At 75.1% G+C, this 52486-nt stretch carries 47 protein-coding genes and 1 riboswitch; of the genes, 30 read left to right on the top strand and 17 right to left on the bottom strand.

Going from position 1 to position 52486, the window contains the following annotated elements:
- From ABD353_RS18855 to ABD353_RS18840, 4 genes are all read left to right on the top strand, one after another.
- A partial coding sequence (locus ABD353_RS18855) for an MFS transporter (RefSeq protein ID WP_344624796.1) occupies nt 1-686 on the top strand: 686 nt, incomplete at its 5' end.
- Nucleotides 683-2053 (top strand): amino acid permease, encoded by a 1371-nt coding sequence (locus ABD353_RS18850; protein WP_344624795.1) that lies wholly within the window; start codon nt 683-685, stop codon nt 2051-2053. The genes ABD353_RS18855 and ABD353_RS18850, both read left to right, overlap by 4 nt.
- A 10-nt stretch (nt 2054-2063) precedes the next feature.
- A complete protein-coding gene (locus tag ABD353_RS18845) occupies nt 2064-3446 on the top strand; it encodes a hypothetical protein (protein WP_344624794.1) in 1383 nt (460 codons plus the stop codon).
- 78 nt (nt 3447-3524) lie between these two features.
- Nucleotides 3525-3992 (top strand): DUF3093 family protein, encoded by a 468-nt coding sequence (locus tag ABD353_RS18840; RefSeq protein WP_344624793.1) that lies wholly within the window; start codon nt 3525-3527, stop codon nt 3990-3992.
- Between the two features lie 27 nt (nt 3993-4019).
- Here the strand turns inward: ABD353_RS18840 and ABD353_RS18835 are convergent, their stop codons facing one another.
- From ABD353_RS18835 to ABD353_RS18815, 5 genes are all read right to left on the bottom strand, one after another.
- Complete coding sequence (locus ABD353_RS18835; protein ID WP_344624792.1) at nt 4020-4838, bottom strand: protein kinase family protein; 819 nt, start codon at nt 4836-4838, stop codon at nt 4020-4022.
- On the bottom strand, nt 4835-5617 hold the full coding sequence (locus ABD353_RS18830) for a hypothetical protein (RefSeq protein ID WP_344624791.1): 783 nt from the start codon (nt 5615-5617) through the stop codon (nt 4835-4837). The genes ABD353_RS18835 and ABD353_RS18830 overlap by 4 nt, the downstream gene beginning before the upstream one ends.
- Before the next feature lie 18 nt (nt 5618-5635).
- The gene (locus tag ABD353_RS18825) at nt 5636-5971 is read right to left on the bottom strand and encodes a YnfA family protein (RefSeq protein ID WP_344624790.1); all 336 of its coding nucleotides are present in this window, start codon (nt 5969-5971) and stop codon (nt 5636-5638) included.
- Between the two features lie 77 nt (nt 5972-6048).
- Nucleotides 6049-7389 carry an MFS transporter gene (locus tag ABD353_RS18820; protein ID WP_425555191.1) on the bottom strand — a complete coding sequence of 447 codons (1341 nt, stop codon included), beginning with the start codon at nt 7387-7389 and terminating at the stop codon, nt 6049-6051.
- A 151-nt stretch (nt 7390-7540) separates the two neighbouring features.
- Nucleotides 7541-8236 carry an SDR family NAD(P)-dependent oxidoreductase gene (locus tag ABD353_RS18815; protein WP_344624789.1) on the bottom strand — a complete coding sequence of 232 codons (696 nt, stop codon included), beginning with the start codon at nt 8234-8236 and terminating at the stop codon, nt 7541-7543.
- A 203-nt stretch (nt 8237-8439) separates the two neighbouring features.
- Here ABD353_RS18815 and ABD353_RS18810 point away from each other — a divergent pair, with 203 nt between their 5' ends.
- A complete protein-coding gene (locus tag ABD353_RS18810; RefSeq protein ID WP_344624788.1) occupies nt 8440-9285 on the top strand; it encodes a LysR family transcriptional regulator in 846 nt (281 codons plus the stop codon).
- A gap of 246 nt (nt 9286-9531) precedes the next feature.
- Here the strand turns inward: ABD353_RS18810 and ABD353_RS18805 are convergent, their stop codons facing one another.
- A complete protein-coding gene (locus ABD353_RS18805) occupies nt 9532-10392 on the bottom strand; it encodes a universal stress protein (protein ID WP_344624787.1) in 861 nt (286 codons plus the stop codon).
- 485 nt (nt 10393-10877) lie between these two features.
- On the opposite strand from ABD353_RS18805, the gene ABD353_RS18800 reads away from it, so the two are divergent.
- The 11 genes from ABD353_RS18800 (at nt 10878) to ABD353_RS18750 (ending at nt 24281) form a co-directional block, all read left to right on the top strand.
- Nucleotides 10878-11585 carry a helix-turn-helix domain-containing protein gene (locus tag ABD353_RS18800; protein WP_344624786.1) on the top strand — a complete coding sequence of 236 codons (708 nt, stop codon included), beginning with the start codon at nt 10878-10880 and terminating at the stop codon, nt 11583-11585.
- 187 nt (nt 11586-11772) lie between these two features.
- Complete coding sequence (locus ABD353_RS18795; RefSeq protein WP_344624785.1) at nt 11773-13110, top strand: cryptochrome/photolyase family protein; 1338 nt, start codon at nt 11773-11775, stop codon at nt 13108-13110.
- Nucleotides 13111-13167: 57 nt separating this feature from the next.
- A complete protein-coding gene (locus ABD353_RS18790) occupies nt 13168-14349 on the top strand; it encodes a permease (protein ID WP_344624784.1) in 1182 nt (393 codons plus the stop codon).
- A 73-nt stretch (nt 14350-14422) separates the two neighbouring features.
- Nucleotides 14423-15937, top strand: coding sequence for an MFS transporter (locus tag ABD353_RS18785; RefSeq protein WP_344624783.1), 1515 nt, complete (start codon nt 14423-14425; stop codon nt 15935-15937).
- A gap of 277 nt (nt 15938-16214) precedes the next feature.
- Nucleotides 16215-16688 (top strand): ATP-binding protein, encoded by a 474-nt coding sequence (locus ABD353_RS18780; protein WP_344624782.1) that lies wholly within the window; start codon nt 16215-16217, stop codon nt 16686-16688.
- Between the two features lie 81 nt (nt 16689-16769).
- Entirely contained in the window at nt 16770-17273 is a 504-nt protein-coding gene (locus ABD353_RS18775) for a hypothetical protein (protein ID WP_344624781.1), read from the top strand.
- 95 nt (nt 17274-17368) lie between these two features.
- Nucleotides 17369-18031: an HAD family hydrolase gene (locus tag ABD353_RS18770; protein ID WP_344624780.1), complete on the top strand. Its 663-nt coding sequence runs from the start codon at nt 17369-17371 to the stop codon at nt 18029-18031.
- A gap of 842 nt (nt 18032-18873) precedes the next feature.
- Complete coding sequence (locus ABD353_RS18765; protein ID WP_344624779.1) at nt 18874-19782, top strand: SigB/SigF/SigG family RNA polymerase sigma factor; 909 nt, start codon at nt 18874-18876, stop codon at nt 19780-19782.
- Nucleotides 19779-20426, top strand: a complete 648-nt coding sequence (locus tag ABD353_RS40460; protein ID WP_425555195.1) for an ANTAR domain-containing protein — start codon at nt 19779-19781, stop codon at nt 20424-20426. Before ABD353_RS18765 ends, ABD353_RS40460 begins: the two co-directional genes overlap by 4 nt.
- Before the next feature lie 1690 nt (nt 20427-22116).
- Nucleotides 22117-22208, top strand: a riboswitch (ZMP/ZTP riboswitch).
- A gap of 20 nt (nt 22209-22228) precedes the next feature.
- A complete protein-coding gene (locus tag ABD353_RS18755; RefSeq protein WP_344624777.1) occupies nt 22229-23701 on the top strand; it encodes a glycine hydroxymethyltransferase in 1473 nt (490 codons plus the stop codon).
- A gap of 310 nt (nt 23702-24011) precedes the next feature.
- The gene (locus ABD353_RS18750) at nt 24012-24281 is read left to right on the top strand and encodes a hypothetical protein (protein ID WP_344624776.1); all 270 of its coding nucleotides are present in this window, start codon (nt 24012-24014) and stop codon (nt 24279-24281) included.
- An 18-nt stretch (nt 24282-24299) separates the two neighbouring features.
- Here ABD353_RS18750 and ABD353_RS18745 read toward each other — a convergent pair whose 3' ends face one another.
- The 3 genes from ABD353_RS18745 to ABD353_RS18735 form a co-directional block, all read right to left on the bottom strand.
- Nucleotides 24300-24917: a hypothetical protein gene (locus ABD353_RS18745; protein WP_344624775.1), complete on the bottom strand. Its 618-nt coding sequence runs from the start codon at nt 24915-24917 to the stop codon at nt 24300-24302.
- A gap of 105 nt (nt 24918-25022) precedes the next feature.
- Nucleotides 25023-25844 carry a MerR family transcriptional regulator gene (locus tag ABD353_RS18740; RefSeq protein WP_344624774.1) on the bottom strand — a complete coding sequence of 274 codons (822 nt, stop codon included), beginning with the start codon at nt 25842-25844 and terminating at the stop codon, nt 25023-25025.
- A gap of 81 nt (nt 25845-25925) precedes the next feature.
- The gene (locus ABD353_RS18735) at nt 25926-26423 is read right to left on the bottom strand and encodes a hypothetical protein (protein WP_344624773.1); all 498 of its coding nucleotides are present in this window, start codon (nt 26421-26423) and stop codon (nt 25926-25928) included.
- Between the two features lie 7 nt (nt 26424-26430).
- On the opposite strand from ABD353_RS18735, the gene ABD353_RS18730 reads away from it, so the two are divergent.
- From ABD353_RS18730 to ABD353_RS18720, 3 genes are all read left to right on the top strand, one after another.
- Nucleotides 26431-27018, top strand: coding sequence for a hypothetical protein (locus ABD353_RS18730; protein ID WP_344624772.1), 588 nt, complete (start codon nt 26431-26433; stop codon nt 27016-27018).
- Nucleotides 27019-27266: 248 nt separating this feature from the next.
- A complete protein-coding gene (locus ABD353_RS18725; RefSeq protein ID WP_344624771.1) occupies nt 27267-27974 on the top strand; it encodes a DUF4232 domain-containing protein in 708 nt (235 codons plus the stop codon).
- Nucleotides 27975-28563: 589 nt separating this feature from the next.
- Nucleotides 28564-29820 (top strand): ABC transporter substrate-binding protein, encoded by a 1257-nt coding sequence (locus tag ABD353_RS18720; RefSeq protein ID WP_344624770.1) that lies wholly within the window; start codon nt 28564-28566, stop codon nt 29818-29820.
- A gap of 99 nt (nt 29821-29919) precedes the next feature.
- On the opposite strand, the gene ABD353_RS18715 is transcribed toward ABD353_RS18720, so the two are convergent.
- A complete protein-coding gene (locus ABD353_RS18715) occupies nt 29920-30342 on the bottom strand; it encodes a hypothetical protein (RefSeq protein ID WP_344624769.1) in 423 nt (140 codons plus the stop codon).
- 317 nt (nt 30343-30659) lie between these two features.
- Between ABD353_RS18715 and ABD353_RS18710 the strand changes: the two genes are divergently transcribed.
- Both ABD353_RS18710 and ABD353_RS18705 read left to right on the top strand, forming a co-directional pair.
- Entirely contained in the window at nt 30660-31916 is a 1257-nt protein-coding gene (locus ABD353_RS18710) for a sugar ABC transporter substrate-binding protein (RefSeq protein ID WP_344624768.1), read from the top strand.
- 153 nt (nt 31917-32069) lie between these two features.
- The gene (locus ABD353_RS18705; protein ID WP_344624767.1) at nt 32070-34433 is read left to right on the top strand and encodes an FUSC family protein; all 2364 of its coding nucleotides are present in this window, start codon (nt 32070-32072) and stop codon (nt 34431-34433) included.
- Here ABD353_RS18705 and ABD353_RS18700 read toward each other — a convergent pair.
- On the bottom strand, nt 34357-35961 hold the full coding sequence (locus ABD353_RS18700) for an MFS transporter (protein WP_344624766.1): 1605 nt from the start codon (nt 35959-35961) through the stop codon (nt 34357-34359). The genes ABD353_RS18705 and ABD353_RS18700 overlap by 77 nt on opposite strands.
- A gap of 128 nt (nt 35962-36089) precedes the next feature.
- Here ABD353_RS18700 and ABD353_RS18695 point away from each other — a divergent pair, with 128 nt between their 5' ends.
- Nucleotides 36090-36680, top strand: coding sequence for a GNAT family N-acetyltransferase (locus tag ABD353_RS18695; RefSeq protein WP_425555194.1), 591 nt, complete (start codon nt 36090-36092; stop codon nt 36678-36680).
- Nucleotides 36681-36701: 21 nt separating this feature from the next.
- Here the strand turns inward: ABD353_RS18695 and ABD353_RS18690 are convergent, their stop codons facing one another.
- Nucleotides 36702-37160, bottom strand: a complete 459-nt coding sequence (locus ABD353_RS18690; RefSeq protein ID WP_344624764.1) for a hypothetical protein — start codon at nt 37158-37160, stop codon at nt 36702-36704.
- Nucleotides 37161-37439: 279 nt separating this feature from the next.
- On the opposite strand from ABD353_RS18690, the gene ABD353_RS18685 reads away from it, so the two are divergent.
- Nucleotides 37440-37685: a chaplin gene (locus ABD353_RS18685; RefSeq protein WP_030275442.1), complete on the top strand. Its 246-nt coding sequence runs from the start codon at nt 37440-37442 to the stop codon at nt 37683-37685.
- Between the two features lie 593 nt (nt 37686-38278).
- Nucleotides 38279-38842 carry a GNAT family N-acetyltransferase gene (locus ABD353_RS18680; protein ID WP_344624763.1) on the top strand — a complete coding sequence of 188 codons (564 nt, stop codon included), beginning with the start codon at nt 38279-38281 and terminating at the stop codon, nt 38840-38842.
- Nucleotides 38843-38916: 74 nt separating this feature from the next.
- On the opposite strand, the gene ABD353_RS18675 is transcribed toward ABD353_RS18680, so the two are convergent.
- The gene (locus tag ABD353_RS18675; protein WP_344624762.1) at nt 38917-39693 is read right to left on the bottom strand and encodes a DUF2785 domain-containing protein; all 777 of its coding nucleotides are present in this window, start codon (nt 39691-39693) and stop codon (nt 38917-38919) included.
- Nucleotides 39694-39913: 220 nt separating this feature from the next.
- On the opposite strand from ABD353_RS18675, the gene ABD353_RS18670 reads away from it, so the two are divergent.
- The 5 genes from ABD353_RS18670 to ABD353_RS18650 all read left to right on the top strand — a co-directional run bounded on the left by ABD353_RS18670 (nt 39914) and on the right by ABD353_RS18650 (nt 44647).
- On the top strand, nt 39914-40999 hold the full coding sequence (locus ABD353_RS18670; RefSeq protein ID WP_344624761.1) for a PP2C family protein-serine/threonine phosphatase: 1086 nt from the start codon (nt 39914-39916) through the stop codon (nt 40997-40999).
- A gap of 61 nt (nt 41000-41060) precedes the next feature.
- On the top strand, nt 41061-41699 hold the full coding sequence (locus ABD353_RS18665; RefSeq protein WP_344624760.1) for a helix-turn-helix transcriptional regulator: 639 nt from the start codon (nt 41061-41063) through the stop codon (nt 41697-41699).
- A complete protein-coding gene (locus tag ABD353_RS18660) occupies nt 41696-42829 on the top strand; it encodes an aminotransferase class I/II-fold pyridoxal phosphate-dependent enzyme (RefSeq protein WP_344624759.1) in 1134 nt (377 codons plus the stop codon). Before ABD353_RS18665 ends, ABD353_RS18660 begins: the two co-directional genes overlap by 4 nt.
- The gene (locus ABD353_RS18655) at nt 42826-43299 is read left to right on the top strand and encodes a C40 family peptidase (protein ID WP_344624758.1); all 474 of its coding nucleotides are present in this window, start codon (nt 42826-42828) and stop codon (nt 43297-43299) included. Before ABD353_RS18660 ends, ABD353_RS18655 begins: the two co-directional genes overlap by 4 nt.
- 64 nt (nt 43300-43363) lie before the next feature.
- Nucleotides 43364-44647, top strand: a complete 1284-nt coding sequence (locus ABD353_RS18650) for an aspartate aminotransferase type Ic (RefSeq protein WP_344624757.1) — start codon at nt 43364-43366, stop codon at nt 44645-44647.
- Between the two features lie 185 nt (nt 44648-44832).
- On the opposite strand, the gene ABD353_RS18645 is transcribed toward ABD353_RS18650, so the two are convergent.
- Both ABD353_RS18645 and ABD353_RS18640 read right to left on the bottom strand, forming a co-directional pair.
- Nucleotides 44833-46179, bottom strand: coding sequence for a chloride channel protein (locus ABD353_RS18645; RefSeq protein ID WP_344624756.1), 1347 nt, complete (start codon nt 46177-46179; stop codon nt 44833-44835).
- 108 nt (nt 46180-46287) lie between these two features.
- Nucleotides 46288-47724: a DUF2252 domain-containing protein gene (locus ABD353_RS18640; RefSeq protein WP_344624755.1), complete on the bottom strand. Its 1437-nt coding sequence runs from the start codon at nt 47722-47724 to the stop codon at nt 46288-46290.
- Nucleotides 47725-47932: 208 nt separating this feature from the next.
- Here ABD353_RS18640 and ABD353_RS18635 point away from each other — a divergent pair, with 208 nt between their 5' ends.
- Nucleotides 47933-49405, top strand: coding sequence for a hypothetical protein (locus ABD353_RS18635; protein ID WP_344624754.1), 1473 nt, complete (start codon nt 47933-47935; stop codon nt 49403-49405).
- Nucleotides 49406-49453: 48 nt separating this feature from the next.
- Here ABD353_RS18635 and ABD353_RS18630 read toward each other — a convergent pair whose 3' ends face one another.
- Both ABD353_RS18630 and ABD353_RS18625 read right to left on the bottom strand, forming a co-directional pair.
- Nucleotides 49454-50407, bottom strand: a complete 954-nt coding sequence (locus ABD353_RS18630) for a DUF389 domain-containing protein (RefSeq protein ID WP_344624753.1) — start codon at nt 50405-50407, stop codon at nt 49454-49456.
- Between the two features lie 100 nt (nt 50408-50507).
- The gene (locus ABD353_RS18625; RefSeq protein ID WP_344624752.1) at nt 50508-52262 is read right to left on the bottom strand and encodes a cation:proton antiporter; all 1755 of its coding nucleotides are present in this window, start codon (nt 52260-52262) and stop codon (nt 50508-50510) included.
- Nucleotides 52263-52486 lie beyond the last annotated feature (224 nt).

Here is a 52486-nt window from a genome sequence, read left to right as displayed (position 1 = left end):
CCGATGATCGCGGCCGGTGGAGCGTGATCACCGGCGGCGCCGGCCTCGTCCGGGCCGACCGCCGGCTGCGCCTGCTGGTGGCGTTCGGCACCGTCTCCGGCTTCTACGCCTGCAAGGAGGGCCTGGCCACGCCGTACGCCCACGCCCTGGGACAGGGGCCGACCGGGGTGGGCCTGCTGCTCGCGGCCAGCCCGGCCGGCGCGGTCGTCGGCATGTTCGTGCTGACCCGCTGGGTGAGCCCGGATCGCGGCCTGCGGCTGCTCGGGCCGCTGTCCGTCGCCTCCTGCGCGGTGCTGACCTTCACCGTGCTCTCCTCGAACACCGCCGTGACCTGCGCGCTGTGGGCGGCTTCCGGAGTGTTCTCGGCGTTCCAGGTCCCGGCGAACGCCGAGTACAGCCGCTCCGTCCCCGACTCCGAGCGCGGCAAGGCGTTCGGACTGGCCTCGGCGGCCGTCCGGATGGCCCAGGGGGTCGGCATCTCCCTGGCTGGCCTCGCCGCAGACCACGCCCCGGCGTCCGTCGTCATCACCGTGTTCGGCGCCGTCGGGGCGGCGGTCTCCGCCGTCCTGGCGCTGCGGTGGTCCCGGATGCCGGGCCGCCCCACCGAAGCAGCGGTGGTCGAACCCGTCACGACCCCGATCCGCCCGTTCCCCCGTCCCCGTGCCTCGTCCAAGGACCTCGAATGACCCTCACCGCTCCACCCGCCACCGAGCCGCGACCGGGGGAGCACCTGCGCGGCACCCTGCGCCAGCGCCACCTGGGCATGCTCGCCATGGGAGGCGTGATCGGGTCCGGCCTGTTCGTCGGCTCCGGCGCGGGCATCGCCGCGGCCGGACCGGGGATCGTGCTGTCCTTCGCGGCGGCCGGCGTCCTCACCGTGCTGGTGATGCGGATGATGGCCGAGATGGCCGCCGCCCACCCGTCCAGCGGCTCGTTCTCCGAGCACGCGGAACGTGCCTTCGGCGCATGGGCCGGGTTCACCATCGGCTGGCTGTACTGGCTGACCCTGGTCGTGGTGCTCGCCCTGGAGTCGACCGCGGCCGCCGTCATCGTGCACGGCTGGCTCCCGGCCGTCCCGCAGTGGCTCATGGTGCTGCTGTTCATGTCGGTCTTCACCGCGGTCAACCTCACCGACGTGCGGAACTTCGGCGAGTTCGAGTTCTGGTTCGCCCTGGTCAAGGTCGCCGCGATCGTAGCCTTCCTGGTCGTCGGCGTGCTGGCGATCGCCGGGGTGCTCCCCGGCGGGGACACCGGAGCCCTGGACGGCGACCTGCTGCCGCACGGCTGGGCCGGCGTCGCGGCCGGACTCACCACCGCCGTCCCGGCGTTCGGCGGCCTGGAGGTCGTCACCATCGCCGCCGCCGAGTCCGACGACCCGGCCCGGGCCACCGGGCGGGCCGTCCGCGCCGCGGTCTGGCGGATCGCCGTCTTCTACCTCGGCTCCATGGCGGTCGTGGTCAGCCTGCTGCCGTGGTCCGACCCGCAGGTCGGTGCCGGCCCGTTCGCCGCCGTCCTCGACCACGTCGGCGTTCCCGCCGCGGGACAGGTCATGCGGGTCGTCGTGCTGCTCGCCCTGCTGTCCGCGCTCAACGCCAACACCTACGCCGCCGCCCGGATGGCCTTCTCGCTGGCCCGCCGCCGCCAGGCGCCCGCGCTGCTGGCACGGCTCGGCCGGACGGGCGTCCCCCGTGCGGCCGTGCTCGCCTCGGCCGCGTTCGGATTCGTCGGAGTCGTGCTCAACCTGCTCTGGCCGCGCACGGTCTTCCTCCACCTGCTCGACGCGGTCGGCACGGTGCTGCTGCTGGTCTGGATCCTGGTCGCCTGCTCCCAGCTGCGCCTGCGCCGGCGCCTGCCGGCCGACTCGCCGGTGCGGATGTGGGGCCACCCGTACCTGAGCTGGACCGCGCTGGCCGCCATGGTCGCGCTGCTCGGGCTGATGCTCGTCGATCCCGGCACCAGGATCCAGCTGATCAGCACGGCCGTGCTCGCCTCGGTCGTCCTCGCCGCCGCCCTGATCCGTGGCCGCCGCGCAACCGCGGCTGCCGAACAGTAGAGAGAGATCCATGGACCGCATCTCCCTGACCCGCGCGTACCTGGCCGAACTGGGCCGGCCCGGAGCCGACGCCCGGACGGCCGGACCGGCGGGCCCGGCGGGCCCGGTCGGCCCGGTCGGCTCAGCGTTCCTCGACGGAATGTACGAGGGCAGGTACCTGTCCCGGCCGCTGTTCCTCGGCCACGCCGAACAGGTGCAGCTCCACGCCGACCTGGAGAACCTGCGCACCGCCCTGGCGGCCCTCCCCGACCTGCTCTTCGGCGGCGACTTCGAGGCGTTCGCCCGGGCCGTCGGGCTGACCGACGTCCAGGTCTCCGCCGTGATGCGCGGCCGCGGCGCGACCGTGAGCCGGCAGACCCGGGCCGACCTCTACGCCGACGACACCGGCTTCAAGCTGCTCGAACTCAACATCGGCAGCGCCGTCGGCGGGATGGACAACCCCGACATGTGCCGGGAGCTGCTCGCCCGCCCGCACCTCGCGGACTTCGCCGAACGCCACAAGCTCGGCTTCGTGGACTCGCTCCGCGAACAGGTCGAGAACATCGTGGTGGAGAGCGGCTACGGCCCCGGGGACGACCCCGTGGTCGCGCTGACCGACTGGCCGGACGCGTACGGGCGGATGCTCCCCTACATGGAGGCGCTCTGCGAACGCTGGGGCGAGTACGGGCTGGAGGCGTACCCCTGCCACGTCGGGCAGCTGGAGGCGCGGGACGGCCGGGTGTGGCTGGGGGAGCGGCCCGTCGACATCGTCTTCCGGGTGTTCCTGATCGGCGACCTGCTCAAGTCGCCGGAGTCCCTGCGCCTGGTCGACCCGATCCTCGACGCCGCCGACCGCGGCGAGGTCCGGATCTTCACACCGCTGGACTCGGCCGTGTACGCCAGCAAGGGCGCCCTCGCCCTGCTCTCCGACGAGCGGAACCGGCGGCTGTTCGGCGCCGACGTGCTGGCGGGCCTCGACCGGATCCTCACCTGGACGCGGATGGTCCGTCCGGGCCCGGTCACCCTGGAGGACGGGGAGTCCGTCGACCTCGTCGAGTACGCCCTGGCCCACCAGCACGACCTGGTGCTCAAGCCCACCTCGCTGGCCGGCGGCACCGGCGTGCTGCCCGGCTGGACACCGGGCCTGACCGCACAGGAGTGGAGCACGCGCATCCACGCGGCGCTCGACCGCCCGTACATCCTCCAGCGGCGGGTCCGGCCCTCCGTCGAGCTCTTCGCGGACGACAACGGCGAACTCCGCCCCTGGACACCGCTGTGGGGGGTGTTCACCGTGGTCAACGGCTACGGCGGCGCCTACGTACGCGCCACCCCCGCCGACGGCGGAGGACTGGTCGTCAACCTCGCCACGGGGGCGCACGCCGGTCCCGTCCTCCACGGACTCGCCCCGAGCTGAGCAGTGGTGCACCGCAGCTCGTCCCGCCCCGACCTGCCGCCGCCCGGCGGACCGTAAGGACGTGGCAGCATCGGCATCGTGGTGATCTACGACGAACGGCTCTCCGTTCCGGTGCGCTGGTGGCTGGCCGCCGCGGCCTCCGCCGCCGGGCTGGCCGCGGCGCTGCTCCCGCTCGGACCGATGCCCGCGGTGGCCGCCGGCGCCCTGCTGCTGGCGGTCACGGCCTCGGTGCTGCGCGGCTACGGGGCGGTGCGCATCCGGGTCTGCGACGGTGTGCTGGTGGCCGGGCAGATCGTGCTGCGGGCCGAGCACTTCGGCGGGATCGAGATCCTCGACGAGACCGAGGCGCTGGCCTGGCGCACCCGGCGGGCCGGTCCGCGGGCCCGGCTGCTGATGCGCGGGTTCCTGCCGCAGGCCGTCCGGGTCGACATCGTCGAGCCGACCCTGCTCTGCCCGTTCGTCTATCTCTCCACCCGCCGCCCGGCCGAACTGGCCGGCGTGCTCGCCGACGCCCGCACCCGGTACGGCCTGCACACCGCGGCCTGATCCGCGCACGGCCCTGCGCCGGGGGTCTCAACGGCTCCCGGCGGCACGCCAGTCGGCGGCGAGGGCGGCGACGGTCGGGTGGCGCCCGGCCGGATCGGGGTCGGTAGCCCGGGCGATCACCGCGAGACCGGCCGGACCGCCGCGCCAGGCGCGTTCCTCGTCGCCGGCGTCCAGCAGCAGGCGGGCGGCCCTGCCCAGGGTGAACACCGTCGACCGGGTGTCGACCACGGCTTCCCGGGTGCACTGCTCCGGTGCCAGGTAGCGGCGCGAGCCCGGCAACCGGTCCTCCGTCAGGACGAAGGGCCCGGGTCGGTACTCGTCCAGGTCGACCAGCCGCAGGGTACGGGCCGCGAAGTCGTACAGCATCGAGCCGTCGTAGAGGTCGACCGCGATGAAGCCTGCGGCCTCGACCGCGAGATGGGCGTCCAGCAGCCGGTCCACCGCCGTCAGGACCTCCGGCAGCGGCAGCGCCCGGAACCGCGCCATCGGGCTGCCGGGACTCGTCCGGTCGCCGGGCCGCCCGGCCACCGGGTGGTACAGCACCTCGCCCGGGCACCACGGCAGGACGACCGCCGGGCGCCCGTCCGCGGTGAATCCGTGCACCTGCGGCACGATCGCCGGATGCCGGACCGCCCGGTGCAGGGCCCGACCGCGGAGCACCGTGGCAGCGGCCGCGTCCGTCCGTGCCGCCTTGACGAACCACCGCTCACCACAGGCGAGTTCGACCCCGTAGGAGTGGCAGCCGGAGTCCTGTGCGCGGAAGGCCGCGAACACCGTACCGAGGTGGCCGAGCAGGGACTCCAGCCCGGTGACCTCGCGGAGGCCGAGGACCCGGTGGCCGGTCACCGGACGCCGCCGGTCAGCAGCCGCCAGGGCGCGGTGAGCAGCGCCGCCTCCTCCGGCGTCGGCAGACCCGGGGCGCCGAGGGCCATCGCGGCGCCGAGCAGCGCGTCCGCGGCGCCCGACCAGGTCCGGCCGAGCTGCAGGCCGCCCGGCTCCCCGTCCGCGTCGTCCTCGACGACGGTGAAGGCGGCCTCGCCGCCCCGGGTGCGGGCGCTCGCGAGGACGGCGGCGTGCACGGCGAGGAAGCCGCGGCCGAGCGGCGAGCCCGGGCGTCCGGCGCCGGGGATCAGCAGGGCCGCCGAGTGGTCGGAGCCCAGGTACGGGCCGGCGTCGGGCCGGTCGGCGAGCCAGCGTTCCCAGGCCGCGGCGTAAGCGGTCCGTCCGGCGCCGGTCCAGGCGGAGGCCAGCAGGCCGGCCGTGGCCGGGGTCAGGGCGGCGGCCGCGTCCGCGACCCGGGCGACCTCCTCGCCCGAGGGGCCGAACAGCACGCCGGGGGAGAGCTCCGCCAGTACGTCGACGGTGTGTGCGCGGCTGTGCCCGGCAGTCGGGGAGAAGGCCTCGTTCGCCCGGCGCACCGCCTCCCGGGCCGCGGCGTCCGCGGCCGGGACGGCGGCCACCCGGAACAGCCGCCCGGGCCAGCGCGTCACGTTGACCCCGTCGACGGTGTGCATCACCACGAGCCACGGAGGCTCGCAGGAGTCCTTGGCGACCCGCCGTCCGACCTCGGCACCGGCCATCGGTCCGGTGTCGCCCTCGCCCACGTACAGGTAGCCGCTCAGCACGGCGCCATGGTAGGCGAGTCAGTGCCCGCGCGGTGCGTACATGATGACGGCGACCCCGACCAGGCAGACCAGGGCGCCGATCACGTCGTAGCGGTCCGGCCGGTAGCCGTCCACGACCATGCCCCAGGCGAGCGAACCCGCGACGAAGACACCGCCGTACGCGGCCAGGATCCGGCCGAAGTCCGCGTCGTCCTGCAGGGTCGCCACGAAGCCGTACGCGCCGAGCGCCAGCACCCCGGCGCCGATCCACACCCACCCGCGGTGCTCCCGGGTGCCCTGCCACACCAGCCAGGCGCCGCCGATCTCCAGCAGGGCGGCGAGCAGGAACAGCAGGACGGAACGCAGGACGGTCATGGCCCGACCCTATGTGCTGCAACGGCCCTGCCCCGCCCGGGTGTGCACACCCGGGCGGGGCAGGGCCGAGCCCGTCGTCAGACCGCGGCGGGGACGGGGCGGCGGTCCTTGAGGTGGACGCCCAGGGCCACCAGGGCCGTCGCCGCGGCCAGGACGCCCACCGCCGCCGCCAGGGAGCCGACCAGCGCGGCGGCGGCCAGCAGCACGAGCGGGCAGACGAACTCGCCGAGGAAGAAGGCCGCCGTCCACAGACCGGTGCCGCGGCCGCGGTCCGCGTGGTCCAGCAGGGCCATCGCCCGGGTGAGCAGCAGCGGCAGCAGGACGCCGGTGCCGAGGCAGTCGACCACGGCGCCGGCCACCAGCAGCGACGCCCGGTCGGCGACCGCCATCAGCACGAATCCGGCCGCGCAGAGCGCCAGCACCTGCGGCAGGAAGCGCTGTGCCCGGGCCGTGAAGCGGGCGAAGCCGGCCGCCCCGGCGACGGTGGCCGCACTGGCCAGTGCGGTCGCCGCGCCGATCACGGCCGGTGCGGTCACCCCCAGGTCGTCCAGCAGGTAGGAGGTCTCCACCGGCACGGTGTAGAACACCACCGCGCCGAACACCGTCAGTCCGCAGGTCGGTGCCAACCGCCGCCAGGGGAAGGGCCGTTCCTCGCCGCCGCCGCCCGGCCCGACCGGCTCCGCCGGAGCGTCCGCGGCAGCGGTGGCGGCCGTGGCAGTGACGGCGGCCTTCGGCGCGGGCCGCAGCACGGTCGCCATCAGCGGCGCCAGCAGCAGGCTCACCGCGTACGCCCAGAACGGCGCCCGCCAGCCGGCCGAGCCGACGGCCCCGCCGATCGCGAAGAACGCGGTGGCGGAGACGGCGGCGCAGATCGTCTGCAGGGCGAGGTAGCGGTCCCGGGTGCGGCCGCTCCAGTAGTCGCCGATCAGGGTGGTGCAGCAGGTCATGATGACGGCCTCGGTGACGCCGACGAGCGCCCGGCTGGCGACGATCGCCCCGAGCGAGTCGAGCCAGAGCGGCGCCGTGCCGACGAACGCGTACGCGACGGTCGCCCCGACCAGCAGCCGGTGTCGGCCGAGCCGGTCGATCAGCACGCCGGCGAACGGGGCGAGCAGGGCGAGCGCCAGCGCGGGGATCGTCAGGGCGACCGGCACCAGCGCGTCGGCGCCGGGGGTGGCGGCGAAGTGGTCCTGGATCCTGGGCAGGACGGGGGCGATGAGGACGGCGCCCAGGATCGGCAGGCAACTGCCGGCCATCAGCAGCACGGCCTTGAGCCGCAGGCCGGGTACGGACGCGGCCGGTGCGTCGGCGACCGCCGGCGCGGGGGCGACTGCCGTGGCGAGGGTGGCGGGCAGGTCGGGGTCGGCGGTCGCCACGGGGGCGTCGGTACTGTCGTCGGGGGCGATGGGGGCGGGCACTTGATCTCCGTTCACGGACGGTGGGGCAGGTGGGGCGCTCGACTGTCGGCGTGGAACGCGCCTACTACTACCAGCAGTTCGTTGCGGCTCCCAGCCCTCGCCCACCCCGTGGGACGGCCCCGCCCCGGCCCGGTGGCGCCCGGTGCGGCCGCTACCAGGGCACGACCTGTCCGAGGTGGTCGACGAAGTGGAGTCCGGGCTTTCCGCGGTGGGCCTCGATCGTGTCCACCACCCCGGGAACGCTCTCCTCCACGCCGAGTTCGGCGTCCGGGCCGCCGAGGTCGGTGCGGACCCAGCCCGGGTCCGTTAGCAGCAGCGTCCGCGGATCGTCCGCGTGCCGGGCGGCGTGACAGCGCATCAGCTGGTTCAGCGCGGACTTGCTCGCCCGGTACAGGTCCTGCCCGCCGTCGGTGTTGAGGGCGATGCTGCCCTGGTCGGAGGACATCACGCCGATCGTCCCGGCCGGGGCGACCAGCGGGCGCAGCCACTCGACGACGCGCATCGGGCCGAGCGCGTTGGTGGCCATCACCTCGGTGAACATCTCCGTCGGGACGTCGCCGATCGGGAGGTCGCCGCGGGTGACGGCGGCGTTGACGAAGAGCAGGTCGAGCGTGCGTCCCGCCAGCCGGTCGCGCAGGGCGGTGATCCCTCCGGGGTCGGTCATCTCCAGCGACTCGACGGCGAGGCGGCCCCCGGACTCCTCGGCCAGGTCGTGCAGGCCGGTGCGCCGGCTGCCGCGGACGGTGCCGATGACGTCCCAGCCGCGGCGCAGGTACTCCGCCGCCAGTTCGAGGCCCAAGGTCCGGGAGGCGCCGACGATCAGGGCGGTCGGGCGGGTGTCGGTCATGTCGTTTCCTGTCGTGCGTGTGGAGCGCCGCCTCGGCGGCGGCTCCGCAGAAGTGGTGACGAATCGTCAGGGTGGGCCGCCGGTCGGGCGGCCGGGCCGTCGTCGGTGCGTCACTGCGCGCCGACGGGCTGTCATGCACCGAGTCTCCGACGGGCCCGACCGGCCGTCCAATACCCTTCGGTCCGCATTGATACCGTCCGGATATGGATCTCGACCTGCGGAAGCTCCGCTACTTCGTCGCGGTGGCCGAACACCGGCACTTCGGCCGGGCCGCGCGGGCCCTGTTCATCGCCCAGCCCGTCCTCAGCCGCCAGATCCGGGTCTTCGAGCGGGAGTTCGGCTGCCCGTTGCTCGAGCGGACCACCCGCAGCGTCGAACTGACCCCGGCCGGGCAGCGGTTGTACGAGGAGGCACGGAGGATCACCGCGGTGGTGGACTCGGCCGTCCGCCGCGTACACGAGGCCGCGCGCGGCGAACAGCGCCTGGTCGTCGCCTTCGCACCGGGCCTGCACGTCTCGCACGCCGTCCGGGCCTTCGCCCGGAGCCACCCGGACGTCGCCGTCGACGTCTTCCCGCTGCGCTGGTGGGAGCGGGACGCGCCGCTGCGCGACGGCCGCGTCCACGTCGCGTACCTCCGCCGGCCGTTCGACGACACGGGGCTGCGCACCGTCGCCGTCGACCGGGAGACCAAGGTGGCGTGCCTGCCCGTCACGCATCCACTGGCCGGGCGCCCCGCACTCACCACGGCGGACCTCGACGGCGAGCCCCTCCTCGACGGCAAGGAACGGCGGACGTCCACGCTGGAGGGCAAGTTCGAGCTCATCGCCTCCGGGCAGGGCATCGCGCTCGTCCCCGCGAGTGTCGCCGACTCGTACTCCCGCCCCGACCTCGTCCACCTGCCGGTGACCGACCTCCAGCCGGTCGAGACCTGCCTCGCCGTGCCGCAGGACGACTGCACCGGCCCCGCAGCCGACTTCCTCGACCTCGCCGCCGCCCTCCTGCGCCCCCGCGCGGACGGCGCCGACGCCCCGGCCCCCGCCGACGAGTAAGAGCCGTCTTCCAAGGGCGTGCGAGTGCCTCACGAGGGCGCGTGGGGAGGCACCTTCCGGCCGAAGACCGGGGGAGAACCGCGCAGTCCGGGAGTGGTGCTGCCGACGAGTCCGAGTCGCCCTCGGTCCGCACGGCGGCCCGCATCCGAATCGCGCAGTTCTCCCCCCGGCCTTCGCCGGGAGGTACCCCACGCACTCCTGAACCGACCGTTCGAGCGCCCTTCGGGCAAGTCCGGGGCCGGCCCGTCAGCGGTAGGGGACCACCGCCACCGGGCAGGTGACGTGGTGGATCGCCGCATGGGTCACCGGGCCGACGTGGCCGCCGAAGGTCACCCGCCGGTCGTGGCGGCCGACCACAAGCAGGCCGACGTCCTCGCCGACGGCCTCCACCACCGCGAGCGCGGCGCTGCCGGGTACCACGGTCGCCTCCACCTCGACGTCCGGATGCTTGGTGCGCCACGGCTGCAACGCCTCGGTGAGCGCCTGCTCCTCGGCCGACGCCAGGTCCGCGGAGATCGCCGCGATCGCGCCGAAGGCCATGTACTCGCTGCCCGCCGGCGGCCCGGCCGCGTGCAGCACCCGCAGCGACACCCCGCGCTGCGCGGCGGCCCGGAAGGCGAAGTCCAGCACCTCGGGACAGTCGTGGCGGAGGTCCAGGGCGAGGGCGACGGCACTGCGGGCCGGGGCCGGGTCGACCCCGCCGCCGGCCCGGACGAGCACCACCGGGCAGACCGCCCCGGCCAGCACCTCCTGGCTGACCGAGCCGACCAGGAAGCCGCGCAGCGTGCTCAGCCCGCGCGAGCCCAGCACCAGCACGGACGCCTTCTCGCCGGCGGCCTTCAGCACGGCGGCGGGCGCGTCGGGCACCAGCCGCGAGGTGACCGCCACGTCGCCGGCGGACGCCCGTACCGCGGCCTCCTGGTCGGCCAGTTGCTGCCGGACCCAGCGGTCCGCGTCCTCGCCGCCGAGGACGTGGTGCTTGGGCCACGGCCAGGCCTGGACGAGCTCCAGCGGCAGCCCGCGCAGCGCCGCCTCGACGGTCGCCCACCGCAGGGCGGCGATGCTCTCGGCCGAGCCGTCGTAACCGACGACGACGGGTCCGTTCACGGGATCCTCCCGGTGGTGCGATCGTTCGGTGCCGGTACGGCCGGGCCGGGCCGGCGGGCACGGCGTGCGGGCACGTCGCGGGCGGCGCCGGGAACGCGCCGCCGGGGTACGCCCGTGCCGCGTGCGCCCCATCGCACCAGTCTCGCGCGATCGGAGACAGGGCCGGACGGCCCTTCCCCGGGCGACGGCCGGGTGAACGCCCGGCCGAGCCCCGGCGAACCGGGCCGACCGGTACGGCCACGGGGTACCTCGGGTCGCCCGGGAGGGCGGACCGGATGCCCCACCGGGGTACCGCGCCGCAGCTGCACGGCAGGGCCCCGACCCGCCGCGGCCGCCCGGCCCCGTTCGGCGGACCGGCCGCCCCCGGCGGACCCGGCAGCCTGGCGGTCCGCGCGGCCCCGGGCTCTACTGGGGCGAGACGGCCGAGGAACCGGCCGCCGACAGCGCGCGCCCGGTGCGCCCGCCGTGCCCGCCGGAGGACAGCCGTGAACGACAACGCCCGCCCCGAGCCCGGCCGCGACCCTGGCGGGGACCCGTCGCAGGGCCCCGACGAGCCGGACCGCGCCGCGATCGCGCGCCGGATCGGCGAACGCCGCGACGCCCTGGGCCTGACCGAGGCCGAACTCGCCGCCAAGGCCGGGATGGCGACCCGCTACCTGCAGCACCTCGCCGAAGCCGGACCGGCCTTCGACCCCGGCGGGTTCCTCCGCCTCGCGAGCGCCCTCGGGCTCAGCCACCGCGAACTCGTCGAGGGCCGCACCGACGAGGCGCCGGGCCGGGCCGCGGCCCCGGAACACCCCGTGCTGATCAGGCTCACCGTCCGCGAGTGCTGGGACCGGATCGGCGACCACGGCGTCGGCCGGGTCGCCGTCCCCGCCGGCCCCGGCCCCGCCGTCCTCCCGGTGAACTACGTCGTCGACGCGGGCACCGTCGCCTACCGGACCGTCCCGCACAGCGCCGCCGCACCGGACTCCGGCACCGCCCTCTCCTTCCAGATCGACCGGATCGACGAGCGGCTCAGCCGCGGCTGGAGCGTGCTGCTGGCCGGCACCGCCGAGCACGTGACCGCGCACGAGGAGATCGACCGCCTCGCCGGGCACCCCGGGTCCGAACCGTGGTCGGGCGGCGACAACCCGCTCTGGATCCGGATCCGGCCCACCCGGGTCACCGGCCGCCGCGTCGGCTCACTCTGAGCCCGGCCCGGCCGCCGCGCGGAAGACACGCCGCCCGGCCACCACCGGCACGGCCGCTCCGATCGACAGGCCCTCTCCCACGGATCCCACGGATCCCACGGATCCTGCCGGGCGCGCGACTCCGGGTGCCCACCGCCGCGCGCCGATCCGACACGATCCGAACGACAGGGCCTAGCCTGGCCGGGCCATGACGATCGCCATCGCCCTGCTCACCCAGGACCTCCGCCTGCACGACAACCCGGTGCTGCACGCCGCCGCCCGCAGCGCCGACGAGGTCGTCCCGCTCTTCGTGCTCGACCCCGGCGTCGAGGCGGCCGGATTCGCCGCCCCCAACCGTCGGGCCTTCCTCGCGGACTGCCTGGCCGACCTCGACGCCTCGCTCCGCCGGATCGGCGGGCGGCTGCTGATCCGCCGGGGCTCCGCGGCGGCCGAGACGGCGCGCCTCGCGGAGGAGACCGGAGCGGTCGCCGTCCACGTCGCCGCCGGCGTCAGCTCCTTCGCGCGGCGCCGCGAGAGCGCCCTGCGGAAACACCTCGGCGACCGCCTCCACGTGCACGACGGCTCCCTCACCGCCCTCGTGCCCGGCGCCGCCGCGCCCGCCGGCAAGGACCACTACGCCGTCTTCACCCCGTACTTCCGGGCCTGGCAGCGGAGTTCGCGCCGCATGCCGCACCGGGCGCCGCGGAGCCTGCGCACCCCCGCGGGCCCCGCCGGGACGGACCCGGACGCGATCCGCCCCGAGCGCACCGACTCGCCGGGCCTGCCGCCCGGCGGGGAGACCGAGGCCCGCAGGCGCTGGAAGGCCTGGGACGTCACCGCCTACGAGGAGGTGCACGACGACCTGGCCGCCGACGGGACGTCACGTCTCTCCCCCTACCTGCACTTCGGCTGCCTCTCCGCGACCGAGCTGGTCGACCTCGCCGAACGCCGCGGCGGCCCCGGCGCGGAGGCCTTCGTCCGGCAGCTCGTCTGGCGGGACTTCCACCACCAGGTGCTCGCCGCCCGGCCGGACGCCGCCTGGCAGGACTACCGCGGCAAGGGCGACCGGTGGCGCGAGGACTCCCGCGAGGCCGAGGCCTGGCGGCAGGGCCGCACCGGCTTCCCCGTGGTCGACGCCGGGATGCGCCAACTCGCCCACGAGGGCTGGATGCACAACCGGGCCAGGCTGCTCACCGCCTCCTTCCTGACCAAGACGCTGTACCAGGACTGGCGGACCGGAGCCCGGCACTTCCTGCACCTGCTGGTGGACGGCGACCTCGCCAACAACCAGCTCAACTGGCAGTGGGTGGCCGGCACCGGCACCGACACCCGTCCCAACCGGGTGCTCAACCCGCTCACCCAGGCCGACCGCCTCGACCCGGACGGCGCCTACGTACGCCGGTGGGTGCCCGAACTCGCCCACCTCCGGGGCCGGTCCGTCCACCGGCCCTGGCTGCTGGAGCGTCCGCCGGCCGACTATCCGGCGCCCCTGGTCGACCCGGGCGAGGTGGCGGCGCGACTGCGGCGGGGCCGGGGCCTGGACTGACCGGGCCGGCCCGGCCGCCCCTGGACCACCCGCCGACCGCCCGACCTGCGAGGCCGAATGGACGCCGTGCTGCACGCGCTGGAGATCACCGGCGCGATGACCTGGGAGATCACCTGGGCACTGATCCTCGGCTTCCTGCTGTCGGCGGTCGTCCAGGCGGTGGTCCACCGGGAGACGGTCGCCCGGGCACTGGGCGACGACCGGCCGCGGACGCTGGCGCTCGCCTCCGGGCTCGGCATGGCCTCGTCCTCCTGCTCGTACGCCGCCGTCGCACTGGCCCGCTCGCTGTTCCGCAAGGGCGCCGACTTCACCGCGGCGATGGCCTTCGAGATCGCCTCGACCAACCTGGTCGTCGAACTCGGGGTGATCCTGGCGCTGCTGATGGGCTGGCAGTTCACGGCGGCCGAGTTCACCGGCGGCCCGATCATGATCGTGGTGCTGGCGGTGCTCTTCCGGCGGTTCCTCCGGGCGCCGATGGTCCGGGAGGCGCGGGAGCACGCCGACCGCGGGGCGGCCGGCTCGATGGAGGGCCACGCCGCGATGGACATGGGCGTGCGCCGCGGCGGCGGTTTCCTCCGCCGGCTGGCCTCGCCCGAGGGCTTCACCTCGGTCTCGCACGTCTTCGTGATGGAGTGGGCCGCGATCCTGCGGGACCTCGTCCTCGGCCTGCTGATCGCCGGGGCGGTCGCCGCCTGGGTGCCGGACTCCTTCTGGGAGGCCTTCTTCTTCACCGGCCACCCCGTCGCGGCGAAGGTCTGGGGCCCGCTGATCGGTCCGGTGGTGGCCGTCGCCTCGTTCGTCTGCTCGATCGGCAACGTGCCGCTCGCGGTGGTCCTGTGGAAGGGCGGCATCAGCTTCGGCGGCGTGGTCTCGTTCATCTTCGCCGACCTGCTGATCCTGCCGATCCTCAACATCTACCGGAAGTACTACGGGCGGCGGACGACGCTCTTCCTGCTCGGCACTTTCTACCTCGCCATGGTGGCCGCCGGGTACGCCGTCGAGATCGTCTTCGGCGCGCTCGGCCTGATCCCCGACCAGGCGGACGCCACCGTGCCCTCCGAGGGGGTCCGCTGGGACTACACCACCTGGCTGAACATCCTCTTCCTGCTGCTCGCCGCGGTGCTGCTGGTCCGCTTCTTCCGGACCGGCGGCGCCGGGATGCTGCGCGCGATGGGCGGCGCCCCCGACGCGGCGCGGCACGGGCACGGCACCGTCCCCGGGGCCGGCCCGTCCGTGTGATCGCGCCGCCGCGGGGAAGGCGCCTCCCCCGGACGGGGCGACCGGGCCCCGCGGCAGCGAACGGAGGCCGATCATGGCCGAGTCTGTGCCACCCTCAGGAAACGCCACCCGTGCCGACCGGGCGAGCAGCCCGCAGAAGGGCACGATCCGGACGAACGTGCCGGCCCGCCTGGACCGGCTGCCCTGGTCGCGCTGGCACTGGCGCATCGTCATCGGCCTCGGGACGGTCTGGATCCTGGACGGCCTCGAAGTCACCATCGTCGGCAACATGGCCTCCCGGCTGGCCGAGTCGGGCAGCGGCATCGACATCAGTGCCGCCCAGGTGACCACCACCGCGGCGGCCCTCTACGTCGCCGGTGCGTGCAGCGGCGCCCTCTTCTTCGGCTGGCTGACCGACCGCCTCGGCCGGAAGAAGCTCTTCATGGTGACGCTCGGCGTCTACCTCGCGGCGACCGCCGTCACCGCACTCGCCTGGACGCCCTGGTTCTTCTTCCTCTGCCGGTTCTTCACCGGCTTCGGCATCGGCGGCGAGTACGCGGCGATCAACTCGGCGATCGACGAGCTGATCCCGGCCAGGGTCCGCGGCAGGGTCGACCTGATCATCAACGGCAGCTTCTGGATCGGTGCCGCGATCGGCGCCTTCGCCTCGATCGCCCTGCTGAACACCGCGCTGTTCGCGACCGACGTCGGCTGGCGGCTCTCCTTCGCCCTCGGCGTCGTTCTCGGCCTCGTCATCCTGCTGGTGCGGCGGCACGTCCCGGAGAGCCCCCGCTGGCTGTTCACGCACGGCCGCGCCGAGGAGGCCGAACGCCTGGTGGACGACGTGGAACGGACGGTCGCGGAGGAGACCGGGGAGAAGCTCCCGCCCGCCACCGAGGAGATCACCATCAGGCCCAGGGGAGCGCTCGGGTTCATCACCATCGCCCGGACGGTGACCTCCACCTATCCGCGGCGGACGGTCCTCGGCCTCGCCCTCTTCGTCGGCCAGGCCTTCCTCTACAACTCCGTCACCTTCGGCTACGCGGTGATCCTCACGACGTTCTTCAACGTCCCCGACGGCAACACCGGGTACTACTTCGCCGTCATCGCCGTCGGCAACTTCCTCGGACCGCTGCTGCTCGGCCACCTCTTCGACTCGGTCGGCCGCAAACCGATGATCGCCGGCACCTACATCGGCTCGGGCGTGCTGCTCTTCCTGACGGCCTACCTCTTCCAGCAGGGCACGCTCGACGCGACGACCATGACGGTGTGCTGGACGGCCGTGCTGTTCCTCGCCTCCGCCGGCGCCAGCGCCGCCTACCTGACCGTCAGCGAGATCTTCCCGCTGGAGACCAGGGCGCTGTGCATCGCGTTCTTCTACGCCGTCGGCACCGCGATCGGCGGCATCACCGGACCGCTGCTCTTCAACGGCCTGGTCAGCAGCGGCAAGACCGCCGACACCACGCTCGCCTTCTCGATCGGCGCCGCACTGATGGTGGTGGCGGGACTCGTCGAGGCGGCGATCGGGGTGAAGGCCGAGCGCCGCAGCCTGGAGTCGCTCGCCGCGCCGCTCAGCCAGGTGCAGGCCGCGGCCGCCGGGCCTTCCTGACGGCGGCAGGCCGTGACACCGGTGCGCGGCACCGGTCCGGCCGGGCGGCGACCGCGCCACCCGCGGTCCCCCGTCCGGCCGGGTTCTTCCCGGCGGAGCTGGGCAGACGCGGAACCGGAGCCTCTCCGCCCGCGGCGGACCGGACCGCGGCCGCCGGCACAATTGGGGCCCGCGCCCGCCGGCACCGCGGCCGCCGGACGGCAGCCGCGGTCGGGGGACAGCCGCTCCGACGGGAGCAGCGCACACAGTGGTCGGACACGGTCGACGGGGTGAGCACATGGCGAAGGGCGCCGCAGGGCGGCCACGGCACGCCGCCGGGGCCGCACGGACCGTCTCCGAACGCCACCGGTGCTACTTCGGCGCACCCGGGGACATCCGGTCGGGCCGCGACTTCACCACCAGGGTCCTCGACGAGTGGGGGCGCCCCGGCGGCGAGGAGCGCCGTGCCGACATGCTGCTGGTGGTCTCCGAACTGCTCTCCAACGCCCTCCTGCACGGTGGCAGCCCGATCGAACTCACCCTGGTGCGGGACGGCCCGTCCGCCCGGGTCGAGGTCTTCGACGGCGGACCGGGCAGCCCCGCCCCCCGCGAACCGCCGGAGGCCGCCAACGGGCCCGGCGGCCGGGGACTGCACATCGTCGACCGGCTGAGCACCGGCTGGGGAGTCGTCCCGCACCACCACGGCAAGACCGTCTGGGCGGACCTCAGCCTCGCCGGCCGGGACGGGCAGGACGACGAGGAGCACCCCTGACCCGGCCCGTGCATCGGACGGCGGCGCCGGGGCAGACGCGGGTGGGGGAACCTCCCCCGCAAGCCCGAAAGGAGACAGCCGATGCTCGCGCTCGGACTCCTGCTGCTGGCGGCGACCGGTGCCTTCACCGGACTGCTGATCGCCGACAACCTCGACGGCGGACCGACCACCACGGTGGCCGTGCTCGGCAACCACATCGCCACCATGAACAGCCTCGCGGTCTTCCTCGCAGGGATCGCGCTGACCCTGATCTTCGTCTTCGGCTGCCTGCTGGTGGCCGCCGGCAGCCGTCGGCACCGCCGCCGCAGCGCCGAACTGCGCACCTCCCGCCGGGCCCGCGCCGCGGCCTCCCCGGCGGAGCCCGCCACCGTCCGGCCGTACCCCGACCAGTCCTACGCCGCCGCGCCCGAGCCGCAGCCGTACGCGGACCGGGCACCGCTCGGCGGCGCCGCGGGAGGCCCGGCCGACCCCGGGACGCACGCCCCGACCGCCACCGGGCTGCGGACCGACGACACGGCGGCCGAGCCCGCCCCGCAGCCGCAGCCGCAGCGGAGGCAGGGTCTGATCCACCGCCTCGGCCACTGAGCCCCGGCACGTCCGGAACGCCGGGCGCGGGCATGCGCCGTACGCTGCGCATGCCCGCGCCCGTCCCCGCGCCGGCCCTCCGGAGGGAGTAGAGCATGCCGTCCGCAGCCCTCTTCGACGTCGACGGAACGCTGCTCGACACCAGTTACCTGCACACCATCGCCTGGTCGGAGGCGCTCGCCCAGTTCGGGTACGAGCCGGCGACCGCGCGGATCCACCGGGCGATCGGCATGGCCGGCGACCAACTGCTCGACCACCTGCTCGGCACCGACCGGGACCACTCGCAGGACGACGCGATCAGCGCCGCCCAGCAGGCGCTCTACGCCCGATTCCGGCCCCGGCTGCGGGCCTTCGACGGCGCGGCGGACCTGCTCCGCGAGGTCGCTGCACGCGGGCGGCGGGTGGTGCTGGCGAGTTCGGCCTCCGGACGCGACCTGGAGGTGATGCGGCGGGTGCTCGGGGCCGAGGACGTGCTCTGGGCGGCCACCGGCGCCGACGACGTCGAGACCTCCAAACCCGCCCCCGACCTGGTGTACGCGGCCCTCGACCGGGCCGAGGCCGGCCCCGGCCAGGCCCTGTTCGTCGGTGACACCCGGTGGGACGTCCAGGCCGCCGCGGCGGTCGGCGTCCCGTGCATCGCCGTCACCTGCGGCGGGGTGGGGGAGTGCGAGCTGCGCGCCGCCGGCGCCCTGGAGGTCCACGCCGATCCGGCCGCACTGCTCGCCGCCCTCGACGACAGCGCCCTGGGCCGGGCCTGACGCCCCGGGCCCGGGAGCCGTCCTCGAAGGGTGCTCGGGTGGTCAGTCCAGGGCGCGCGGGAGCACCTCAACCGACCCTCCGAGTCGACCGACCCCCGGGCACCCTCGGAAGACGACTCCTGGCGCCCGCGTCGGGCGTGTCGTCGGGTGCCCCGGAGCAGGACGAACAGGGTGACCGCGGCCGCCGTCCCGCAGACCGCCCGCAGGGCCACCGCCGTGGCCGGGACTCCCGCGGTGGCCGGCCCCACCGCGCACACGGCGGCCAGCAGCAGCGCGCACGGCGGCAGCCGCCGCAGCGCCCGCCGGACGCCGTCCCACCGGCCGAGCCGCATGGTGCGGAGGCGCAGTTCGAGGTCCGAGTCCTGGCCGGGCCGGAGTTCCATCCGGCGGAGTATCCGCCGTTCACGCCAGGAGAGGCCGGGACCGTCCACCGCCGTCACCTCCGTCCGCCCCCGGCGGCTCCGGGGAAGTCGCTCCGCCTCCCGAGGCGGGCCGAGCCCGCGGATCCGTTGCGCGCCCACCCGGGCGGACCCGCCGGACACCGCCGATCCGCGGACAGCCGACCGGCAGATTCGCACCTTTAAGCCTTCTTGTTCAGGTTTCATCCACTTCGTGCGGTTAGTGGCCCGCCGAGCGGGTAGAACGACCAGAAGGAGGCGCCGGGCCCAGGCTGCCCCCCCTCCGCGACCCGGTGGCCGGCGGCCGCCGGCCCGCCCGGCACCTCGACGTGCCGGGGCGCCACCGTCTGAAGCCGTCGGGCGGCCGGGTGTCCCACCCCCCGCAGCGTGCTGCGCCGTGCGCGCACGTCCTGCGGTCCCCCCGCCCCACGGAGATGACTCCCCGTGTCCGCTGTTGCCGCTTCCACGACCACCGCCGCCCCTGCGGCGCCCGTCGAACCCGCCACCGCCCCGGCCCCGCGCCCGACCCAGCAGGAGATGCGGGCCATGGGCAAGGCCGAGGCCCGGGCCCTCAGCGACGCGCTCTTCGAGCGCCTCGCCGCCCTCGAACCCGGCACCCACGAGTACAGCTACGTCCGCGGCACCATCATCGAGCTGAACATGCCGCTGGTCCGCTTCGTCGCCGCGGGCTTCCGCCACCGCGCCGCCGACATGGACGACATCCTGCAGGTCGGGACGGTCGGCCTGATCAAGGCGGTGGACGGCTACGACCACCGGCGCGGCGTCGAGTTCGTCACCTACGCGATCCCGACGATCACCGGCGAGGTCAAGCGGTTCTTCCGCGACACCACCTGGCCCGTGCGGGTGCCGCGCAGCCTGCAGGAGCTCTACCTGACCGTGGCGCGCTCCTCCGACCGGCTGGAGCAGGACCTCGGCCGGCTGCCCACCCCGCAGGAGCTCGCCGAGGAGCTCGGACTCGCGCCCGACCAGGTCGCCGCGGGCCTCACCGCCGGCCGCGCCTACCGCTCGGACTCGCTGGACGCGCTCCGCGAGGACAGCCCGGACGAGCCCGGCAGCTCCCTCCTGGACCGCCTCGGCGCCTGCGACGCGGACTTCGACCTGGTCGACTTCCGGGAGTCCGTCCGCCCGCTGCTGCAGGAACTGCCGGAGCGCGAGCGGACGGTGCTGAAGCTGCGGTTCTGGGGCGGCCACACCCAGTCGGAGATCGCGGCCCGGATCGGCGTCTCCCAGATGCACGTCTCCCGCATCCTCGCCGCCACGCTCCGCCAGCTGCGCGAACGCCTGGACGACGCAGGCTCGGACGGCGCCCGCCGGCCCGCCCCGACCGGATGACCCGAAGACCGCGAGTGCACCTCAAGGGCGCGTGGGGGCACCTCCCGGCCGAAGGCCGGGGGAGAACTGCGCAATTGGGATGCGGGCCACCCCGAACGCCTCGACCGGCTCGACCGGCTCGGGCGGGCCGGGCGCGGCCGCCGGGCTACGCTGGCTCCGTGGCAGGCCGCGCCGAACACCACCCCGCGGCGCCGCCCGGCCCGGAGCCCGACGACGGCGCCGGGGCGGACGAGCGGTCCGTGCTGCAGGCCACCGTCGACCGGCTGCGGGCCGAGGTCGAGGGCCTGCAGACCGCCATGCGCACCCGCGCCGTCATCGAACAGGCCAAGGGCATGCTCGCGGAGCGCGAGGGCGGCACCCCCGACCAGGCCTTCGACCGGCTCGTCCAGCTCTCCCAGGACACCAACCGCAAGCTGGTGGAGATCGCCGCCGAGGTGGTGGGCGTCGCCGCCCCCATCAAGGACCGGACGGCCGGACCGGGCCGCCCCGGCCCGGCGGGCGCCGGGGGGGGGGGGGGGGGGGCCGTCGCCGAGGGCGCCGGGGTCGCGGGGGCCGGGGTCGGCTGCCCGCCGGGTGCGGTGATGCTGCCGTTCAGCGACACCAGGTTCGGCTTCACCGTGGCGTCGCCCGACAGGTCGATGTAGTCCTGGGTCTGCCCGTTGAAGTCCACGAACCCGCGCCACATGTCCCGGCCGAACGGGACGATCTCCTGCAACGCCCCGCCCGCGCCGGCGCTGATGGCGATCGAGGTCTGCTGCGCCATGTACGACACCATCCGGCTCGCCAGCACGTCCAGGTTCACCGACGGGGCGTCGTCGCCGCGCACGTACACGTGCAGGTCGTTCAGGCCGCCACCGGTCCGGTCCGCCTGCAGCACCGCGAAGGCCACCACCAGCTGCGAGGAGCTCTCCCGCGGCACCAGCGGCGTCACGTAGTACAGGTGGCCGTCCTTCTTCGACCGCAGCAGGAACTCGCCCGGGTTGTCCGCGTTCGTCGAGGCCGAGGTGTGGGAGTAGCCGAAGCCGCGGTCGTCCTTCGCGCCGCGCCCGCCCAGCCACTGCACCTCGTGGATCTGCGCGCGCACCACCGAGCCCGGGTACACCGCCCCCGGCAGCTCGCCCGGCGCGACCTCCTCGCGGTACGTCACGTCCGGCCTGCCGTCCGCCGAACCGCGCAGCACCAGCACCCCCGCCGGCTCCACCACCGTGCGCTGCATCCAGCCGATCTGCCGGGCCACCGAGATCACCACCACCGGCCGGGCCGTCCGCGGGTCCGGGCCGTCGCAGTACCCCCAGATGTCCTGCTCGCTGTAGACCAGCCCGGGGAACCGCTCGGCGAGCAGGTTGCGCAGGCTGTTGGCGCCCGTCCCGGAGAAGGCCCGGCCGAAGGCGCGGTCACCGCCGAACGCGCAGGTGGCCACCGTGTTCGAGCGGCCGTCCCAGACCGCGACGCCCTCCATCGGCTGCTCGCCGGAGCCGTCCAGGAGGGCCGTCCACACCCCGCCGCCCTGCGAGGCGTCCGGCAGGTAGTGCAGGCTGTGGCCCATCAGGTGCACCCCGGAGGCCAGGCCGGCGCTGTCGGTGAGCGCCTTGGTCGCCGCCGCGTACGAGGCGGTGCGCGCCTCGAAGTCGAAGTCGGGCATCGGCGCGGTCTTCACGCAGGCCGGCACGTCGGCGGTGCCGACCAGGTCGCAGCGGCCGCCGTCGCCCGTGCGGGTGTGCTCGGTGACCGCCAGCACCGAACGCGGCACGGCCGAGCCGCCGGCCGGGACGTCCAGCACCGTCGCCCTGGCGTAGTACCGGCCGGCGTCCTTGTCGTCGTCCCAGATCCCGGTGCCCGCCCGCACCAGTGAACCCACCGTCGCGAGCACCACCACCGCCAGTACGAGCCGCACCCGCCACCCGCGGAACCCGGCCCCCGACTCGTCCGCGACGAAGGCGACGCCCCACACCGTGCCGAGCAGCCCCACCGCCACCCACAGCCAGAACAGCGGCGCCGCGTCCAGCAGCCCGCCGTGCGGGAACAACTCCTGCTCGACCAGCAGCAGGTAACTCTGGTCCTGCTGGCCGAACCCGCCGAACAGGAAGTGCTTCACCACCCACACCAGCACGGCCACCAGCGGCATCCACAGCCACCAGACGGCCAGCGCGAGCACCCCGCGCCGCACCACGCCCTTGCGGACATCACGCTTCGTCATGCCGTCCCCCCGTTCGTCCCCGTCGCCCGCCCCCCGGTGCACGGGCCCCCGCAGCGTCCCTTCCCACCGCGCCCGCAGGGCAAGCCCGTCCGCGGAACGGACCCCGGCGCCGCCCGCCCCGCACGGTTGGTACGCTCCCGGTGAGCCGTGACTGGCGCGCAGGGATGGATTCGACCATCGGGGAGCGGCTCCGTGTCTCACGCTGTCGCCGTGCGCCTGGGCCGTCCGAGTCGTCACGAGGAGACAGCCTTGGCCACGCCCGGCTACCCCGCCGCACCCCACACCGCCGTCGACCCCACCGCGGGCACCGCCTTCCGCAGCGCCGTCGACGCCGTCCGCGCCGTCGAGCCCCGGGTCGCCGACGCCATCGGCGCCGAGATCCAGGACCAGCGCGCCTCCCTCAAGCTCATCGCCAGCGAGAACTACGCCTCCCCGGCGGTGCTGCTCGCCATGGGCAACTGGTTCAGCGACAAGTACGCCGAGGGCACCGTCGGCCGCCGCTTCTACGCCGGCTGCCGCAACGTCGACACCGTCGAGGCCCTCGCCGCCGAGCACGCCCGCGAACTCTTCGGCGCCGAACACGCCTACGTCCAGCCGCACTCCGGCATCGACGCCAACCTCGTCGCCTTCTGGGCCGTGCTCTCCCAGCGGGTCGAGAGCCCCGCCCTGCACCGCGCCGGCGTCCGCCAGGTCAACGACCTCACCGACGAGGACTGGGCCGAACTCCGCCGCGAACTCGGCAACCAGCGCCTGCTCGGCATGTCCCTGGACTCCGGCGGCCACCTCACCCACGGCTTCCGCCCCAACATCTCCGGCAAGATGTTCGACCAGCGCAGCTACGGCACCGACCCGGCCACCGGCCTCGTCGACTACGACGCGCTGCGCGCCACCGCCCGCGAGTTCCGCCCGCTCATCCTGGTCGCCGGCTACTCCGCCTACCCGCGGCTGGTCAACTTCCGCCTGATGCGCGAGATCGCCGACGAGGTCGGCGCCACCCTGATGGTCGACATGGCGCACTTCGCCGGCCTGGTCGCGGGCAAGGTCCTCACCGGCGACTTCGACCCGGTGCAGCACGCCCAGATCGTCACCACCACCACCCACAAGTCGCTCCGCGGCCCGCGCGGCGGCATGGTGCTGTGCACCTCCGAACTGGCCGAGCACGTCGACCGCGGCTGCCCGATGGTCCTCGGCGGCCCGCTCTCGCACGTGATGGCCGCCAAGGCCGTCGCCCTCGCCGAGGCCCGCCGCCCCGAGTTCCGCGCCTACGCGCAGCAGGTCGTCGACAACGCCCGGGCCCTCGCCGACGGCCTGCTGCGCCGCGGCGCCACCCTGGTCTCCGGCGGCACCGACAACCACCTGGTGCTGATCGACGTCTCCGGCTACGGCCTGACCGGCCGCCAGGCCGAGGCCGCCCTGCTGGACTCCGGCGTGGTCACCAACCGCAACTCGGTGCCCAACGACCCGAACGGCGCCTGGTACACCTCCGGCGTCCGGATCGGCACCCCCGCCCTCACCACCCGCGGCCTCGGCACCGCCGAGATGGACGAGATCGCCGACCTCATCGACACCGCCCTGCGCGGCACCGCCCCGGCCACCACCGCCGCCGGCGCACCCTCCAAGGCCCAGTACGTGCTGGACGCCCAGGTCCGGGACGCCGTCGCCAAGCGCGCCGCCGACCTGCTCGCCGGCTTCCCGCTCTACCCGGGCCTCGACCTGGCCTGACACCCCGGCCTGCCCCGCGGCGGCCGGCCGTAGCCCGTTCCGGCCGGCCGCCGCGAGCCCGCCGCCGCCCGCCGCCCCGCGTCGACTACGCGCTCACCGCGGCCGGCACCGCCCTCCTCGACCCGATCCGCACCCTCGGAGCCTGGTCGGCCGCCCACGGCGACGCCGTGCTCGCCGCCCGGGACCGCTTCGACCGTGACCGCTCCGACCGGGAGGGCGCGGGCCAGGACGGTCACGGCGGCGCGCGGCCTTAAGCTGTGCCGACCGACGAAGGGTGGTGGCCGTGCACAAGCAGTGGCCCGAAGGGCCGATGACCGAGCCCGCTGCGGTGCGGGTACTCCGCGACCGCGAGGCCGTGCGCACCGACCTGCCCGCCGCCCACCTCGGCCTCGCCGTGGTCCTCGCCGCAGCCGTCGGCGTCGGCCTGCTCGCCGGAGCACCGGCCGCGGCGGCGGTCCTCGGCCTCACCCTGGCCCTCTTCCTGACGGCCCTCGCCACCTCGGCCGCCCGCGGTCACCGCCGCCGCGAGCTGCTCCGCCGCGGCTACCTCCGCACCTTCGGCTGGGCGACCCGGCTCTGACCGCCGACCCGCGGATCCTCAGCTCCAGGTGTCGCCGTCCTGGGCGCTCTCCAGGGACAGGCAGAGCTCGTGGCGGTCGAGCAGCAGGCCGCGGGTGCGGCAGCCCTGCCACTCGCCCGGGTCGCCCGGGACGAGTGGCCAGCCGGTGGCGATCAGCCGGTCGTGCAGTCGGCGGGCCACCTCGTCACTGCTCTGGCCGGCGGTGCCCCGCACGTGCAGTCGGCGGTTGCAGTAGGTCGAGGAGCCGCCGCAGCCCAGGTCCTCGTCGCCGGAGAGGGCCAGCCCGGTGGGCAGCGCGGGCAGTTCCGCCGCCGGGGGCACTTCGGCCGGGGGCCCTCCCAGCCCCAGGGCGAAGGCCCCCAGCACGCTCACCGTCCCCACCAGCACGGCGCAGGCCGCCGTTGCCGCAGTGCCGGCCGCCCTGCGGGGCCGGGTGGTGCCCCGTCCCGGCCGGTCGACCGCCAGACCGGCCAGGAGGACCACCGCGACGGCGATCCCGGCCGCCACCAGCGCGGTCAGCCGCAGCCCTGCCGGCGTCCACCGCTCGGCCGCCGCGATCTGCACGCCCGCGCACGCCGCCAGTAGCGCCGCCACGGCCCACCGCACCCGGCCGTCCCGGCGGCGAGCAGCCAGCACGCGAGTGGCACCAAGAAGATCATCAGCACGGTGGGCACTCTGCCCGATCGGGGGACGGCAGGGAAGGGCTCCCGTGCCGGGGCTCCGGTGGGATGCGACCGGCCGTCAGGCCGGGGTCACCGGTGCCTGGAGTTCGGTGACCCAGTCGTCGCGGTCGGCCGGGCACTCCAGGGTGACTTCGCGGGGGTAGCCGGGCGCGTGGTGGCCGGTGGCGTCGATCCAGCGGGCGAGGGTCTGGGCGGTGGGGAGGACGGTGTCCATCGGGCCGCGGTGGACGATGGTCGCCGCCCGTTCGAGGGGCGGCAGGTCGAGCACGGTGACCTCGCCGTCCTGCAGCGGGGCGGAGACCTCGACGGCCGCGTGGACGACGATCCGGCCGCCGCCCTCCGGGGCGTCCTCGTAGTGGGCGATGCCGGGGCCGGTGGGGGTGATCCCGGCGGCGGCCAGGCGCCGGAAGAGCTCGTCGTAGAGGGGGCCGATGACGGGCCCGATGTCCTCCGGCTCGTAACTCGCGGCGACGGCGGACAGTTCGGCCACCCGTACGGCCGGGACGTGCTTCAGGACGACGTCGTCAGTGGGCATGTGCCCCTCGCTCTCGATCGCTCGGAGTCTCGCCTCGACCTGGACCAGCCGCGCCGCCGCCGCGGTCACGGCGGCCTCGAGTTCGGCCCGCCGCAGCCGGAGCATGGCCCTCAGCTCCTCGGTGCCGACCTCCTCGTCCAGGATCGCCTGGACCTGCTGGAGGGTGAGACCGAGGTCCTTGAGCGCGATGACGCGGTTGAGACGGGCGAGCTGCGCGGCCGTGTAGTGGCGGTAGCCGGTGCCGGGGTCGACCCGGGCCGGGCGCAGCACGCCGATCGCGTCGTAGTGCCGCAGCATCCGGACCGAGACGCGGCCGTGCCGGGCGAAGTCTCCGATGGTGAACATGATGTCTCCGAGTGCACCGCCTGACACGGTGTGAGGGTCAAGGCGTCGCCCGGCCCGTGGCGACGGGGGCTTCCGGCGGGCTCAGCGGCCGCCGGTGAGGGCCCGGCGGACGAGCGGGGCGTCGGCGGCCGTCGTCTCGATCCAGACCGGCCGCCCGGGGGAGGACTCGTAGCGGAGCACCGTCCGGGCCACCGCCGATGCCCAGCGGTCGGGTTCGGCCGCGGTGGCCACGACGACCAGGCCGCCGGTCGGGATCTCCACCGCGGGCGCCGCCCCGCCGAAGTCGAAGCGGACGGCCGCGCCGCCCGGCTCGACGGTGAGCCGACCCGTGGAGGCGCCGTCCAGCAGCTCCAGCCGCGAGCGCAGCGCGAGCCGTCCGGGCACCCGGACGGGCGCGCCGCCGCCGAGCAGCGCACGGCGCCGCCGGGCACGGAGGCGGACGGCACCGGGAACCACCCGGTCGCGCACCAGGTCCACCACGAGCCGCACCGGAACGTCCACGGTCGCCACCTCCTCTCCGAGCCGCCCACCGTAGGACACCGGCCCGGTGATCACGGCGGCGGGGCGGTGATCCGTCATGGGCCGGATGACCGATGCGTTCACCCTGCTCCTCCAAGCGGCCGACCTGCTGCCCGACGGCGTCCGGACGGCCGAGGGCGGCACGGCCGAGGACGTCCGGGACTGCGGGTGGCGGCACGACTGGGAGTTCGCGTTCGACCTGCTGCTGGCGATGGGCCGGGCACGCTCGCTGCCGCCCCCGTACTGGGGGCTGCTCGCGGACGCGGCCGGCCAGGTGGGCCGGGAGCGCACCGCCCGCTGGTGCGACTGGCGCCGCGGGGAGGCGGAGCGCGGCGGCGTCCGGGCCGAACTGGTGCTCGCCGGTGCGGACGCCGGGTGGCGGACGACGCCGTTCGCCGGCGACGGCAGGCTGCGCCCGATGTGGGACATCGGACTGCGGACGGCGACCGGTGAGCCCTCCTTGGCCGTCGCGGCGCTCTGGGTGGAGGACGAACCGTTCCTGGCGCCCGGCGGTGCGGCGGCCGTCCGGCTGGCTCCGCTCACCCCGGAGCTCTGGCAGGGGGTCGCGGTCGGCGACCGGCTCGCCCTGTACGAGAGCGCCGTCCCAGGAGGCAGCGCGAGGGTGCTCGGGATCGTTGCGTCGTTCCGTGCCTGAGGCGGGAGCCGGCCGGCCGGTTCGTCGACGACCTTTCAGCTCGGGCCCGTCCGTGCGCGGTTCCGTGCGGAAGCGGTGATCGTTCCGTGCTGGATCGGGGACCTCGCGGGGTGTGGGATGTGTGCCGTGGCGGCAACCGGCCGTCCGCGGTGCGCGTCCTTCCGGGCGGTGGCGTACGGCGGGCTCCGACGGGCGCCGCGGGCCGGCGCTGCCCCGGTGGCCGGACCGACCGAACGAAAGGCCCTGTCGTGGACACTCGCCGTCGAGCTCTCGCCGTGCTGCTCGCCCTCGCCTCCCCGTTGGTGCTGGCCGGGTGCGACGGTGACGGCACCGACACGGCCGGGGACGCCGCGGGGACGACCGCGGTCTCCGCCGCCCCCTCGGCCGCGGCCTCCGCCGCCACCGTCTCCGCCTCGCCCGGGAAGAGCGCCGGCACGGTCACGCCCTCGGCCAAGACCTCCGCGACCTCCGCGAAGCCCACCCCGACGGCCACCTCCGGCGGGGGCGGGGGAGAGGTGGAGCACTGCGTCAACCCGATGCTGAGCGTGACCGCCTCGACCTCCGACGGCGCCGCCGGCACCATGGTGCAGCGCTTCGTGCTCACCAACGTGTCCTCGGCGCCCTGTTCGCTGACGGGCCGTCCCACCCTCGTGCCGTACGCGCCCCCCGGCGCGCCGGCGCCGTCGGTGGCCGTGGGGGCGATCCCGGCCGGCTTCGGCGGGCTCGGCGGGAGCGGCGGCACGCTGGTGCTCGCACCGGGCGGCACCGCCGCGTTCTTCCTCAAGTGGAGCAACGTGCCGACCGGTGACGCGCCCTGTCCGAAGGCGGCCGGCTTCGCCTTCCGTGCGCCGTTGGACCCGCTGGCGGACGCCGACAAGAAGGTGCCGTTCGCCTTCCAGCCGTGCGGCGGGTCGGTGCAGGTCTCCCAGGTGCTGCCGGCCTCCGTCACCTCCTGACACCGGCGCTCCCGTCGGAGCGCCCGGAACACCCGCGGCCCCCGGCCTGCCCGGAGCGCCCGGCGTGCCCCGGGCACGTCCGCGCGCTGTGCCACGGCATGGGGGCTCCCGGGGATGCGTCGACGATCGGCGGTGGACGGCTCCGCCGCGAGGCCGGCCGAACAGGTGTGGACCACCGTGGCAGCGGCGGGCGGAGCCGGTCAAGACGTACCGCCGCGTAGCCTGCGTCACATCCGCGACCGGCCGCAGCGCGCCCAAGACCGGTCGCCCGGAGCATTTCTGACACCCCGTCGCATACCGACGGCCCGGCGTCCGCAGGGGCGGGCGCCGGGTTCCGGGCCACTGCGGAGCGCGTCGGAGCGGTCACGCGGGGCAACGATTCGGTAACCGCGCTGGAGTCCGCGGTCGGGACTGGTCGAGACTTTCGCCCATTCGCCCGGCCGTCCCTGCACGTTTCGCCACCCTCCTCGACCAGGAATGCGCGTGGCCGACCGGTTGTGGACTCCCCGCCGACACCCGGCGGGATTCCCGGGCGTCGCCCTGTCCCCGGCCCTGCCGCCCGTGCGGCACCACTCGAAGGCGATTCCCCATGGAACGACATCTGCCGCGCGCCTTAACCGCGGCGCTGGCCTGCTCCCTGACGCTCACCGCCTGTTCGGCGACGGGGTTCGGATCCGGGGCGGCGGTCACCATCCGCATGGTCGCCGCCGATTACGGCGACAAGGACGCGAACAGTTCCCAGCACTACTGGAACAGGCTCGCGGCGGCCTTCACCGCCGCGAATCCCGATGTCCGGGTGGACGTCCGGGTGGTGAACTGGAACGACATCGACAAGCAGGTCAAGGAGATGATCCGCAGCGGCGACGTCCCCGACCTGCTGCAGACCGGCGGGTACGCCGACAAGGTCGCCGACGACCTGCTCTACAAGGCCTCCGACGTCCTGTCGATCGGCACCCAGGCGAATTTCCTGGACAGTTTCTCCAAGGCCGGACAGGTCGAGGGGATCCAGTACGGCATCCCGTTCGTCTCCTCGGCCCGCGCCTTCTTCTACAACAAGGCGATCTTCCGCCGGGCCGGCATCACCGAACCGCCGACCACCTGGGACGAACTGCGCAGGGACGCCCAGCGCATCAAGGACAAGGTGCCGGGCACCGTTCCGTACGCCCTACCGCTCGGCCCGGAGGAGGCACAGGCCGAAACGCTGATCTGGGAGCTCGGGAACGACGGCGGATTCACCGACCGGTCGGGCCGCTACGCACTGGACGCCCCGCAGAACGCCGAGACCTTCAGCTGGCTGCGGGACGATCTCGTCACCCCCGGCCTCACCTATCCCGATCCGGCCCGCACCGACCGCCGGACGGCCTTCGCGGACTTCGCCGCCGGACGGGTGGCGATGCTCAACGGCCACCCGTCGCTCATCAAGCTCTCCGGGGACGGCGGGATCGACTACGGAATCGTCCCGATCCCCGGCCGGACCGGCCCGCTGAAGTCCACGCTCGGCGTCGCGGACTGGATGATGGCCTTCAAGAAGTGGGGGCACCGCAAGGAGATCAAGAAGTTCCTCGACTTCGTGTACACCGGGGAGAACACGCTGGAGTTCGACGAGGCGTACAACCTGATGCCCGTCACCCACGACACCCTGCAGGAGATGACCACGGGCGGCCGGCACCGCGACCTCGAACCGTTCCTCGCGCTGCTCCCGCAGGCGACCTTCTACCCCCTCGGCGACACCGGCTGGGACGCGATCTCCGCCGAGATCAAGAAGAACGCCGGCCTGGCCCTGCGCAGACCCGAGGACGTCCTGGGCGACCTGCAGAAGCAGGCGCTGTCGACCGGGCGCCGGTAGACCTCCGCGGGCGGCACCCGGGGCGGGGACGGCGGAGGCCGCCCGGTCCGGGGTGCGGTCCCCGGGCCGGGCGGCCCCGAACGGGTCGGGGAGCGGGCCTCAGGCGAGCTCGATCTCCTCGAAGAGGTCGTTGTCGGTCGCCGCGCCGGACAGCCACGCGGTCGCGTAGGCCGTGCCCGGCTGCCATTCCGAGACGCCCGCCACGTAGGGGGTCGCGGCGAGGCGCACGACCACGTCCTGCGGATCGCCGGTGCAGGTCACCATCGGCAGCTGCGGACCGGCGGCGTCCGCCGAGCCGGTCACGCCCTGTATCGCGCGGACGAGCACGGCGCGGACGTCGCCGGCGGGGCAGGAGACCGAGACGGTGACGTCGACGGCGGCGCCGTCCTCGACGATCCGGCCGTCCACGATGCGGATGCTGCCCTCTCCGAGGGCGGAGGCCTGGGGAGCCGCGGCGGCGAGCGCACCAGTGGCGAGGACGGCCGCGAGGGCGGCCGTGCGGAGGGTCCGGGTCACGGACATGGGGCGATCCCTTTCATGATCGAGGAGGCGGCCGCTCCGGGGAGGGGGCGGCCCGCCGACCACCCTGGTCCGGGCCCCCACCGGCGGCAACTCAGGCCGCACACGTCCTCACCCAGCGTGACGCCGTGGCGGTGTGCGGGCGCCCGCACGGAAGCGACGTGTGCGGACTTCCGTGCCGGGCGCCCCCGGTGATGCAAGGAGATTGGAAGCTGCAGCGAAAGTTGCTGAAAAGCGTTGCCATGGCAGGGGGGCGTTGCTAACTTCTGCGCACGCCGGCTCGGCGGATGCCCCCCACCCTCATCGACCCGGAGCGACGCGTGCGCAGAAGCCTCCCCCTCATCGCGGCCACGATCTGCCTGTCCCTCAGCCTGACCGCCTGCGGCTCGGGTTCGTTCTTCGGCTCCGCCTCCGGGGCGACCCCGAACGGGACACTGGTGATCTGGGCCGACGAGAAGCGCGCCGAGGCGCTCAGACCGTTCGCGGACGCCTTCGCCGCCGCCCACGGCGCCAAGGCCGAGATCGTCGCCGTCACCGAGAACCAGCAGGAGAGGTTCGTCGAGGCATCCAAGGCCGGCACCGGCCCGGACGTCATGATCGGCGCGCACGACTGGATCGGGAACCTCGTGCTGAACGGCTACATCGACCCCGTCCTGGTCCTCGACAACAAGATGGAGGACTACCTGGACGTCGCCCGCAGGGCGGTGATGTACAACGGCGAGTTCTACGGCATCCCCTACGCCGTCGAGAGCCTGGTGCTGTTCCGCAACACCGCGCTCGTCCCCGACGCCCCCGCGACCTTCGACGACCTGGTGGCCACCGGGGAGGAGCTCAGGAAGGCCGGCAAGGTGTCCCAGGCGGTCGGATACACCGTCAGCCAGGCGGACGGGAAGTCCGGCGACACGTACCACATGTACCCGCTGTTCAGCTCCGCCGGCGGCTACCTGTTCGGCGACGACGGGCGGGGCAACCCCAATCCGGCCGACCTCGGGGTCGGGCACCCCTCCTCGGTCGCCGCCATGGAGAAGATCGCGTCGCTGGGGGAGAAGGGGAAGGGGGTGCTGCGCCGCTCCTACACCTCCGACAGCACCGCCGCCGCCTTCACCTCGGGGAAGACGCCCTTCCTGGTGTCCGGCCCGTGGCGGCTGGCGGACGTGCGGGCCGCCGGGACCAAGTACGCCGTCTCCCCGGTGCCCGGCTTCGAGGGCAACGGCCCCGCCCGGTCGTTCGTCGGCGTCCAGTCGTTCTTCGTCGCCAGCAAGGGCGCGCACAAGGAGCTCGCCCAGAAGTTCGTCCTCTCCACGCTCGGCTCCGTCGAACTCGCCGACGCCCTGTACAAGGCCGAGCCCCGCATGCCGGCCCTCAAGGAGGCCCTCGCCCACGCGCGCGCCGCCGACCCCGACCTCGCCGCGTTCGAGCAGGCCGCGAAGACCGGTGTGCCGCTGCCGTCGCTCCCTCAGATGTCCGCCGTCTGGGGACCGTTCAACGCCCTGCTCTACTCGGCGGTCAAGGGCGATCCGGTGGAGCCGGCCGTCGCCACGGCCGACCGGGCGATCCGGGCCCAGCTGCCCAAGTGACGCGCGCCCCTGCGGGGCCGGCCGGGCGGTCCTAGCCTGGTGGGGCGGGCGGCCGTCGGCGGGCCGCGGCCCGCCCCGGCCGCACGGCCGCGGGCCCACCGCCCGGCCGGGTGCGGCGGCCCCGGGGACACCGACAGGGACAGCGGGGTGCCGATGAGCCGGACGCGCGCACTGCTCGACCGGCTCCGCGCCCGGGACCCAGGCCTGCGGATCGCGCACCGCGCCGTCCGGGTCACCCTGGTCGCCTGCACCGGCTTCTACACCTTCCGGTACGGCCTCGACCGGCCGACCGCCGCGACCTGCGCCCTCTTCGGGGCGATCTCGCTCGGCCTGCTCTCCCGGATCGGCGGCGGCGCCCGCGCCCGGGCCCGCACCCTGCTCCACACGCTGCCCGCGGCCTACCTGCTGATCACCCTCGGCACCCTGCTCGCCGTGCGCCCGTGGGCGGCCGCCCTCGGCATGCTGGGCATCGGGTTCGCCGTCGCCTACAGCTCGGTCGGCGGGCCGCGGCTGGTCGGCCTCGCCAACGGCCTGCAGCTCCTCTACATCCTCCCGTGCTTCCCGCCGTACCGGCCGGAGGACCTGCCGCTGCGGCTGATCGGCGTCACCGCCGGGATCGTGCTGCTCGCCGCCGCCGAGCGGCTGCTGTGGCCGGTGCCGCCGCCGGTCGGGGACCGCGAGCGCATCGCCCGCGCCGCCGCCTCCGTCGCCGACCTCGCCGCCCGCACCGCGGCCGCCGTCACGGCACCCCCCGGCCGTCCGGTGGAGGACCGCGCCCCGCCGGGCGCCGCGGACGGCCGTCCCGGCCCGGCCGCCGGGGCGATGGACGACCTGAGGTTCTCCCGGATCCCCCTGATGGAACGTCCGGCCTCGGCGAGCGCCGCCGACCGCGCCCTCTCGCACGCGGCCACCGCCCTGCGCCACACCCGCGCACAGCTGCTGCGGATCGGCCGGGTCAACGACCTGGCCGGCCCGCTGCCGCAGGCCGCCGCGCTGGTCAGGGCCGCGGCGCGGGCCGTCCGCGCCGCGGGCGAGGGCGTCCGGGACGGCGGGCCGGTCCCCGGCACCGGCCCGATCGAGACCGCCGTCGCCGACCTCGAGACCGTCCGGACCACCCCGTTCCACCCCGACGGCGGACACCGCCCCGGCCCCGCCCCGGCCGCCGGTTCCGGCCGGATCGGGCCGTACCGCACCACCGACCCGGCGGAGGCGGCGACCGCCGCCCGGCTCGGCCTCGGCAGCATGGCCCTGGAGGCCGCCGAAGGGGCCCGCTTCCTCACCCTCGCGGTCCGGATCAGCCGCCGCGCACCGCTGCCCCCGGACCCGACGCCGCCCGCCGAGCGGCCGGGCCCGTTCTGGTACGGCCACGAGCCGGCCGTCCGGCTCTGGTGGGCACGCTTCCTGGCCAACCTGACCCCGCGCTCGGTGTACTTCCAGAACGCCGTCCGCACCGCCGTCGCCCTCGCCGCGGCCCGTCTGATCGTCGGCGGCCTCGACCTCACCCACGGCTTCTGGGTCCTGCTCGCGACCCTCACCCTGATGCGGACCACCGCCGCCGACACCGGCATGGCCCTGCGGCCCGCGCTCACCGGGACGCTCTGCGGGGCGGCCGCCACCGCGGCGATGCTGATGCTGGTCGGCGACCGGCCGCTGTTCTACGCCGTCGCCCTGCCCGTCACCATGCTCACCGCGTTCACCGTGGGCCCCGCCCTCGGCCTGGCCTGGGCCCAGGGCACCTTCACCGTCGTGGTGGCCATGGTCTTCGCCCAGCTCGCGCCCGCCAGCTGGCAGCTCGCCGAGGCCCGGCTGGTCGACGTGGCCACCGGCGCCGCCGTCGGCATCCTCACCGGGCTGTGCGCCTGGCCGCTCGGCGGCGGCCGCGAACTGCGCCGACGCGTGGCCGAACTGCTCGCCGACAGCGCCGCCGCACTCCACGAGACCGTCGCCGTGCTGACCGGCGGGCCCGCCGCGGGCCGGGCGGTGCGCCGGGCCCGCCGCTCCGCCGTCCTCGCCGAGGCGACCTACGCCCAGTTCCGCTCCGAGCACCACACCGCACCGCCGGGCACCCCGGACTGGCAGGCGGCACTGCTGACCGGCCAGCACACCGTCCGCGGCGCCGAGCAACTGCTCGCCAGGATCGCCCCGCACTCCCTCGCCGGCTGGCCGGACACCGCCGGCGCCGTCGTCCGCGACGCCGACACCGCGGCCGCCGCCTTCCGCGCGTCCGGCCGCGCGCTCAGCGGCAGCCCGGACACGCCCGTCCCGCCGGACCCGCTGCTCGCGGAGGCGCGCGCCGCGCTGCTCGACGAACGCGTCATGGCGGCCCGCCTGCCGCCGGACCCGGCGGCGCTGCACGCCGTCGACACCGCCGTCTGGCTGGTCGGCCTGGTCGACGACCTGGCGGCGGTGCCCGCCGCGAAGGCCCCGGCCGACGGGACGGTCAGCCCTCCCGCTCCGGCTCCCGGCCGGCCGGACGCGCACCCGGACGGGACCGGTCCGCCCCGCCCTCCGCGGTGATCCGGGTGCCGGGGTGCCACAGCGCGCAGAGGAACGCCACGGCCAGCGCCGCCGCCATCCCGTACAGCACCGGCCGGTTCGCCGCCGCGAAGTCCGCCCGCAGCGCGGCCAGCAGACCGGCGTCCACGCCGCTCGCCGCGGACCCGCCGGTGCTCGGCCCGGTGAGGCTCTTGGTGATCTGCTCGGCCGTGTTGCGCGCCGCCTGCGGCGGCAGCCCGTGCTGCTCCAGCGTGTCGGTGATCCGGTTCGCCGCGGTGTGCAGCAGGACGGTGCCGAGCACCGCGAGACTCACGCTCGCCGAGTAGTTCCGGACGGTCTGGGTGATTCCGGTGACCTCCCCGTACGAGCGGCCGATCGCCCGGTTCACCGCGTCCGTGGACGCCGGCGTCAGCAGCAGGCCGATCCCGGCGCCCGCGAGGACGATCCACATCCACTGCGCCCCCAGCGACAGGTCGGTGATCTTCGCCGCCCAGCCGGCGAACCCGACCGCGCCGACCACCGTGCCCAGCAGCATCGCCGGCCGGGCCCCGCGCTGGTCCAGGATCCGGCCGCCGACCTGCGAGGCCGGGCCGAACCCGGCGAAGAACACCAGCAGGTACAGGCCCGCCTCGTTCGCCGAGTAGCCGAGCGCGACCTGCGCGTACACCGAGGCGAAGAAGAACACCGGGACGAAGGACATCATCGCGAAGAAGAGCACCGCGTTGTCCGCCGAGAACGCCCGGTCGGCGAAGACCTGCATGGTGATCAGCGGGTCCCGGCTGCGCAGCTCCGCCAGGACGAACAGCACCAGCACCGCGAGGCCGCCGACGATGCACCCCCAGGTCGCGGCGCTGCCCCAGCCCCACACCGCCGCCTGCTGCAGGCCGAGCACGCTCAGGCCCATGCCGGCCGCGACCAGCACCGCGCCGGGCCAGTCGATCGGCTCCGGGCGCGGCGTGTTCCGGATCCGGGCCAGGAACGTCAGCACCAGGGCGACCACCGCCACCGGCACGTTGACCCAGAAGATCGCCCGCCAGGTCCAGCTGGTCAGCCAGCCGCCGAGGATCGGGCCGATCGCGGTCAGGCCGCCCGCGACGGCGAAGAACAGCGCCAGCGCCCGGCCGCGCCGCTCGACCGGGAACACCTCGACCACCACCGCCAGCGCGGCCGGGAACATCAGCGCCGCACCGAGCCCCTGCACCGCGCGGAAGGAGATCAGCCAGGCCTCGGCCGCGCCGCCGGCCGGCACCGCCCCGCAGAGCGCCGACGCCGCCACGAACACCACCGTGCCGACCAGCATCACCCGCTTGTGCCCGAGGATGTCCGAGACCCGGCCGCCCAGCGCGAAGAACGCCGCCAGCGCCAGCAGGTAGGCGTTGACCACCCACTGCATCGCACCGGCGGAGAGCCCGAGTTCGCGGATGATACTCGGGGCGGCGATCGACACGATGGTCTGGTCGATGAAGGTCATCGAGACGGCGAACAGCATGCCCGCCAGGGCCAGCCGCTCGCTGGTGCCGCCGTCCCGTCCGCCACTGCCGGCAGCCATGCCGCTCTCCTCTCCTCCCGGTGCCGCCCCGGCGCCGCCCCGGTCCCGTCCCGCTCCCGGCCCGGCGGCCGTTTCGCACGACACTGCCCGTCCCGCGGCCCGGGCGGGCGCTGCGCCGCGGCGAAGTCATCCGCTCGGCGGACGCCCGCAGCTCCGCCCGCCGCCGCGGGCGGGGACGGCAGAATGGGCGCATGCGCATCCGAGCCGCCCGTCCCGAGGACGTCCCCGTGCTGCAGGAGATCGAGCGTGCGGCGGGGGAGGTGTTCCGCGAGGTCGGCATGCCGGAGATCGCCGCGGACGAGCCCTTCTCCGACGAGGAGTTCGCGCCCTTCCTGGCAGCCGGCCTGGCCTGGGTCGCCACGGACGGCGGCGACCGCCCGGTGGCGTACCTGCTCGCCGAGCGCGTCGACGGCGACCTGCACGTCGAACAGGTGTCGGTGCACCCCGGCAGTGCCCGGCAGGGCCTCGGCCGGGCACTGATCGACCGGGCCGCCCGCCGCGCCGCCGCCGAGGGGCTGCCCGCGCTCACCCTCACCACCTTCGCCGAGGTGCCGTGGAACGCCCCCTACTACGCCCGCTGCGGCTTCACCGTCCTCGACGGGCCGCAGATCGGACCGCAACTGCGGGCCGTCCGGGAGCGCGAGGCCGCCCACGGACTCGACCGGTGGCCGCGGGTCTGCATGCGGCGCGCCGTCCGGCCGCAGGACGGCGCGCAGTAACGACCGGCCCCGCCCCCGCCCTCAGGCCCCCGCGGGCGTCCGGCGGGCCGCGCGTTCGTCCAGGGCACCGGCCGCGATCCCGCACGCCGCGGCGGCCAGCCCGAGCACCGCCGCCGCCGGATTGACCCAGCCGGGCACCGAGCCGTTGCGGTACGAGCCGCCGTCCGCCAGACGGCACTCGAACCGGACCGGAACGAACCCGGCCTCCCAGTCCACGACCTGCATCCAGCGCTCCCGCGGGCCGGTGCGGCACGGGTGCGGCGGGGCGGAGTCCGTACCGCCGCTGCCCGCGTCCAGCGCATCCAGCCCGACCGGGCCCAGCCCGCAGACGTACACCGCCACCGCACCCGCCGCGGCGACCAGCGCCAGCCCGCGCAGCGGCCTCCCCTTCCGCCCCAGCAGCGCGGCCGTGCCCACCGCCGCGAGCGTGAGCGCGGCAACCGACCCCGCCAGGGACACGAACAGCAGCACCAGACCCATGACAAGCCCCCTGACCGCGGCACCCGCCGGCCCTGCTCCGGGCCGTCTGTCCGCCGACACGCCGTCAGGGAGCCTACCGGGCACGCCGTCCGGGGCCGTCCGGGCCGCACCCGTTCCCCCGCACCGCCCAACGGACGGCCGGACCGCTGCGCCGATCGGGTGGACTGTCGTGGCCGGGCCAACTCCGGAGGCCGTTCGTGCCGAAAAGGTGATGACGGCCGTTCGTCGATCGCGCGGCCGACGCGTCATCAGAACAGCTCGACACGACAGGAGTCCACCATGACCGCACTGCGCACCGCCCTGGCCCTCGCGGCCGCCGCCGGCACCCTCGTCCTCGGCGCGGCTGCCGGCCCGGCCTCGGCGAGCGCCGGGGCCGAGGGCGTGGCCACCAACTCGCCCGGTGTGCTGTCCGGCAACGTCATCCAGATCCCGGTCCACATCCCGGTGAACGTCTGCGGCAACTCGATCGGCGTCGTCAGCATCCTCAACCCGGCGATCGGCAACGCCTGCGCCAACGTCGGCTGACACTCCGGCACCGCAGACCTGCCGGCCCCGGGCCCGCCGTCACACCGCCACGGCCCGGGGCCGGCAGCCCCATCGCACCGGTTGTCCGAGCCCTCCGGCATGCTGACCCCGTGCCGATCCGCCCGTTCGGCGGGTTCGGCGGCCACCCCGACCAGTGCCCCAACTGCACGGCCGCGGCCCCGCCATCGACGCGCGGCCCGAGGACCGCCGCGACGGCTTACGGGCGAGCGTCCCGGCCGGGAGCGAGTAGGGCCGCACCGTCCCGGTCGAGCCGTCGGCCTCGACGTACGCCAGGCGAGACGGGCCGCGCCCGCCCCGGGGCGCAACCCGCGAGCAGCAGCACCGCCGCCACCGCACTCCACATCGCGCCCCACCGCGCACACCGTCTCCGCCCCGCCATCGCCCACCCCTCCCGTGCCCGGGACCGTCCGGCCCCGGCGACTCCCGCATCCGGCAGGCGCACAGCGTGGCAGCGATCGCGGCCCTCCGAACCGGTTCGGGCGAATCGCTGCGCAGGCGCGGGGCGGTGTGCCTCCGGGCGGCGGGCGGAGTGCGGCGGGCGGACGTCCGGAGGCACCGCCTACGCTGTCCGGGTGATCACCTTCTCCGCGCCGGTCGCCGGCGACGTCCTGATGCGGCCCGCCGTCCCGGAGGACGCCGAGGCGCTGAGCCGCGCGATGATCCGCAACCGGGAGCACCTGCGCCCCTGGGACCCGCCCCGCGACGAGCACTGGTTCACCGTGGCCGGCCAGCGCGCCCGGCTGCACGACCAGCTCGTCCAGGCCGAGACCGGCCGGCTCGCCCTCTGGGTGCTGGCGAGCGGCGAGGAGATCGTCGGCGGCGTCACCCTGTCGAACATCGTCCGGCTGCACCTGTGCAGCGCCAACCTGGGCTACTGGGTGGACGCCGCCCAGGCCGGCCGCGGCCTGGCCTCCGCCGCCACGCTGCTGGCCTGCCGCGCCGCGGACACCGAGCTCGGCCTGCACCGCCTGGAGGCCGGCGCGGCCGCCGCCAACCTCGCCTCGCAGCGGGTGCTGGAGAAGTGCGGCTTCGAACGGATCGGCACGGCCCGCGGCCTGCTCTTCCTCGACGGCGCCTGGCGCGACCACGTGCTGTTCCAGAAGCTCCTCCACGACCGCCCGCTGCCGACCGACTGAGGCCCAACGGCTGAGGCCCAACGCCTGAGGCCCACCGGCTGTGGCGGCCGGCCGGAGGCCCGGGCGGCGGCCGGTCAGCCCGCGTACGGGGACGGCAGCGCGAGGGTCGCGGCGACCGCCTCGGCGACGGCCCCGGCGTGGGTGAGCGGGACGGCGGCGGCGTCCGGGGCGGGCCGGACACCGCGGACGGCGAGCAGGTGGAGCACCCGCAGCGTCCGCATGGTGTTGGAGGCGTGCGCCGGGACGGGTCCGGGCCGGCCGGCGGCGAAGTCGGCGGCGACGGGGGCCAGCCAGTCGACGGACTGGCACCGGGTCAGTTCCGGGCGGGTCAGGGTGAGGGCGATCGCGAGGCCCAGCCGGTCGTCCTCCATGGCGTCGAAGAGGTGCTCGGTGGGGGCGAGCAGCCGGGCGCAGGCCAGGTCCAGCAGGTCGGCGGGCTCGGTGTGCGGGCTGCGGCCGAGGGCGCCGAGCAGGTCGGCGCCGTGCGCGACCGCGTGCAGCCAGCCGAGTTCGGGGTCGTGGCCGCGCAGGTCGGGTTCGGTGCGGTACCAGGTGTCGAAGGCGCGCTGCCAGGCCGGGTCGTGGTCGCCCAGGCGGACGAGCCGGGCGAGGACGAGCGGGGCGAAGGTGCGGGCCTGGATCTCCGGGTCGGTGAAGCGGTCCGCCATCTCGTCGCCGAGGCGGTGGCGTTCTGCGGCGGGCAGCCGCGGTATCCAGCGGTGCAGCAGGACGTAGGCCTGTTCGTCGCGGACCGCCGGGTCGGGTGAGCGCAGGTCGGCGCTGAGCGCGGCGACCAGCTCCGGTCCGGGCCGGAGGGTGTCGTCGTCGAGGAAGGGCCGCCACCTGGTCACCCGGCCGATGCTAGGGGAGGAGGGCGGGGCTCCGGACCCGCCGATCGGCGGGTCGCCCGATCCCCGCACCACCGGCCGCCGCGCCCGCTGCCCGTTCTGGGCCGAGCGGATGACGGTCCGTCGGCGGGCCGGTCGGCCGGGGTGTCCTGCGGGCGGTCGGCGGGTCGGCGGATATCGTCGAAAGCCCCTCAGACCCTCCGACCGGGAGTCGTGGTTGCCGGTGGCGACGTTGTCCGCGCAGTGGCCCCGCTACGTCCGGCTCGTGCCGTGGGCGCTGGTGGTCGGCGGTCTGGTCTGGGACTCGCTGGCGCCGGCCGACTACTGGGGCGACCCGATGATGGCGGCCGCCTCCGTGCTGGCGGGCGCGCTGCTGCCGCTGCGGGACACGGTGGCGGTCGGTGCGGCGAGTGCCGTCGGGGTGCTGGTGCTGACCTCCCGGGACGGCACGCTCGGCACCACGGCCGGCTGGCTGGAGCTGACCAACACGGTGTTCGCGGCGCTGATCGGCATCTGGGTCAACCGGGTGATCGCCCGGCACGGCCGCCGGCTGGCGGTGGTGCGGTCGGTGGCGGAGGCGGCGCAGCGGGCGGTGCTGCCCGCGCCGCCCGCCCGGGTGGGTCCGCTGGCGGTGGCGGCCTGCTACCGGGCGGCGCAGACGGAGGCGCTGATCGGCGGGGACGCCTATGCCGTCCAGGAGTCCCCGTTCGGGGTTCGGCTGCTGATCGCGGACGTGCGGGGCAAGGGGCTGCGGGCGGTGGCCGCGGTGTCGGTCCTGCTGGGGGCCTTCCGGGAGAACGCCGACCGGGCGCCTGACCTGCGGGCGCTGGCCGACGCCCTGGAGCACTCGCTGGCCCGGGAGAGTGCGGGGAGCGACGAGGAGGTCCGGACGGAGGGCTTCGTCACCGCGCTGCTGGGCGAGGTCGACGGGGTGGACGGCGGCCTGCGGCTGTTGAACTGCGGTCACCCCGGGCCGTACCGGCTGCCCGCGGACGGCGGGGCCGTCGATCTGCTGGCGGCGCGCGACCCCGGTCTGCCGCTCGGCATGGGCGGCCTGGGGGTGCCGCGGTCCGCGCCGGACGCCTGGCCGTTCGCGCCGGGCGACACCCTGCTGCTGGTCACCGACGGGGTGACGGAGGCCCGGGACGGCGCGGGGGAGTTCTACGACCCGGCGGCGCGGCTGGCGCCGCTCGGTCCGTTCGACCGGCCGCAGGGGCTGATCGACGCGCTGGTGCTGGACGTCCGGCGGTGGACGGGCGGCCCGCGGGACGACGACATGGCGGTCCTCGCGGTCGCCCACAGGACCTGAATCCGTCCGTCCCGGCATTGCGTCTGGAATTTCTGTCCAGATCGGACGTATAGTCCAGAGCATGGAGACGCGCGAAACCGACCCGCGGGTCCGGCTCTGGGGCCCGGTGTGCCAGGCCGTGGCCCTGCTGCTCGGCCCCTACGCCGAGGTCGTGCTGCACGACGCCGAACGGGACCGGGTGCTCGCCATCTGGAACCCGCACGCCGGCCGGGCCCCCGGCGACCCCTCGCTGCTCGGCGAACTGGACCGGCTGGAGCCCGCCGCCCAGGACGTCTTCGGCCCCTACGAGAAGCTGCTCGCCGACGGCCGGCGGCTCTCCTCGGTGAGCGCGGTGCTCCGCGCCGAGGACGGCCGCCCGTCCGCGGTGCTCTGCGTCAACCTCGACCGCACCCCGCTCGACCAGGCCGCAGCCGTGCTCAGCCGGTTCGCCGCCCCGACCGTGGAACGGCCCGAGGCACTGTTCGAACAGGACTGGACGGAACGCATCCAGGAGATCGTCGGCACCCACGTCCGCGAACGCGGCCGCGCGGTCGAACGCTTCGGCCGCGCCGAGCGCATGGAGGTGCTCGCCGACCTCGACCGGGCCGGCGTGTTCTCCGTCCGCCGTGCCGTCCCCGTCGTCGCCACCGCCCTCAAGGCCTCGCGCTCCACCGTCTACGCGCTGCTCGCCGACCTCAAAGACCCCCGGAGCCCCCGATGACCCGCCTGCCCGACTTCCGCCTGGAGACCTACTTCTCCCGCTGGGAGTTCACCGCCCGCCACCACCTCACCGCCTCCGACGCGCAGACCATGACGATGGCCGAACTCCTCGGCCTCGCCGACGCCGACGACCGCCGGGCCTGGGAGGAGCTCGCCCTCGGCTACACCGAGACCTTCGGCGACCCCGGACTGCGCGAGGCGATCGCCGGGATGTACGAGACCGTCGGCGCCGACGACGTGGTCTGCTTCGCCGGCGCCGAGGAGGGCCTGTACATCGCCATGCAGGCGCTGCTCGACCGCGGCGACCACGCCGTGGTCGTCACCCCCAACTACCAGTCCGCCGAGACCGTCCCGCTCGCCCTCTGCGAGGTCACCGGGGTCGCCCTGGACGAGAAGCAGGACTGGGCGCTCGACCTCGACGCCGTCACCGCCGCGCTGCGCCCCACCACCAAGGTGGTGTCGGTGAACTTCCCGCACAACCCGACCGGCAAGGTGATCGACCGGGCCGAGTTCACCGCGCTCGCCGCGCTCTGCGAGGAGCGCGGGATCCACCTGTTCAGCGACGAGGTCTACCGCGGCCTGGAGCGCGACCCGGCCCGGATCCTGCCGCAGGCCGCCGACCTCGCGCCGAGCGCCCTCTCGCTCAACGTCACCTCCAAGTCGCTCGGCCTGCCCGGCCTGCGGATCGGCTGGATCGCCTGCCGCGACCGCGCGGTGCGCAGCCGCCTGGAGCGGGCCAAGCACTACACCACCATCTGCAACGCCGCCCCCAGCGAGGTCCTCGCCCGGATCGCGATCAAGGGCCGGGCCGGCATCCTGCAGCGCAACCGCGGCATCATCGCCGCCAACCTGCCGCTCTTCGACGCCTTCTTCGCCGAGTTCCCGGACCTCTTCGAGTGGCGCGCCCCCGACGGCGGCTGCGTCGCCTACCCGCGCTACCTCGGCGCGGACGGCGTCGAGGCGTTCTGCACCCGGCTGGTCGAGGAGGCCAGCGTGCTGCTGCTGCCGTCCGGCATCTACCGCTCCGAGCTCACCGACACCCCCGCCGACCGCTTCCGGATCGGCGTCGGCCGCAGCAACCCGGAGCCGGCCCTGCAGGCCCTCGCCGACTGGCTGCGGGGCCGCCGGTGACCGTCGCCGACTTCGTCGGGCAGCTGCCCGCCGGCTTCTGGCAGGTGCCGTACGCCGGGGCGCGCTTCCCCGGCTCGCGCGCGGTCGCCGAGCGCCCCGGCCTCGAACACGGTGCCAACTGCCAGCTGTTCGCCCGGGCCGTGCTCGCACGGTCCGGGCTGCTGGTGCCCGCGCTGCGCTCCAGCGAGCTGTGGGAGGACACCGCGAGCACCGTCCGGGTGGCCGAGCCGAACGCGCGCGACCTGCTCTTCTTCGGCCGGGACGAGGACCCCTGGGGCGCGCACGTCGGCGTGCACGCCGGCGGGGAGACCGTGCTCCACCTGTGCGCCGAGGTCGGCCGTCCCGCGCTGTGGACCCTCGCCGACTTCGCCGCCCGGGAGCGCTACCGCGTCCTGCTGGGCGCCAAGCGGGTCACCGCGCGGCTGCCCGGACCCGCGGCGGCCGACCGGGCGCCCCCCGCGGATTGGTAGATTGTCGGCGCAGCAGTGCCCCGGCAGCGCCGGTAGAACCGCACCCACACCGGAGGGAAACCTCGTGTCACAGCCGTCCACCACCACGTCGGCCGGTCCGGAGCAGGGGGCGGAACTCGCCGCCGCCCGGGCCGCCTACGAGCAGCTCCGCACCCGCGGCCTCAGCCTCGACCTCACCCGCGGCAAGCCCTCGCCGGAGCAGCTCGACCTCTCGGACGCGCTGCTGACGATCCTGCAGCCGGGCGACGTGCGCGCCGCGGACGGCACCGACTGCCGCAACTACGGCGGTCTGCAGGGCCTGGCCGAGCTCCGCGCGGTCTTCGCCGGGCTGCTCGACGTCCCCGCCGACCAGCTGTTCGCCTGCGGCAACGCCAGCCTCACGGTGATGCACGACGTGGTCGCGCACGCCATGCTCGCCGTCCTGCCGGGCGCCAAGCAGCGCTGGGCGGACGAGGACGAGGTCCGCTTCCTGTGCCCGGTGCCCGGCTACGACCGGCACTTCACGATCTGCGACCGCTTCGGGATCACCATGGTGCCCGTCCCGCTGACCGGCGAGGGCCCGGACATGGACGTGGTCGAGGAGCTCGTCGCGGCCGACCCGCGGATCAAGGGCATGTGGTGCGTGCCCAAGTACAGCAACCCCAGTGGCGAGAGCTACAGCGACGAGACCGTCCGCCGGCTGGCCGCGATGCCGACCGCCGCGCCCGACTTCCGGCTGTTCTGGGACAACGCCTACGCGGTGCACCACCTGACGGACGACCGCACCCCGCTGCTGCCGGTGCTGGCCGCCTGCGAGGAGGCCGGCCACCCGGACCGGGCGTTCGTCTTCGCCTCCACCTCCAAGATCACCGCGGCCGGTGCGGGCGTGGCCTTCCTCGGCTCCTCGCCCGCCAACATGGCCTGGTACGCCCGGCTCGCCGCCGCCCAGACCATCGGCCCGGACAAGGTGAACCAGCTGCGGCACGCCCGCTTCTTCACCGACGCCGCCGCGGTGGAGACCCACATGGAGCGCCACCGGGAGCTGCTGGAGCCCCGCTTCGCCGCCGTGTACGAGGTGCTGGAGCGCGAGCTCGGCCCGCTCGGCATCGCCACCTGGACGCGGCCGCTCGGCGGCTACTTCGTCAGCCTGGAGGTCCCGGAGGGCTGCGCCTCCGAGGTCGTCCGCCTCGCCAAGGAGGCCGGCATCGCGCTGACCCCGGCGGGTGCGGCCTTCCCCGGCGGCAACGACCCGCGCGACAGCCAGATCCGGCTGGCCCCGTCCTTCCCGTCGGTGGACGAGGTGCGCTCCGCGATGGAGGGCGTCGCCGTCTGCGTCCGCCTCGCCGCCGCGGAGCGCGCCGCGGCCTGACGCCTTCCACCGGGTTCCCCGCGCCCCGCCCGGGGCCTGCCTTCGAAGGCACACGGATGCCTCATGGGGGCGCGGGGAACCGCATGGGGGCGCGTGGGGGCACCTCCCGGCCGAAGGCCGGGGGAGAACTGCGCGATCCGGATGCGGGCCACGGTGCGGACCGGCGCGCCCTTCGAAACCGCTTCCTAGGCGGCGGGTCCGGGGGCGGGGGGTGCCGGTGCGGCGGTCCTCCGGGCCAGCCGCAGCGTCCCCACGTAGGAGACCACCACCGCGACGATCACCAGCGGCATCACGGTGAGGCTCTCCGTGCCGAGCAGCAGGGTGGCCAGCAGCACGGAGGTCATCGGCAGTTTCAGCATCGCCACGCTCATCGCCCCGACGCCCATCGCGAACGCGGTGGTGGTGTCCACCCCGGGCAGGTGGGCCAGGGCCATGCCGCCCGTCCCGCCGAGGAACACCGCGGGGAAGACCGGACCGCCGCGGAAAGCGCTGAGCGACAGCGCGTACGCGAGCGCCTTGCAGACCACCAGCAGCACCAGGACGCCCGCCGTGTAGGAGGAGTTGTCGGCGAGCAGCGGTCCGATGGTGTTCTCGCCGGAGTAGAGCACGTCGGAGATCGGCTTGTCGCTGATCGCCGCGTACACCAGGGCGACCACGCCGACCAGCACGCCCATCAGCACGGTGAGCGGCAGCCGTCGCCGCTCCACCACCGGCTGGAGCCGTAGCGCGGAGCGGCGGATCCCCTCGCCGAGCAGCGCCGCGGCCGCACCGACCAGCAGCGCCCAGCCGAACTCGGAGAGCGAGGGCCGGTCGGCCGGCGGCACCTGGTGCAGCGTCAGCGAGTAGGTGCCGAGCCCCGTCCAGTGGCCGAGGCCGGTGAAGATCAGCGAGCCGATGCCGGCGGCGAGCAGCCCGGGCACCAGCACCACCCCGAGCATCGGCCCGGCCAGCCCGGAGGCCTCCATCAGCAGGAAGGCGCCGACCAGCGGCGAGCCGAGCAGTTCGCTGATCGCCGCGAAGCTGCCGGCCGCGCCGAGCACGCTCACCGCGGTGGGCGGGGCGTCGCGCTTCAGCAGTTTGATCGCCCCGACCGCGATGCCGCCGCCGAGCGCGATCAGCGGGGCCTCCGGGCCGAGCACCACGCCGAGGGAGAGCGAGGCGATCGCGGCGAGCGCCACCCCGGGCACCGCCGCGACGGAGGGCGTGCCGCCGGTCTTCAGTCCCTCGGCCGGCTTGTGGCCGCCGCCGCCCGGCAGGTAACGGATGGTCAGCGCGACCAGCACGCCCGCCACGGCGAGCGGCGGCACGGCCCACCAGTCCGGTGTGCCGTCGAAGCCGAGCCCCTTCGGCAGGTCGTCGAAGACCAGCGACTGCAGTTCGGAGACGAGGGCGAGGAAGCCGAACGCGCCGGCCGAGATCGGCACGCCGAGCAGCGCCGACAGCACCAGGATGGTCACGTAACCCCGGGTGCGGACGATCGCGATCGGGTCCTGCGGCGCCGGGGCCTGCTGCTCGGTCGGTCCGGCCGGCATGCGCATCGTCTCCTCGGCGTCGGGGCCCGGCCGGAGTGCCGGGCGCCCGGGCCTCTGTGTCAGGTGGTACCACGTGGGCCCGGCCGTCCGGGCTCGCCGCGCCCGCGGTCAGCGGGGCTCGGCCACCGGGTCGGCGGCCGGCAGCCGGCCGTCCTGGACGGCGTCGACCAGGGCCCGGTGGTCCCGCTCGTTCTGGTCGGCGTACGCCTCCGCGAACTCCGCCAGTGCGTGGTCGAAGACGTCCTTGCCGCCGAGGTAGGCGGCGATCGCGATGCGGTCCCCGGAGCGGGCGTGGGCGCGGGCCAGGGTGAAGCCGCAGAGCGCGCCGAAGGCCTGCATTCCGGCGGGTCGCATGTTCTCTGCGACCGCGATGCCCTTCCAGTCGCGCAGTTGGCGGACGTAGAAGTCGCGGCGCTTGCCGTCGATGCCGTCCACCCGCTCCCAGCCGAGGAACATGTCGCTGGCCGCCTGCATCAGCCGCTGGCCGGACACCACCCGCTCGCCCTGGTTGCGGTACTGGCTGGCGCCGACGTGCGGGGCGAGCACCGAGGTGTCCGCCTCCTTGGCCTGCATGAACAGCGGGTCCTGGCCGTCCCGGCCGAGCATCAGGAAGATCCAGCAGCGGGTGCCGACGCTGCCGACGCCGACCACCTTGCGGGCGACGTCGACCAGCTCGAAGTTCTGCAGCAGGTACCGGCGGTCGGACGGGAGGGTCTTGCCGTAGCGGGTGACCAGGCTGCGGAAGAGCGTCATCAGCGCGTCGCGCTCGATGTTCGGCAGCAGTTCGGAGATCGGCATCAGCAGCGGCGGGTCCGCGGCGATCCGGCGCCGGCCGTCGACGACCTCGGTGAGCTTCTCGAAGGCCTGCAGGCTGTCCCGGGTCCGGGCCTTGGCCAGCGCCTGGGCCAGCCCGCGCTGACCGCGCTTCGGCGCCCGCTCGGCGGCCAGCTCCTGCAGCATGTCGGAGTCCATCCGGGCGTACCAGACGTCGAGGTTCCGCATCCCGGCGAACCGGGCCATCGCCTCGCGGTACTGGCGGACGGTGGCCCGCACGATCTCCGCGCGCTCCTTGTCGTCGAAGCCGTTCGCCCGGCCCGCGATGACCAGGCTCGCCGACAGCCGCTTGACGTCCCACTCCCAGGGGCCGGGCAGGGTCTCGTCGAAGTCGTTGATGTCGAACAGCAGCTGACGCTCCGGGGAGGCCAGCAGCCGGAAGTTCAGCATGTGGGCGTCGCCGCAGAGCTGGGCGCGGATGCCGGAGTCCGGGCTGCCGGCCAGGTCGGACGCCATGATGGCGGCCGCGCCGCGGTAGAAGCGGAACGGCGACTCGGACATCCGGCTGTAGCGGATCGGCACCAGCTCCGGCACCCGCTTGGCCGACTGGGCCTCCAGGATGCCGAGCGGGTCCGGCCGCTTCTTCGCCGGCCGGTACTCGGCGTGACTCGAACGCGGTGCCCGCCGCCGTGCCGCCCGCCCGCGGGCCGCGCGCTCCTCGGGGGTGGCCTGCGCCGCCGGACGGGTCTCCGGGTTCTGGTCCTTCGCCATGGGGTCCTCCTGCCTGACCGGGTGCGGCCGTGCGCCGCTCCGCTCGGGGCGGCTCGCACGGACCCTCCGATCATCGCCGCCACCACGCCGTCCGGCCTGCCGTGGGCGCGCCGGAACCACCCGTACGCCCATTCCCGGTGGTGGCCGCGCCGGGCCGCGCTTCTCCTGGTAGGGCGAACGGCCGCAGGCCCCGACCCGAGGAGAGCAGATGGCGTCGAGCGAACCGGAGCCCGGCTCCGGCGAATCCGCGTCCGGCGGCTCCGGCCACGGCGAACCGCCGGAGCCCGTCCCGCCCGGCGGGCCACCGCCCGCCCAGGGCCCGGGACCGTCGTCGGACCGGCCCACCGTGGCCGCCGGCGGCGGCCCGGACGAGGTGGCCGCGCTGAAGGCGCGCCTCGCCGCGCTGGAGGCGACCACTCCGCCGCACAAGCGGGAGCACCACCGCTGGCGGACCTCCGGCGCCGTGGTGCTGATCGTGATCGCCTCGCTGCTCTCCATGCTGTCCGTGATGGCGGTCTGGACGGCCAACTTCGTCGGTGACACCGACCGGTACGTGCAGACCGTCGCCCCGCTCGCCACCGAGCCGGACGTCCAGGACGCGATCACCAACCGGGTCACCAAAGTCGTGCTCGATCAGATCGACGTCGACGCCCTGGTCAAGCAGCTCTCGGACACCGCCGCCCAGCAGGGCGTGCCGGAGAACCTGTCCAACCTGATCGGCAACCTCAGCGGCCCGATCAAGAGCGGCCTCACCGACCTGATCAGCTCCACCGTCCACAAGGTGGTCACCAGCGACCAGTTCGCCACCATCTGGGTCGACGCCAACCGCCTGATCCACAGCACGCTCGACAAGGCGCTCACCGGCAAGGGCGGCGGCACCGTCAAACTCGAGAACAACCAGGTCTCCATCGACCTCGCGCCCGTCATCGCGAAGGTGAAGACCCAACTGGTCGACTCCGGGCTCTCCGTCGCCTCGAAGATCCCGGACGTCCACACCAACTTCGTGATCTTCTCCTCCAAGGACGTCGGCAAGATCAGGACGTACTTCCGGCTGCTGGAGATCATGGGCAACTGGCTGCCGATCCTCACGGTGATCGTGGCCGCCGGCGGCGTCTTCCTCGCCGTCAACCGCCGCCGGGCGCTGATCGGCGCGGCGATCGGCATCGCGATCGCCATGCTGCTGATCGGCGTCGTGCTGACGATCTTCAGGGCGTACTACCTGGACCACCTGCCACCGGGCGCCAACCAGGCGGCCGCCGGGACGGTCTACGACACCCTGATCCGGTTCATGCGCGCGAGCATCCGCGCCATCGGTGCCGTCGCCGTGGTCACCGCGGTCGGAGCCTTCCTGATCGGGCCGTCGAAGCCCGCCGTCGCGGTGCGCACCGCCTGCCGCCGGATCATCGGCTCGCTGCGCGACGCGCTGTACTCGCTCGGCATGAAGCTCGGCCCGGTCGGCCCGTTCGTGCACCGCTGGAAGCGCTGGATCGGTGTGGTCGTCCTGCTGATCGGCGCGCTGATCCTGGCGACCTGGAGCTACCCGACCTGGGCCGTCGTCCTGTGGATCACCTTCTTCGTGGCGCTGGGCTTCGCGATCCGGGAGTTCCTCGACACCGGTCCCGAGGGCGACCGGGCCGCCCCGCCGGCCCGGACGGGCGGACCGCCGCCCGCCACCGCCTGACCGTCCCGGAGGGGGCGGGGCCCACCTGCCCCGCACCCTCCGGCGGACTCAGTCCGCGGCCGGTAGCCCGCGCCGCCGGCCGATCCGGCGCCAGACGGCGCGCTGGGTGCGGAGCGTGCCCGTGCCGACCAGCACCAGCACCCCGGCGTTCAGCAGCAGCTGCAGGAACGAGCCCCAGGACTTCTCCCAGTTCTCGAACGCCGCGGACACCGCGACGTCCGCGCCCGCCGGAATGGTCGTCACCGAGATGAACACCCCGAGCAGCGCGCTCGTCCGGGCCTCGGTGAGCGAGACGATCCCGACCACGCCGGCCAGGCAGGCCACCACGACCGAGAAGAAGTCCGGCGTGCCGATCAGGTTGGACACCGGCCGCAGCCCCGCGTCGTACGCCCGCGACTCCAGGCCGAACCCCCGGATCACCAGGGCGAACAGGAAGGTGATCACGATGGCCGCCGGGAACCCGCAGGCCAGCGCCGTCAGCCCGCGCCGGACGGCCCGCCGGTCACCGAGGTCCAGGCCCAGCGCCACCCCCACGATCGCCCCGTACTCCGGGCCGACGACCATCGCGCCGACGATCAGGATCTGCGAGTTGGTGACGATGCCGACCGCGCCGAGCAGCGCCGCGACCACCAGGTACAGGTAGAAGCTCGGCGCGTAGCTGCCCTGGGCGCGGATCCGCGCCTCGACCTCGGCCCAGACCGGCGCGTGCACGCGCCGCCCGAGGCTGCGCCGCCCGGCCTCCGCGGCCGGGCCGAAGAAGGCGAGGTCCACCGGTTCGACGACCACCGACCCGCGGGTGTCCAGGCCCAGGCCGCGCAGGCCGTTCAGCACCTCGTTGGCGCCGCCCGCCAGCACGTCGCAGGCCAGCGCGTCACCGTCCGGGTGCCGGGCCGCACCCGGCTGCACCACCAGGTCGAGCACGCACGGGTCGGCCGCCAGCATCGCGACCGCCCGCCCGGTGAGGTCCGGCGGGCTCACCGCCCGGACGTGGATCGTCGCCACCCGGTCCTCCTCCCGCCGTGGTCCGCCTGCCGGGCCCTCGCACAACACCACCGCCGTCGCACCGCCGGCCCGCCGCGACGCGCCGGGCCCGGCCGGGGGATCATGCGGGCGGGCTCAGCAGCACCGCACTGTCCCCGGGGTCCCGGGACGGGGTGCGGTCCTCGGTGACGGGCAGCAGCCGGCCGTCCGGCTTCACCAGGAAGAGCAGCCGGTGGCCCGCCGGCAGCCCGCCGTCCGCCGGCGAGGTGGTGACCCGCGCCCCCTCGCCGTACTGCCGGGCCAGCTCGGGCCGGGTCAGACCCGGGCCGAACAGCGCCTCGCCGCCGGTGTACGGAGCCACCACGCCCCGGCTGCCCGCTGCCGGCGCCAGCCGGTACACCGCGCCCTCCAGCGTCTCGTGCAGGGTGGTCGACGCCAGGGCGTTGAAGTCGTCCTCCTCGGTGAGCAGCAGTACCCCGGTGATGCCCTCCAGTTCGGCGCCCGCGCCGGTCGCCGCGGCGAGCAGCTCGCCCGGCGCCAGCTCCAGCCCGGCCGCGGTGATCCGGTCCTGCTCGGTGTCGGCACCCGCCCACATCAGCACGTCCAGGCCGAGCGAGCGCAGCGCCAGCCCGAGGTCCACCGCGAAGGCGTCGCCGCCGACCAGCAGCGGCCGCGACCGCGCCGGCCGCAGCACCCCGAGCCGCCCGGCCACCGGATAGGCCGTCAGCCCGTACACCGTCACCGTCGCGACGATCACCACGAAGGTGGCGGGCAGCAGCCGCTGGGCGCCGTCGACACCCTTCGCGACCAGGGTGGCCGAGAAGGTGGAGGCGGTGGCCGCCGCGACGATGCCGCGCGGGGCCATCCAGCCGACGAACGCCCGCTCCGCCCGCGACACGTCGGTGCCCAGCGTCGCCAGCAGTGCCACCACCGGCCGGACCACCAGCACCAGCGCCGCTGCCAGGCCCAGCGCCGGCAGCACCACGTGCCGCAGCGAGGCCGGGGTGACGGTGGCCGAGATCGAGACGAAGAGCAGACCGATGATCAGCGAGACCAGGGTCTCCAGGAACGGCCGGCGGACGGGCAGGTCGAGGCCCGGCAGGTTGGCCATCGCCATGCCCATCACCACCGCGGCGATCAGACCGGTGTCGTCGCGCAGCGCGTCGCAGGCCGCCGCCGTCCCGATCACCGCGGCGAGCTGCGCGGTGGTGCCGAGGATCTCGTTCGGCCGCAGCCGGTCCAGCACCAGCCAGAGCACGGCGGTGCCCACCGCACCGCCCGCGCAGCCCACCAGGATGCTGAGCCAGAAACCGCCGAGCTCGCTGCGCAGGCCGTCCCCGCTGGCCGAGACGACGCCGTGGAAGACGAACGCGCCGAGGATGCCGCCGACCGGGTCGATCAGCGTCCCCTCCCAGATCAGGATCCGCTGCAGCCGCTCGGTCGGGCGGACGAAGTTCAGCAGCGGCCCGACCACCGTCGGCCCGGAGACCACCAGGATCGCGCCCAGCATCACCGCCGACCGCTTCGGCATGTCGAGCAGCGGCACCGCCAGGGCCGTCGCCGCCGCCCAGGTGATCAGCGTGCCGAGCCAGATCAGCCGGACGACGACCCGGCGGTTGTGCGCCTGGAGCCGGCGCAGCTCCAGACCGAGGCCCGCGTCGTAGAGGATGACCGCGACGGCCAGCGAGACCAGCGGCGAGAACGCCGGACCGAGCAGCTGCTGCGGGTCGACGGTGTCGGTGAGCGCCCCGGCGCCGAAGCCGACCGGCAGCAGGACGAGCAGCGCCGGGATGCGCAGTTGTGCGGCGAGCAGCTGGGAGGCGGCGGCGAGCACCACGAACAGCCCGACACCGAGCAGGATCTGGTCGGGCGTCACGGCCGCGCCCCGGCCGGCGGGCGCCGGACGGCGGCCGCGGGCACCACCGCGGCGGGCGGGGTGCCGTGCGCCCGCCGCACGGGCTGCCTCTCGGTGGCCGCTGCCGCCGCCGCGGCCGTTGCGGAGCGGACGAGCCGGTGCGGCGCCAACCCTGCCGGTGCCGGTGCCGGGGCCGGGGCCGGGGCGGGGGGGGGGGGCGCCGTGCGCCCCTGCGGGGGGGGGGG

This window comes from Kitasatospora arboriphila (assembly GCF_039528095.1).
GTDB lineage: Bacteria > Actinomycetota > Actinomycetes > Streptomycetales > Streptomycetaceae > Kitasatospora > Kitasatospora arboriphila.
Note: the sequence above shows the minus strand (reverse complement) of the source record. Positions and strands in the feature narration are given on the sequence as shown.

What these genes read in the sequence shown, in the direction of transcription:
- ABD353_RS18665 (WP_344624760.1), top strand. Translation starts at nt 41,061, where the DNA reads ATGGAGACGCGCGAAACCGACCCGCGGGTCCGGCTCTGGGGCCCGGTG.
- ABD353_RS18705 (WP_344624767.1), top strand. Translation starts at nt 32,070, where the DNA reads ATGAGCCGGACGCGCGCACTGCTCGACCGGCTCCGCGCCCGGGACCCA.
- ABD353_RS18825 (WP_344624790.1), bottom strand. Translation starts at nt 5,971, where the DNA reads ATGACCGTCCTGCGTTCCGTCCTGCTGTTCCTGCTCGCCGCCCTGCTG.
- ABD353_RS18750 (WP_344624776.1), top strand. Translation starts at nt 24,012, where the DNA reads ATGACCGAGCCCGCTGCGGTGCGGGTACTCCGCGACCGCGAGGCCGTG.
- ABD353_RS18690 (WP_344624764.1), bottom strand. Translation starts at nt 37,160, where the DNA reads ATGGGTCTGGTGCTGCTGTTCGTGTCCCTGGCGGGGTCGGTTGCCGCG.
- ABD353_RS18715 (WP_344624769.1), bottom strand. Translation starts at nt 30,342, where the DNA reads ATGTCCGTGACCCGGACCCTCCGCACGGCCGCCCTCGCGGCCGTCCTC.
- ABD353_RS18845 (WP_344624794.1), top strand. Translation starts at nt 2,064, where the DNA reads ATGGACCGCATCTCCCTGACCCGCGCGTACCTGGCCGAACTGGGCCGG.
- ABD353_RS18730 (WP_344624772.1), top strand. Translation starts at nt 26,431, where the DNA reads ATGACCGATGCGTTCACCCTGCTCCTCCAAGCGGCCGACCTGCTGCCC.
- ABD353_RS18735 (WP_344624773.1), bottom strand. Translation starts at nt 26,423, where the DNA reads ATGACGGATCACCGCCCCGCCGCCGTGATCACCGGGCCGGTGTCCTAC.
- ABD353_RS18785 (WP_344624783.1), top strand. Translation starts at nt 14,423, where the DNA reads ATGGCCGAGTCTGTGCCACCCTCAGGAAACGCCACCCGTGCCGACCGG.
- ABD353_RS18685 (WP_030275442.1), top strand. Translation starts at nt 37,440, where the DNA reads ATGACCGCACTGCGCACCGCCCTGGCCCTCGCGGCCGCCGCCGGCACC.
- ABD353_RS18815 (WP_344624789.1), bottom strand. Translation starts at nt 8,236, where the DNA reads ATGACCGACACCCGCCCGACCGCCCTGATCGTCGGCGCCTCCCGGACC.
- ABD353_RS18795 (WP_344624785.1), top strand. Translation starts at nt 11,773, where the DNA reads ATGACGATCGCCATCGCCCTGCTCACCCAGGACCTCCGCCTGCACGAC.
- ABD353_RS18780 (WP_344624782.1), top strand. Translation starts at nt 16,215, where the DNA reads ATGGCGAAGGGCGCCGCAGGGCGGCCACGGCACGCCGCCGGGGCCGCA.
- ABD353_RS18645 (WP_344624756.1), bottom strand. Translation starts at nt 46,179, where the DNA reads ATGCCGGCCGGACCGACCGAGCAGCAGGCCCCGGCGCCGCAGGACCCG.
- ABD353_RS18700 (WP_344624766.1), bottom strand. Translation starts at nt 35,961, where the DNA reads ATGGCTGCCGGCAGTGGCGGACGGGACGGCGGCACCAGCGAGCGGCTG.
- ABD353_RS18790 (WP_344624784.1), top strand. Translation starts at nt 13,168, where the DNA reads ATGGACGCCGTGCTGCACGCGCTGGAGATCACCGGCGCGATGACCTGG.
- ABD353_RS18740 (WP_344624774.1), bottom strand. Translation starts at nt 25,844, where the DNA reads ATGTTCACCATCGGAGACTTCGCCCGGCACGGCCGCGTCTCGGTCCGG.
- ABD353_RS18770 (WP_344624780.1), top strand. Translation starts at nt 17,369, where the DNA reads ATGCCGTCCGCAGCCCTCTTCGACGTCGACGGAACGCTGCTCGACACC.
- ABD353_RS18850 (WP_344624795.1), top strand. Translation starts at nt 683, where the DNA reads ATGACCCTCACCGCTCCACCCGCCACCGAGCCGCGACCGGGGGAGCAC.
- ABD353_RS40460 (WP_425555195.1), top strand. Translation starts at nt 19,779, where the DNA reads ATGACCCGAAGACCGCGAGTGCACCTCAAGGGCGCGTGGGGGCACCTC.
- ABD353_RS18720 (WP_344624770.1), top strand. Translation starts at nt 28,564, where the DNA reads ATGGAACGACATCTGCCGCGCGCCTTAACCGCGGCGCTGGCCTGCTCC.
- ABD353_RS18635 (WP_344624754.1), top strand. Translation starts at nt 47,933, where the DNA reads ATGGCGTCGAGCGAACCGGAGCCCGGCTCCGGCGAATCCGCGTCCGGC.
- ABD353_RS18660 (WP_344624759.1), top strand. Translation starts at nt 41,696, where the DNA reads ATGACCCGCCTGCCCGACTTCCGCCTGGAGACCTACTTCTCCCGCTGG.
- ABD353_RS18810 (WP_344624788.1), top strand. Translation starts at nt 8,440, where the DNA reads ATGGATCTCGACCTGCGGAAGCTCCGCTACTTCGTCGCGGTGGCCGAA.
- ABD353_RS18775 (WP_344624781.1), top strand. Translation starts at nt 16,770, where the DNA reads ATGCTCGCGCTCGGACTCCTGCTGCTGGCGGCGACCGGTGCCTTCACC.
- ABD353_RS18640 (WP_344624755.1), bottom strand. Translation starts at nt 47,724, where the DNA reads ATGGCGAAGGACCAGAACCCGGAGACCCGTCCGGCGGCGCAGGCCACC.